Raw genomic sequence first — 55,887 nt, forward strand, 5'->3', positions numbered from 1 at the left:
CTTCGCGTAGCGATAGGCATCGTCGGGCGTGCTGTCCGTCATCAAAGCTGCATCGGCCGAGTAGCCGGTGTGCAGGTGCAGATCGCCGAAGTAGGCATTGCGCTCGGGATTGGTAGACGCAGCAGGGTTCGCCACGTCCGTCGCGGCCGTTTCGGTCGATGGTGCAGGCGGTGGATCTGGCGCCTTGGAGCAAGAAGTGGCGGCCAGTGCGGCCACCGAGATAGAAGCGACTGCCGCGATACGCCAGCTGTGCATGACCGTGCCCTCGTGTTGGAGCGCCCTGGCTCAGTCCCACGCTCGAAGCGCCAACTATCGAGACACCCGTTTCGTCAAGCCAGCGTGAAGGCCTCGGGCCGGCTCATTGAAGGCGTACCCTGAGCGTGATGTCCGCTATGGGTCGAAAGCGGACATCAGCACCTGTCCCGCCTCCCCCTGCCCTGATGTCCGCTGTCGGCCAGGAGCGGACGTTCGCTCCCGCTACTGAAGCTATCCCCTGATGCGGTACGAGAACACGCCTTTGCCAATGGCGACGTAAGATGGGTCGGCACCAACTTGCGGCACGAAGTCCGAGGCCCGAGGCACAAACAGACCCCTCTCTTCAACGAAGAACGTTGAGGTGACGACATAGAGCCCTTCCTTTGCGATGTAGACGCGCTTGGGGTCAAGGCTCGAAATATCCGTAGGCCAGCGATCGGCAGGAAGGTCTCCGGCTTTGGAGGTTGTAAGCGCAATCCGTCCAGCTTGAGCAAGGGCCTGCAACGCCTCCGCGTCGGGCACAGTCCCGCAGCCGATAAGGCTCGCAATCAAGACAAGCAGGATGAGCGCGTGCTTCATGCCAGCGAACCTCTCCAATGTCTGCTTCGGGTCGAAAGCGGACATTAGCAGCCGTCGGCACCGCCGTCCCGTCCTAACGTCCGCTACCCGGAGCGGACACCTGCTCGAACGAACGGTCAGCTCCGAACGAACTGGACATGCTCCTTTCCTCGGTTGTCCAGCACATAGGACCGAACATAGATCCGATGATCCTCGGCGACGTAAACCTCAGTACGCATCTCCGAGATAGCACCAACGTCGACATTGTGCTGGCGCATATGCGTAGGAAGCGATTTACGGTAGTGCTTGAGAGACTCCCGTATGCGAGGCGTAAGTACAAACAGCTCGTCCGTTCGCTCGGGAATCCAGGAGACCGTGATCTTTTCTCCCCTCCGACCTCGTGCCAGCTGATACATGTCCTCAAACACATAGTCCCCGTCAACATAGTTCATGCCACTCATGAAGGAGTGGGTCCAGTTGTGTGCCATGGACTTGATCAGCTTGTACTTCACGGGGAAGTGCTCGGTCCGAATGCGGGATGGCCGAGCGGACGGCTACCAAATGTCCGCTATGGGTCGAAAGCGGACATTAGCATCGCTCCGGCGCCCAGACTCGTCCAATGACCGCTATCGGCCATGAGCGGACACAGGCTGGTACGTCAGGCTTCTTCCCGAAACTCGCGAATGCGGCGCCAAGCATGGCGGCACCAGCGAGGTCCCGCCAAGACGCAGTAGACCATCCACGTCAGCCCACCCAGCAGACCTGCGGCTCCAAATCCGAGCGCCATTCCATGGGCAGCCCCTTTAGCTCCCGCCAGCGAAGCGATGGCGGCCATTGCCCACGACACGAAGCTGATGGCGAGAAGAATGACGGAAGCCACGCGAAGGCGTGCGAGGAGGATCGTTTCGTATGATCGCAGCCACATCGCAAGACTCCTTCCTCGTATGTCCGTTAGGGCTCGAGAACGGACATTAGCACCGCTCTCCCTCGCCCTGAACCGCGGTGCGGACCGCCTTCTCCTGCCGCGCGAAAAACTACGACCCGGACAGCAGCGCGGCATCCTGCCTGGCCGCGTCGACCAGCCATTCCGCAACCGCGCGAAAGCGCGCGATCTGCCCGGCGTCCTTGTGGCTGAGCAGCCAGAGCTCCCGGTGCGACTCGGTGCGCTCCTGTAGACGAACCAGGCCGAGGCGATCGCCCACGACGCAAGGAAGCAACGCGACGCCTATTCCGGCTTCGCAGCCACGCGCGATCATCGCGATGGTGGTTAGGCGAATCACGCGTTCCGGACGGATCTTCTCCAGCCACTTCATCTCCGCCAGCCATGCGAACTCGCGTGGAAATGCAAGCCACGGCAGCGTCTTCCATTCCTTCCGCTCGACCCCGCGGAACGCTTCGCTTCCATAGACGGCGAAACCGAGCGTGCCGATCTTGCGCATGCGCAACGCCGCGTCGGCCGTGGGTCGGTTCAGGCGGATGGCCAGGTCGGCCTCGCGGCGCGCGAACGACACTTCGCGGAAGTCGCCGAGCAGGCTCAGTTCCAGACGCGGATGCTTCGCCAGCAACGAAGGCGCGTGGTCGACGAGCCAATGGCTGAGTACCACGTCGATGCCCGTGATGTTGACCGGCCCGGAGACGTCCTGCTGCTCCGCACGTGCTTCCAAGACCATCGTCTCGACCCGATCGACGATCAGGTGCGCGTGCTCCAGGAAGACACGCCCGGCTTCGGTCGGCCGATAGCCGGAAGGGTCGCGGATGAACAACCGGATGCCCAGCGCCTCCTCGGCTGCGGCCAGTCGGCGGCTCACGGTGGAGGTCACCAGTTCGAGATCGCGCGCGGTCCGCGCCATGCTTCCGGACTCGGCGAGTTTTCGCAGTAACGGTATGTCGTTCCAGTCGAAATCCATGGGCGCACTCTCGCAAGGTCCTTGCCGGCCTGCGTTGCAAAATTGCAATCCGATCTTGCGAGTTTAGGCATTCCCGCAACGGGCTGGGAAGCGTAGAAATTGCGCCACGGACGCGGCGAGTCCACACCCGGCCGAGCCGCCCGCTCCCTCCCCTACGGAATCGACATCATGAAAACCGCGTTCCTCGGCAGCCTCCTGATGGCCGCCACCCTCGCCTCCCCGGCCCTGGCGCAGGACACCGCCGCCACCGCCGAAACCCGCTACGTCCAGGTCAATGGCGATCGCATCGCCTACCGCCGCATCGGCACGGGCTCGCCCATCGTGCTGGCCAACCGCATGCGCGGGACGCTCGATACGTGGGACCCGCGGTTCCTGGACACGCTCGCCCGCCACCATACGGTGATCACGTTCGACTACCCCGGTGTCGGCTACTCGCGCGGCACGCTGCCCGACGACATGGGCAAGGTCGCCGCGTTCGTCGGCGACTTCACCTCCGTCATCAAGGTGGACCGCTTCGCGATGCTCGGCTGGTCGTGGGGTGGCTTCACGACGCAGACGCTGCTGCTCGACGAGCCCGAGCGCGTGACGCACGCGATCCTCGTGGGCACCAACCCGCCAGGTCCGGGCCAGCTGCCGATCCAGGACGTATTCATCGAACGCGCGCTCAAGCCGGTCAATGACCTGGCCGACGAGGAAGTGCTCTTCTTCGATCCGTCCTCCGACTTCAGCCGCCGCATGGCAAAGCAATCGCGTGACCGCATCTACGCGCGCCCGGACGTCATCTCGAAGATCCCGCACACGATGGACATGATCCAGACCTACCTCAAGGCGGCCGAAGCCTTCGGCCAGGATTCGACGGAACGCCGCGCGAAGCTGGCGCAGACGCGCACGCCGATCTTCGTCATCAGCGGCGACCGCGACACCAGCACCGCCGGGCAGAACTGGTTCCCGCTGATCGGGCAGATGCGCAATGCGCAGTTCGTGTTCTATCCCGAATCCGGCCACGGCCCGCAGCACCAGTACCCGGAACTGTCGGCGCAGTACATCAGCGACTTCATCGCCCGCACGTCCAAGTGACCGCGCATTCACCAGGAGGATCCGTCATGCGTTACCGCATCTTCGGCAACACCGGCCTTCGCGTCTCCACGCTTGCGCTGGGCACCGGCAACTTCGGCAAGGGCTGGGGTTACGGCGCCGAGCAGGACGAGGCCCAGCGCATCTACACGACGTACCGCGAGGCCGGCGGCAATTTCATCGACACCGCCGATCAGTACCAGTTCGGCCAGTCGGAGACGATGCTCGGCGAGTTCATTGCGCGCGACCGCGACGACATCGTGCTCGCCACCAAGTTCTCGCTGGGCGATGCGCCCGATGCGGGCCTGCAGCGCAGCGGCAACAGCCGCAAGGCGATGCTGCGTTCGGTCGAAGCCAGCCTCAAGCGTCTGAACACCGATCGCGTCGACCTGCTCTGGGTCCACATGCCCGACGGCGTCACGCCGATCGACGAGATCGCGCGCGCACTCGACGACCTCGTGCGCAGCGGCAAGATTCTCTATGCGGGGCTGTCCGACTTTCCGGCGTGGCGCGTCGCGACCGCTGCGACCCTGGCGGAAGTTCGAGGTTGGTCACCGGTGGCCGCGGTGCAACTGGAGTACAGCCTGGTCGAACGCTCCGCCGAGCGCGAGCTGTTGCCGATGGCCGCCGGCTTCAACCTCGGCACGGTGGCCTGGTCGCCGCTGGGCGGTGGCCTGCTGACGGGCAAATACCGTCGCGGCGAAACGGGTCGCGCGCAAGGCCTCGGTGTGGTCATCCACGGCGAGAGCGACGCGCGAAAGACGGCGACCGTCGATGCCGTGCTGGCCATCGCCGACGAGATCGGCGTGTCGCCCGGCCAGGTGGCGATCGCCTGGGTGCTGGCGAAGGGCGTGCTGCCGATCATCGGACCGCGCACGCACGAACAGCTCAATGACAACCTGTCATCGATCAATGTGACGTTGACCGACGATCAGGTCCAGCGCCTGGACGCGGCGAGCGCCATCACGCTCGGATTCCCGCACGACGTCGTCGCGGAGACTGCTCCGGCGCTGGCGGGCGGCAAGCTGGAACTGATCGACTGGCCGCGTCGCGCCATACGCTAGTGTTGGACCGGCCGCGCAGGTCTACCGGATCTGCGCGGTTCCGCCATCGACATTGCGGACATGCGTGGCGTCGCTGGGACGCGCGCCTAGCCGATGCTGCCGGCAAAGCGCTCGGCAAGATTCCGCGCCTTGAACGATTCGACGACGTGATCGACGAAGACGCGCGTCTTGGCCGGCATCAACGTACGACTTGCGTAGTACAGCGAGATCGGGCCGGCATCGGCGTACCACTTGGGGACCAGGCGGACGAGTTCGCCCCGCTCCATGAAAGGCAACGCGTCCGGGACGGCGATGAGTGCCACACCGAGGCCGAGCACCGCGGCGCGCGTCATCGCGGCCGGATCATTCAGCACCAAGTGATGGCGAAGCTGCGCATGCTGCGTGTGGCCGGCGGCGTCGCGCAATGTCCATTCACGGACGCGGCCGGTACGCGCCGAACGCATCACGATGCCGTCCATCTCGGACAGATCCTGAGGCGTGGTCGGCTTGCGGCGCCCTTCCACGTATGCCGGCGAGGCCACCGCGATGATGTGCGCCGGTGCGAGCGTGCGCGAGACGACGCCCGGCGACAGTTCGAAGCCGCCGCCGATGGCCGCGTCGAAACCTTCTGCGACCAGATCGACCTGGCGATTGTCGAACTGCCAGTCGATGCGCACGTGCGGATAGCGCTGCATGAACTCCGGCAGCAGCGGCAGCAGGTACTCCATTCCAAACGCCAGCGCCACACTGACCTTCAGCACGCCGGCCGGATCGCCATCGTCCTTGGCCACGCCGGAGATCGCGGACTGCAGTCCATCCAGATGGTCGCGAATCCCGAGCAGGAACCGCTCGCCGGATTCGGTCAGCGTGAGCTTGCGCGTGCTTCGATGGAACAGTCGCGTGCCGAGGTTCTTCTCCAGAAGCGCCACGTTGCGGCTGATCGCAGCCGGCGTCAGCCCGAGTTGCCGCGCCGCCGCAGAGAAGCCGCCGAGTTCCGCGCTGCGGACGAAGGATTCCAGGTTGGCCAGGGTTTCCACGGTCGCCCCGCTTCAAGTAGTGCTTGAAACTGATTCTAGGCATTACCGGCTACCGGGTGGGAAGTGGCGGGCGCATCGTTCGCTCCACGCACTCCCCTCCTCCCGGATTACCGCCATGAATACCCAAACCACCCCGTCCGCCCTCCCCCTCTCCGGCAAGGTCGCGCTCGTCACCGGCGGCTCGCGCTCCATCGGCGCGGCCGTCGCCAAGCGCCTGGCCGCCGATGGCGCCAAGGTCGCCTTCACGTACTTCGGTTCGCCGCAGCAGGCCGAAGAAACGGCGCGCGCGATCCAGGCGCTCGGCGGTACGGCGCTGCCGGTGCTCGCCGATGCGGGCAACCCGGATGCCGTCCGTGCGGCCGTCGCGCAGGTCGTGGAGACCTTCGGCGCGCTCGACATCCTGGTCAACAACGCCGGCATTGCCCTCGGCGGCGGCCCGGTCGACCAGATCGGCTTCGACGATTACCAGCGCATGGTGGCGGTCAACGTCACGGGCGTATTCGTCGCAACGCAGGAAGCCGTGCGCCACATGCGCGAGGGCGGCCGCATCGTCCACATCGGCAGTTCGATGACGCGTTACGCCTCCTTCGCCGGCGCCTCGCTGTACACGCTGACGAAGGGCGCGGTGGCCGGTTTCAACCGCAGCCTGGCGCGCGACCTCGGCCCGCGCGGCATCACGGTGAACACCGTGCACCCGGGGCCGACCGATACCGACATGAACCCGGCCGACGGCGAAGTCGCCAAGCTCGTGAGCCCCGGCATGGCGATCGGCCGTTACGGCCAGCCGGCCGAAGTGGCGAATGTCGTCGCGTTCCTCGCCAGCCCGGGCGCGTCGCTGGTCACCGGCGCCGATGTGCTCGCCGATGGCGGCTTCACGTCCTGATCGCCCGGATGACACGCTCATGAAAAGCATCGGCATCATCGGCGCGGGCCAGATCGGCGCGGCATTCGCACGCGCCCTCACCCGCCAGAACATCCCCGCCATCATCGCCAACAGCCGCGGTCCCGATTCGCTGGCGCCGCTGGTCAAGGCCCTGGGGCCTTCGATCCGCGCGGCAACGCGTGAAGAGGCCGCCGCACAGGACATCGTGCTGGTCGCGGTGAAGTGGTCGCAGTTGCCAGAGGCATTGGCGAACCTGCCTGACTGGAACGGTCGCATCGTCATCGATGCGAACAACCCGATCGAGGCACCCCTGTTCCGTCCGGTCGATCTGGCCGGTCGCGCATCGAGCGAGGTGTTCGCCGATCGGGTTCCCGGCGCGCGCGTGGTGAAGGCCTTCAATCACCTGCAGCCGCAGATCGTGTCAGGCGATCCCAAAGTGGGCGCCGGCCGACGCGTGCTGTTCTACTCCGGCGACGACGCGAGTGCGAAGTCGGAGGTCGGCGGCCTCATCGAGCAGCTCGGCTTCTTCGGCATCGACCTGGGCTCGTTGGCGATCGGCGGTCGCCTCGTGCAATTCCCCGGTGGCCCATTGCCGGCGTTGAACCTCGTCAAGTTCGACTGACGCAATCCCGCACTGCCGTAGCGACCGGATGATTCCGGTCGCTGTCGGCGTCGCGCAATCCCACGCAAAAGTGAAGCGCTAGACGGCATCCAGCATCCGCCGCGCTTGCTGCAGCGGGCGCGCTTGGAGTCCTTCGGTGAATCGTGAGTAGACCTCTTGCAGCACGGCTTTGGCTTCGGTGGCCCTGCGCTGCGACATCTCCAGCCGGGCCAGGGCCAGTGCGATGCCGATCTCCCAGCCAAGCGCCTGCGACTGCCTGGCGATCCGCATCGCCTCCGCGAAGTGTTCCCGCACGCTGGCTGCGCTGAACCGTGGCAGGTCCATCATGATCTCGCCTTTCGCGCGCAGCAGGTCCGGCAGGCCGTAGCCGCCCGCGCTGGTGTCGGCCAGGACAATCGCTTCTTCCACGAAGACCAGCGCCTCGTCCGGCTTGCCGTTCATGCGGAGCACCTCCGCCATCGCCTGCAGCCCGAGCAGTCGTGCAGCGATGATCCGCACGCCTGGCAGGCAACGGCGCAACTGCGCCTCGGCCTGCGCGAAGTGCTCCCTGTGCTGCAGCAGCAGGCCGTTCAACATCTCGATGGTGCACGGTCGCGAACCCATCCGGTACTCCGGTGACAGGTCGCCCAACTCTTCCAGCAGGGCCTCGGCCATCTGCTCGCGGTTGTTCCACAGCAATATGGGGAAGAACAGCGTGGCACACGGGAACAACGAATCGGGGTAGCCGCGCGATTCTTAGATGGTGTTGATGGACAGCTGCAACGCCTGCTCCGGCAGTCCCATGGACAGCTTCGTGCGCGCCATGCCGAGGCTCGCGTTGAGCCTGGCTTTGATGTCGAAGTACTGCAGCCTCCTCAGGCTGGCATGGGCGAGCATCCGGCGTGCGGTCGCGAACTGCGCTTCGGCCGTGGAATGCTCGCCGATGAAGTGATGCGATGCGCCGATCATCCAGCTGGCGATGACGGCTTCCGATGCCTTGCCCGTGCTCGATGCCAGACCCGCATACTGTTGCGCGACGCGCATCGATTCCTGGAATCTGCCCAGACCCAGCATCGTCAGATGCAGTCCCGCGTACAGGTGAAACGTCGCCCGGTGATCGGCCAGCGACTGGCTGATCTCCAGGCCGCGCTGCAGGACGAACACCATGTCGTCCCCATACAGGCCCATCGAGGCGTACGCGATCGCCATCGCCTCGCGCAGCACCAGCTCGGTGTGGGTGGATTGCAGTTCCACGGGCATGCGGGCCAAGGCGCGCACGCAGCAGCGCATGCATTCGTCGAACGATCGATGCTGCAGGAACGAAGGCGCCGCCAGCGCACTCAACTCCACTGCCAGCACGGCGTCGTGCGCGTTGGAGAACGCCCAGTCCAGTGCGACGCGCACGTTGCCAAGTTCGTCCTCGCGCACGTCCGGCGGCGCGCCCGGGTCGGGCGTCGATGCCGCGTCGCGGCTTCTGAGATAGTCGGCGTAGTACAGGGCGTGCCGATGCGCAGTGTCGTGGCCGTCGAGGGCCGCCAGCTTCTCGGCGGCGTACGCGCGGGTCGTTTCGAGCAACCTCAACCGCATCCGGCCATCCATCGAACGCGCACAGATCAGCGACTTGTCCGCCAGGTCGGCGATGGCGGTCGCGGCCTGCACGGTGTCGAGCCGGTCGTCGCTGATCACATCGACAGCCGATTCGAGCGCGAAGCCGCCGGAGAACACGGAAAGTCGGCACAGCGCCAGGCGATGTCCCTCTGGAAGCAGGTCGTAGGTCCAGTCGAGCAGCGCCTCCACGGTCCGATGCCGGGGCGTGGCGTCCCGTCGTCCCTGCCAATGCAGGCCCGCCTGTGTCGCCAGCAATTCGGAGACGCCTTGTACGCCGTACGTCCCGACCCGGCTGGCCACCAGCTCGATTGCCAGCGGATTGCCATCCAGCCGCCGGCAGATGGCCGCGAGCATCGACGCACTCTCGTCGCTCAGGACGTCGAGCGCGCCGCATTCCTCCGCCCGGTTGACGAACAACTGCACGGAGGGCCACGCCACGGCCTGTTCGGCCGTGAGCTTTCCGGTGTTCGGAGGCGAGGCAAGGGAAGGCAGCAGGTAGACGAGTTCTTCCAGCACGCGCAGCGCTTCCCGGCTGGTGCACAGGATCGACACCTGGCGCGTCGTGTCGAGGATCTGCCTGCACAGCAGGGCCGCGTCGGCGATCACGTGTTCACAATTGTCGAGCACCACCAGCGTGGAATGCGCGTCCAGGAATTCCGCCAGCCCCGTCGGCTTCACGCTGCCGGATGGACGATAACCGGCCGCGGACGACAGTGCGTCGAGCACCTGATCGCCGCGCGTCACCAGGCTCAGATCGGCGAAGTGGACCGGATTGCCCACGCGGCTGAGTGAACGCGCCGCCTGGACGGCCACCGTGGTCTTGCCCATTCCGGCTGCGCCGACGATGGTCACCAGGCGGCGCTGCGAGAGCAGCGCGGTCAGTTCTGCGACGCTCTCTTCCCGACCGATGATCCGTTCCCACGCTACGGCGGCATTGGCCAGGGGGCGGCCCTCGCCCGATTCCACTCGCGCAGTGGCGCTCGGCGCGAGTCGTCGCGAGGGAACCGGTTGCGGTACCCGCTCACGCCTCACCCGGGCAGCGAAGCAGTAGCCACGGCCAGCCACGCTCACGATGAATCGAACGCCGTCTTCTCCGCATCCCAGCGCCTTGCGAAGATGCGCGACCTGCACGCGGACGTTGGATTCCTCCACGACCAAGCCCGGCCACGCGCATGCCATCAGTTCCCTTCGAGTGAGGACTTTGCCCTCGCCTTCCACGAGCGCCGCCAGGATGTCGAAGGCACGACTGCCTATGGACACCTCGTGTCCTTCCTTTCGCAACGTGCGTGCCATCACGTCGAGACTGAAGGAATCGAAGCGGAAGACCTCGTTCATGCGCAGTCTCCAGGCGCCGTCGTATATCGCCCGAGTCAATGGCTTGGCGATGTGACCTCGCGACCATCATTAGCGCATGCATGCAATGCATGGAAAGTACGGGGGTGCTCAAGCGGCGCCAGGTAGTAAGCCGCGGTAAATCATTGCATTACGACTTGAATCTAATGCGAAACATCAGCGCGCAGGCGATGGCGACTACGCCGCGCTGCGCCCGCGAGGTCTACGCGCTGATGAGCTGTGCCTCACGAAACTTCGCGTGAGCCATCCGCCGTCGTTCTTCTCACTCCGGAAAGTTCGCGACGCGGCAAGCAAGCAACGCGGCGACGCCCTTCATGAGTGCTCGGCATTCACCAGAATTCACCAGCGTTAATCCATCGGTTCGACGATCCGGTGATAGCGTTTGTGACATCCGGCGGCAGGCGATTGCGCACTGACATCGCACTCGCGCCATCCCGAGCCGCCCCGCGCCGGAAGCGGTTGCGCTGATGCGCAGGTGGGGCCATCGCACTACGTCGATCCACCGCGACGCAGCCCCGCTCCACTCACTGGAGAACAGCCATGCACGTCCTTCCCCTTGGCGCGCTCGCCATCACCGCGCTGGCGATGCTCGCTTCACCCCATGACGCCACGGCCGAGATCAGGAACATCGTCATCGTGCATGGCGCGTTCGCGGACAGTTCCGGCTGGCGCGCAGCCACCGAGATCCTGGAGAAGGACGGATACAAGGTTTCCCTCGTCCAGAACCCCATCACGTCCCTCCAGGACGATGTCGATGCGACCCATCGCGTGCTCGACATGCAGGACGGTCCCAGCATCCTGGTGGGCCACAGTTACGGTGGCGTCGTGATCACCGAAGCGGGAAACCACCCGAACGTGGCTGCGCTTGTTTACGTGGCGGCGTACCAGCCAGCCAAAGGCGAGAGCCTGATCACGCTGGTCACGCAGACGCCGGGGCCGAGCCGGGAAATTCGTTCCACGAAGGACGACAAGTTCCTCTACCTGGATCCCGCCGCCTTCGGACGGGACTTTGCTGCGGATGTACCTGCAGCGGATTCGGCATTCATGGCCAAGTCCCAGGTGCTGGCGTCGAAAGCGGCCTTCTCCACGCCGGTGGGCGATCCGGCATGGCAGAACCGCAAGAGCTGGGCCATCGTGGCCACGAACGACCGCACGATCAGTCCTGATCTTGAGCGACGCTTGGCCAAACGCGCCGGCAGTACCGTCGTCGAGATCCCGGCCAGCCATGCCGTCTTCCTGTCGCAGCCGGCGAAGGTCGCGCAGGTGATCGCGACGGCGGCACGCGAATCCGGTCGCTGACACGGTCGGCCGGGAGATGCCGCATGACTGGCGTCGGCCGGAGACCTTTCATCGCTGAAAGGCTCGCGCGCGCAGGAGGCATCGGTGTCCTCGCGCTCGCGCTGTTCTTCGAAAGCGCACACGGTGCGAAGGCCGGACCGGGCGGAGCATCCCCGGACACTGCGACGCCAACGCAGGCGCTCGACATGGCGAGCGACCATGCCCAGCGAGCGCCACGCGCCTCGACAAGGCAAGCGTCGATCCTGTGGCTGGAGTGTTCGCGTCTGGCCTATGCGGCGTTGCAGGCGGACAGCGATGTCGCGCGCTCCTTGACGCTGGCCAACACCTGCACCGACGCGTGGCTGGTCGCCGCGTTGCAGGATCAGCGCGCTTGGCGAGCGGGCCGGGAACGGATTCACGGCCGAACGGTACAGGTCGAGTTCCGGGGTCTATCGGCTTACCTGGACAAGTCCGTCCGCGTCGTCCGGGCTGCAGACGTGTCCATGCGCATCTACGGAGGCACGCGCTACACGCGCGCGGGCCTGGGCATTCCCGTCGTGGTCGTGAGCCCGCGCTGCCGTGATCGCCCGATGTGCAAGCTGCTGCCGTTCTCGGGCGTATTCCGGCCGGCCACCGCATGGATCGAACCGGATGCGCAGGCCGACGCGCGGCTCGTCATCGCCGATCCGTTGCACGCCACCACGGCCACGATCGGAAGCACGCAGGTGCCGCTAGCCGAAGACACATCGGCGGCGTACGCGCATGTCATGGGGTCCTCTCCGATCGGGCGCCTGGGACTGTTCGGCCTCATCGGTGGCGGCGAAGTCGCGCGCCGCGCCGGCGTGTACCTGATGGAAGACTACGACCCCGACAAGCGCCCGCTGATCATGGTGCACGGCCTGGGCAGCAGCCCCTTGTCCTGGAGCGGCATGGCCAACGCGATCTGGGGCGATGCGGAGCTACGTCGACACTTTCAGATCTGGTACCTGGTCTACTCGACGGACGAACCCTTGTTCGTCGCGCGCCGCCGCATCTCCGGCTATCTCGACGCCGCATGGGCCATCGTCGACCCGGACGGGAACGATCCGGCACGACACGGCGCGGTCCTGATCGGACACAGCATGGGCGGCGTTCTATCGCGGCTGCTTTCGGTGGAAACCGGCGACACGCTCTGGTCGACGGCGTTCTCGGTGAGGCCAGAGGCCATGCCCGGCGACGCGGGCGATGTCGCCGCGGTCGCGAGCCTGCTCGTGTTCTCGCCCTATCCCGGTGTTTCCCGCGCGATCTTCCTGGCCGCGCCTCATCACGGCAGTCCATTGGCGGACCGGTGGTACGCCCGGCTCGTCAAAGGCCTGGCGGGAGAGCCGCCGCCCGAGATCCAGGCAATCAGGCGCATCGCGCGCGAACATCCGGAGGTCGTCAGGATCGAACTGCGCTCCAGCTACCAGCAAGGCAGGATCACCAGCATCTCGACATTGCAGGCGGCGCAGCCAGTGCGGCGCGCCAGCGAGCGCCTGTTGCCGGTGGCCGGCATTGCGTACCACACCATCGCCGGCCGCTTGCCGATGCGCATGCCGGAAGGCGACGGCGTGGTGCCACTGGCCAGCGCAATGCTTCCCGGCGCGTCATCCACGCTGGTCGTGGAGTCCGGGCACGACATCTACGCCCATCCGGAGGCGATCGCGGAAGTCGTCCGCATCCTGCGCGAAGACCTCGCTGGAACAGCGAGCACTTCGGCGCAGCTCCCCTGAGCACGCGGCCAGGGCCACTGTCTGCCTTCGCCGCATCCGACGGGGCGGTCCCGCGGTGTGCGGATGGTCCGATCGCCGATGGCAGGCGATATCGACGTAGCCGGCAACCCACCACACCAGGTAGAGCGCATAGACAACCTGCAACTGCCACGATGGGAGCGCCATCACGGTGCCCTGTTCACGAGCGGCGACGCAAGCAGAACGCGGCGGCGATCAACGCAGCGCCTTCGCGTTGCGCGCGCGGCGTGACGCCGTCTTCGCCTACATGAACGACGCGTCCCATGAAACGACATCACGTGCACTAGCCGCACCTCAGGCTGGGAAATAGCCAGCGATCCGCTTTGTGCACTCCCTGGCCCGTGCCCGCCCCACACGCCACGAGGACCGCCATGGCCAGCCGAAAGAAGCCCGCCGCCAGCAAGACCACCGGACGCAAGACCGGCGCGAAGAAGACCGGCAGTCGTTCCGTGCGGCGTAACGCCGACCGCCATGCCGACGGCGCCATGGCGCGACAGGAGCAGGAGGCGCAAGCCACGGCTTCGGCGTTCCCGCACAACGCCACCAAGCCCGCCGAGTATGGCCGCGACAACGCGCTCGACCCGCCCGAAGGCGAGCACGTCGCGACGTCGCCACTCGTAGGCGCCAGCACGCTGAGCGAGTCGCAGCCTTCGGCGAAAGCCGGTCACCCGCCTACCGCCGGAGCCAGTCCCACGACCGGCCCACTCGAACGCGTCCGCGTCGACGGCGGTGGACAGCGACTGACCACCAACCAGGGCGTGCCCATTGCGCAGAACCAGGACTCGCTGAAGGCCGGACTCCGCGGTCCTGCGCTGCTCAAGGATTTCATCCTGCGCGAGAAGATCACGCACTTCGATCACGAGCGCATCCCGGAACGCATCGTCCACGCACGCGGTTCCGGTGCGCATGGCTACTTCGAGTGCTACCGATCCTTGCGCAGGCTCACCCGCGCCGCGCCCTTCCAGGACGATGGCAAGGTCACGCCGGTGTTCGTGCGTTTCTCCACCGTGCAGGGGGCACGCGGATCGAAGGACACCGCGCGTGACGTGCGCGGCTTCGCGGTGAAGTTCTACACCGACGAAGGCAACTGGGACCTGGTGGGCAACAACATCCCGATCTTCTTCATACAGGACGCGATGAAGTTCCCGGACCTGGTGCACGCCGTCAAACCCGAGCCGCACCACGGCATGCCGCAGGCAGCCTCGGCGCACGACACCTTCTGGGATTTCGTGTCGCTGATGCCCGAATCGACCCACATGCTGATGTGGGTGATGTCCGACCGCGGCATCCCTCGCAGCTTCCGCATGATGCAGGGTTTCGGCGTGCATACCTTCCGCTTCGTCAACGAGGCGGGCGAATCACGGCTGGTGAAGTTCCACTGGACGCCGCGCCTGGGCACGCATTCGCTGGCGTGGGACGAAGCGGTCAAGATTTCCGGCGCGGATCCCGACTACCACCGGCGCGACCTGTGGGAAGCGATCGAGGCCGGCGAGTTTCCCGAATGGGAACTCGGTGTCCAGGTGTTCACCGAAGAGCAGGCCAACAAGTTCAGTTTCGACGTGCTCGACGCGACCAAGATCGTGCCGGAGGAACTGGTGCCGGTGGAGCCGATCGGTCGCCTGGTGCTGAACCGCAATCCGGACAACTTCTTTGCGGAGACCGAACAGGTGGCGTTTTGCACCGCGCATGTGGTGCCGGGCATCGATTTCACCAACGATCCGTTGCTCGCCGGGCGCATCCATTCTTACGTCGATACGCAGCTGTCGCGTCTGGGCGGCCCGAACTTCCACGAGATTCCGATCAACGCGCCCATCGCGCCGGTGCACAACAACCAGCGCGACGGCTTGCATCGTCAGGCCATCCATCGCGGACGCGTGGCCTACGAGCCCAACAGCCTGGGCGGCGGTTGCCCGTTCCAGGCCGGTGCGGCGGGATTCGTCGCGTTTCCCGAGCCGATACGTGCCGAGGAACTGCGCGGCCGCCCGGAAAAGTTCGCCGAGCATTTCAACCAGGCCACGCTGTTCTACGAAAGCCAGAGCGACACAGAGAAGGCACACATCGCCGCGGCCTTCCGGTTCGAGCTCAGCAAGGTCACGGTGCCCGCCATCCGCGAGCGCATGCTGTCGCAGCTCATGAACGTGTCGGTCGAATTGGCGAGCGAGGTGGCCGACGGTCTCGGCATCGGCGACGTGGAAGCCGCACCCCGCGCCATCGGACGGGTGCCTCGTCCTGAAGTGCGCCAGTCGTCCGCGCTGTCGCTGCTGTCGCACCCGGGCGATGGAAGCATCCGCACACGCAAGGTCGCGCTGATGGTTCGCGATGGTGTGGACGGCGCCGCGCTGTCCGCAGTGCGCGATGCGTTGATGGAAGCGGGCGCGGTGCCGCGCCTGGTCGGTCAGCGCGTCGGTCCGTTCACCACGCGCGAAGGCAAGCAGTTGCAAGCGCACGCATCGCTGGAGAATGAGCCCGGGCCGCTGTTCGACGCACTCGTCCTTCCCGACGGTGCCGAGGCCGTGAAGGCGCTGGCGCTGGATGGACGCGCGGCGGAGTTCATCAAGGAGCAGTACCGCCATTGCAAGCCGATCCTGGCACTGGGCGCTTCCAGCGCGCTGCTGGAAGGCGCCGGCGCCTCGGCCGTACTGCCCGACGGCAGCGACGACCCGGGCATCGTGCAGGCCGATGACGCCGACGACGAAAGCATCGCCGCCTTCATCGACGCGCTGTCGCAGCATCGGCTTTGGGTACGCGAGTCCGACCCGCCCATGGTGTGAGGCGTCGCAGCGCTACTTCTTGCCTGCGTTGTTGGCAGCATTGCGCCTGGTCAAAGCAAACAACGTAACGACGCCCGCCACGACGCCCCAGAAGGCCGAGCCGACGCCCCATAGCGACAGGCCCGATGCCGTGACCAGGAACGTCACCAGCGCAGCCTCGCGTTCGGATTCCTCGCGCAGTGCCGCGGCCAGGCTGCTGCCGAGCGTGCCCAGCAACGCAATGCCGGCGATGGCCACGATCAGTTCCTTGGGAAACGCCGCGAACAACGCCACCACCGTGGCACCGAACAGGCCGACCACGATGTAGAACGCCCCCGCGGCCACGGCCGCCGTGTAGCGACGTGCGGGATCTTCATGCGCCTCTTCGCCCATGCAGATGGCGGCGGTGATCGCCGCCAGGTTGAGCGCAAACCCGCCAAACGGCGCCAGCAACAGGTTCGCCACGCCCGTCCAGCCGATGACGGGCGAGATCGGAATCGGGTATCCCGCCGCACGGATCACCGCGACACCGGGCACATTCTGCGAGGCCATCGTCACGATGAAGAGCGGGAGCGCAATGCCTGCGATCGCCGCGATCGACAGCGTCGGCACGACGAACACAGGTCGCGCGACTTCCAGCGAAAGTCCCTGCACGTTCAACAGGCCCGCCGCACCCGCCACGCCTATGCCGACCAGCAGCGTCGCGATCACGGCATAGCGTGGCGCGTACCTGCGCATCAGCAGGTAGGTCACCAGCATCGCCAGCACCATGCCCGCCTGCGAGCGCAGGGCGGCGAACGTGTCCAGCCCGAACCGAAGCAGGACGCCGGCGAGCATGCCGGACGCCAGCGACACCGGGATCCTGCTGATCATGCGTTCGAAGAAGCCGGAAAAGCCGGCCGCCATGATCATCAAGGCAGACAGGACGAACGCACCGACCGCGTCGGACAACGGCAGCCCCGCGGCGCTGCCGATCAGCATCGCGGCACCGGGCGTGGACCAGGCGGTCACCACCGGCATCCGATAGCGAAGCGACAAGCCGATGCACGTCAGCCCCATTCCCAGGCCCAGCGCCCAGATCCACGAACTGATCTGGGCCGGCGTCGCGCCCAACGACTGCGCCGCCTGGAACACGATCACCGCGGAACTCGCGAACCCCACCAGCACCGTGACGAAGCCGGCCGCGATCGCCGACAGCGAAAGATCGCGCAGCAGGTGTCGCGAGGTGGACCCGGTGGTGGTGGTGTTCATCGTCGCCCTTCGCGTTCGTTGTGATCCGATGTCGGGCACGGCAACTGTCCTTCGTGGCGGCTGCCTGCCGGTCGAAGTCTCGAACGTTACAGGGCGTCCCGCGCACGTTCCAGAGCGCTCACAGGTGCGCCCGGCGAATCCAGCGGTCGCCGCCAAGACGTGCGACGCCACGGTACGCAAGGCCGTTATGACCTTTCGTACGCCCCACCGCCCAGCGCGCCCTGCTCGCGTGCGCAATCCTTCGCCCGGGCCAGCAGCATCGCCACGCGCGAGGGCTTCGTGCCCGGCAGGATCTGCAGCACTTCCGCCTTCGTCCTGAGCAACTCGGCGATGCTGAAACGCCCGCCCGTGGTTTCCGCCAGTGCGATCGCTTCGTCTATCGCCGCCAGCGCCCCTGCCCCGTCCTCCTGCTGCCGCAACGCTTCGGCCATCGCCTGGAGTGCCTCGGTCCTGATGACGGTCAGCTTCGGCGGCGGCAGCATGTCCAGGCATTGCCCCAGGTGCCAGGCCGCTTCTTCGGCGTGGCCTCGGTGAAGCATGACGCGCCCGGTGAGGAAGTGCGCCATCTGCACGCGCGTTCCCATCTTGTACTCGTTGGCGACGTCCGCCAGATCCTGGATCAGGCGCTCGGCCTCATCGTCCAGCTTGTTCTGCAACAGGATCGAGAAGCACAGGACGACGCTGATGTAGAGCGAGTCCGGATGGCGCCGCGAATCTTCGATCACGCGCCGTGCCACATCCAGGGCCTGCAACGGGAATCCGCGCAGCCATTTGACGCGTGCCGTGCTGGCGACGGCGATGACCTGCTCCTTCATCTCGAAGTACCGCAGCGGGCGCATCCCTTGCTGGACGAGCAGCTGCGCACTCGAGGCGAAGTTCGCATCGGCCGCGATCTGATCGCCGGAATAATGCCGGGACGAACCGGCCATCCAGCCGGCGATGATGGTTTCGCACGGGCCGCCGCGGGTGGCGGCCAGCGCCGCGTAACGCACGGCGACGTCGAGCGAATCGGGGAACCGGCCGTTCGCCATCATCGCCAGGTGCAGACCCGCCAGCAGATGGAACGTGGCCCCTGCGTCGTCCAGCGACGCGCTGACTGCCAGCCCGCGTTCGACGACCGACGTCATCTCGCCTTCGTAGTCGCCCATCGTGTAGCAGGCGATGGCGAGGGACTCCAGCAGGGTCAGTTCGACGCGGCTCGATCGCAGCGGCTCCGGCAGCAGGGCCAGGGCGCGCGCGCAGCAACGCTTGCACTCGTCGAGCAGCGACTGTTCCAACAGCCAGGGCGTGGCGAGGCTGCTGATCTGCGCGCCCAAGGTCAGATCATGGTGCGCGGCGAAGCACCACTCCATCGCGAGGCGCACGTTGCCCAGGTCCGACGCTTGCGGCGCTTCCGCCGCGTTTCCGGCCGCGCCGCGCTGCAGGCGCCCCGCGTAGTGAACCGCGTGCCGACGCGCCACCTCGTCCCTGACGCGGGTGTCGGCCAATCGCTCCGCGGCGTACGCGCGCGTCGTCTCCAACAGCCGGATCCATGTGCCGCCCTCGCCTGCGCTCACGCTGACGAGCGATTTGTCGATCAGGTCGCCGATCGCCTCGCTCGCCTGGTGGGCGCGGATGACTTCGTCGGACACGACATCGATCGCCGCCTCCATCGAGAACGCCCCCGAGAACACCGACAAGCGATACAGCACCTGGCGGTCGCGTTCCGGGAGCAGGTCGTGCGACCAGTCGATCATGGCTTCCACTGTCTGATGCCGCGGGACGGCGTTGCGACGGCCCTGCCAGTGCAAGGCCAACTGGTTGGCGAGCAGATCCGACACGCCGTGAATGCCGTACGTGCCAACGCGACTGGCGACCAGGCCGATCGCCAGCGGATTGCCGTCGAGGCGGCGGCAGATCGCGGCGACGGTCGCGGCATCGCGATTGTCGAGCGCATACGGTGCGCCGCCCTCGCGAGCACGGTCCATGAAGAGCCGGACCGCCGGCCACGCAAGCGCCTGCCCTGCCGTCAATCGTCCCGTGTGCGGAGGAAAGGCCAGCGGACGCAGCAAATACACATGCTCGCCATCGACCCGCAGGGCTTCCCGGCTGGTGTTGAGGAAGGACACCCGTTGCGATTGCGCGAGAACCTGCGTGACCAGCCGCGCCACGGCGTCGATCAGATGCTCGCAGTTGTCCAGCACGATCAGCGTCGGGCGTGTGGAAAGCACCTCCACCAGTCCGGCGAGCAGGACGGGGCCGGTCGGGTGGTATCCGACGCACGCCGCGACCGCTTCCAGGACCATGTCCTCGCGCATCACCGTGCTCAGGTCGACGAAGAACACCGCATCGTCGAACGCATCCACCGCGTGCGCGACCAGCACCGCCAGGGTCGTCTTGCCCGCACCGCCGGCGCCGACCACCGTGACCAGGCGGTGATCGAGCACGCGCTGCGAGAGTTCGGCGACGCATTCATCGCGGCCCAGTGCGCGTTGCAGCGGCGCGGGGAGGTTCGGTCGCGCTCGGTCGGCATGGAACGAAGGCCAGGCGTCGTTCGCCGCATACGGGCCGGGCGACGACGTCCCAACGCCTGCCGCATGCGCCTGCGCCACGAAGCAGTAGCCGCGCCCGGCGACACTGCCGATGTAGCGCACGCCATCGCGCCCGCAGCCCAACGCCTTGCGCAGGTTGGCCACCTGCACGCGCACGTTCGAACTCTCCACGACCATCCCGGGCCAGGCGACCGCCATCAGTTCGCGATGGGTCAGTACCGTGCCGCGGGCCGCGACCAGCGCGACGAGGATGTCGAACGCGCGGCTCCCCAGCACGACGTCCGCGCCGTCGCGTTGCAGCACGCGATTGTCCGGGCACAGGCGGAACGGCCCGAAATCGGTTGTCTCGCTCATACCGGACCTCCCGCAACGGCACACGGCAATCGAGGAGACGGGTGACGATCGCCGGCGGGGGGCGTTCCACTCGTCAGCGCGGATCACCGCAGTCTGCCACCGGCTCGTGGCACCAGGTAAAGAACCCGTGAAGGCATGGCGCACCGTCGATGCCGCAGCACGGCGGCGCGCGGCGACATCGCGCCTTCACGGGCTTTGACTGCATTTGATTCTTGCGGTGGCCGTCTTCCGGCCTAGACTTTCGAAGAATCGTTCCACGTGCTTGTAGCATCGTGCCCGATTGATCGCCCAGGCCGTCAGGCCGCGCAACGGAGGATGGGATCTTGGACGCTCGGATCGCCGTACCGCAGTCCCGTGAACAGCTGTGGGCCCTGCTCGCCGAAGCCGCGGAGATCGAACACCACCTGATGTGCTGCTACCTGTATGCGGCCTTCAGCCTGAAGGAGCGCACCGACGAAGACCTGTCGGAGGCCGAGCTGCAGGCCGTCCAGCGCTGGCGGCAGGAGATCCTCTCCGTTTCGGTCGAGGAGATGGGGCACCTCGCCATCGTGTGCAACATCCTCTCCGCGCTCGGCGCGCCGGCGCACCTGGTGCACCAGAACTTTCCGATCCCGCCCGGCTACCACCCGTCCGGCGTCGTGGTGAAGCTGGCCCCGTTCAACCGCCAGACGCTCACGCACTTCATCTACCTGGAGCGGCCCGACGATGCCGACGTGCAGGACGGTGAAGGCTTCGAACCGCCGCAGCGTTATTCGCGCGCGCTCGGCATGGACCGCCTGATGACGGTGTGCACCGATTACGACACCGTCGGCGAGCTGTACCACTCCATCTCGGCGGGCCTGGCGCACCTGAGCCAGTCGATGGGCGAACGGGTGCTGTTTGTCGGCAATCCGGAACACCAGCTCGACAGCGACGTGGCGCGGTTGCCGGGCCTGAAGACCGTGCGTTGCCTGCGCACCGCGCTGGAGGCGATCGACGCGATCGTCCGCCAGGGCGAAGGCGCGGACTCGTGCAGCGAAGACTCGCATTACCAGCGGTTCCTGCGCATCGGCCGCGAGTTCGACGCGCTCGTGCAGGCGCGGCCGGCGTTCCGTCCCGCGCGGATGAGCGCGCACAACCCGGTGATGCGCCCGCCGCCGACGCCGGAAGGCCGGCTGTGGATCAGCGAGGAACCCGCGGCCGCGCTGCTGGACCTGGGCAACGCGCTGTACAACCACTGCCTGCGCTGCGTGTCGCTGGCCTACGGCGACGTAGGCCGCCCGTCGCAGATCGCGCTGGTGGCCGCGGGCATCGACCTGATGCACCTGCTCACGCCCGTCGCGACACTGCTGGGCACGCTGCCCGCCAACCCTGCCCTGCCGCAGGCCACCGCGGGACTGAGCTTCGCCACCATCCGTTCCTCCGCCGCGCTGATGGGCGAAGCCGGCAGCGTGGACGTGCTGGTCGAGCGGTTGCACGAGATGAGCGGTCGTTGCGAGCGGATCATGCAGAAGCATCCCGAACTCGTGTCGCTGCTGGACGTCACGCGTGCCGGCACGGAACGCCTCGCGCGGCGCCTGGCCGCGCAGGCCGAACAGTGCCGCCGCGAGGAAGCGGCGATGCGCGCCACGCCCACGAATGTCGCCGCGCCGGAGCACGCGGTGGCGGCCAACGAAGCGCCGCAGCCGCAGCGCCTGCCCGATGGCGTGGAAATCATTGCCGGTGCGCAGGTCGACATCGTCTACAACGGAGCGCGATGCATCCACGCGCGCCATTGCGTGCTCGGACTGCCGCGCGTGTTCCGCGCCAATACGCCCGGCGCCTGGATCCATCCCGATGCGGCGACGACGGAGGACTTGGTGACGGTCGCGCACATGTGCCCGTCCGGCGCCATCGGCTACCGTCGCCACGACGGCGGCGCGGAGGAAGCGCCGCCGCCGGTGAACCTGATCCAGCTGCGCGAGAACGGCCCACTGGGCGTGCGCGCTCAGATCGTGCTCGACGGCGAGCCCATCGGCATGCGCGCCGTGCTGTGCCGTTGCGGGGCCTCCAAGCGCAAGCCCTTCTGCGATGGCAGCCACAACGACGTGCAGTTCCGCGCATCGGGTGAACCCGACAGCATCGAATCGGCCGCCCTGCCCGCGCGCAACGGGCCGTTGAACATCGACCCGGAAACGGACGGCCCGCTCATCATCCACGGGAACGTCGAAATCTGCTGTGGCACGGGGCGGACGATCAGGCGCATGACGTCGGCGCGCCTGTGCCGCTGCGGCGGGTCGTCGAACAAGCCGTTCTGCGACAACACGCATCGTCGCAATGGCTTTCGCAGTGGGTGAGATGCGCAGGTCGTTGTTGAGCGCCCTTACCGTCATCCCGGCGAAGGCCGGGATCCAGGCCGGCAGCGTGCGGGCACTCACGCCAGGGTGAACTCCCTCCCCGTCATTCCCGCGAAAGCGGGAATCCAGGGACGTTTCACGCCTTGCCGATGGCGTGCGGATCGCGATGGCCAAGCTGTTGCAGCTGGCATGCCCAAAGGTGGAGCGTGGAAAGTCCCTGGATTCCCGCCTTCGCGGGAATGACGGTGTGCTGGTTTACCGGAGAGGAAGTGCCCACACGCAATGGGCCTGGATCCCGACCTTCGCCGGGATGACAGTGGAATCGGCCGCGCGCCACCGACCACGGACGGCAATCGCAACCACGCTCTTCAAACCGAGCTCTTCAGACGGAGCTCTTCAGATGAACTCTTCGAACTAGCTCTTCGGACATGCCGCTCCGCTGGCGATCCACGCATCGATCAGCGCACCGAACTGCTTCTGCGTGCCCGGCGCCGGCGTTCGGCCGGAGCCTGGATTCCATGCCCATCCCACCAGCGTGTCGGTGCCCATGTGATGGCTGATCTTCGCCAGGTCGCGGTTGCCGTTGCGCTTGAGATCCTTCAGCTGTTCGCAGATCTCGCCGATCGACTTGCCCTGCCAGGCCATCGACGCCGGTGCCAGCGCCCAGTGCGAATCGCCGGGAATGCTGCGCAGCGTGTCGCCCAACGTCATCGAGTTCACCTTGCCGTGGCAACTGCTGCACGGCATGCCGGGCGGGCCGTGGTCGTCGGGTCCGCCGGTCACCTCGGGCACGTGCGCGTGCAGGTCATCGCCCTGCGTGGGCGCACGCTCCACCGGATGGCAATTGAGGCAACGAGGGTGCTGCAACACCTTGCCCGCTTCCTCGAACAGCGCGACCGAGCGCTTGCGCTCATCGGTGATCGAATCGAACTCCGACACGGCCTTCAAGGTGGCGCCGGAGGTGGCGGCCTTCGGCGCCGTGTTCTGCGCCCACGCGACGGCCACGCACAGCAACACGCCCGATGCCGCCGCGAGGGCCACGACTGCATTACGCTTCATGACGGCCTCCTTTCAGCAATTCGGTGTCGATGGGAAGATCGAACACGCGCTTGCCGGTGGCGTGGAAGATCGCGTTCGTGACGGCCGGGAAGATGCCCGACGTCCCCGGCTCGCCGACGCCGCCCGGATCGGCCGTGCTCGGCACGATGTGAACTTCCACCGGTGGCGTGTCGCGCATGCGCAGCACGGGATAGGTGTCGAAGTTGCTTTCGACGATGCGCCCGCGTGCGACGGTGATCCTGCCGTACTGCACGGCGGACAGGCCGTACACCACGCCGCTCATCAGCTGCGCCTTCACGATGTCCGGGTTCACGGCCACGCCGCAGTCGATGGCGCACACCACGCGCTCGACCTTGTACTTTCCGTCCGGCGCCACGCGCACTTGCGCCACGGTCGCCAGGAAGCTGCCGAAGCCGTCCTGCACCGACATGCCCAGTCCTTGCCCGCGTTCGAGCTTGCGGCCCCAGCCGGCCTTCTGCGCGGCCAGTTCCATCACGGCGAGCGAACGCGGGCTCTTGCCCAGCAGGCGCCTGCGGTATTCCACCGGATCGATGCCGGCGCGCTGCGCCAGGTCGTCGATCACCGACTCCACCACGAACACGTTGCGCGTATGGCCCACGCCGCGCCAGTTGCCCACATGCAGGCCCGTGGGCGGTTCCTGGCGCACGAAGTCGACGCGCGCGTTGGCGAAGTCGTACGGCCCGGCAGCGCCGTTGACCGCATCGAAGTCGACGCCGTCCTTGAAGAAGATCGGCAGGAACGTCGCCATGATCGCCGGCCCGACCACGCGGTGGTGGAAGCTCACCGGCATTCCCTCGCGATCGGTGCCGACCCAGACGCGGCTGTGGTTGTGATAGCGGAAGTAATCCTGCTGGATGTCTTCCTCGCGGCTCCAGATCACCTTCACCGGCGCGTCCACGTGCTTGGCGATGCGCACCGCCTGGTGCACGTAGTCGGCTTCCAGGCGTCGGCCGAATCCGCCGCCGAGCAGATGGTTGTGCACGATCACCTTGTCCAGCGGCAGACCGCTGGCTTCGGACGCGCGCTTTTGCGCGCGCCCCAGCACCTGGCAGCCAACCCACACCTCGCAGCGATCCTTCGTCACGTGCGCGGTGCAGTTGATCGGCTCCATCGTCGCGTGCGCGAGCATGGGCTGGCGGAACGTCGCCTCGTAGCGTTTTGCGGGACGCGCGGCGGCGACATCGCCGACTTTCACCGCGACCACGCCCTCGCGCTCCAGTGCGGCGTCGCATTGCGCCACCAGCGCGGCGGTGTCGACGTTGGCGTTGGCGCCTTCGTTCCAGCGGATGTCCAGCGCCGCCAAACCCTTGCGCGCCGCCCAGGTGTGGTCGGCGACCACCGCCACCAGATCGTCCAGCACCACGACCTGGCGCACGCCGCGCACCGCCAGCGCGGGCGCCTGGTCCACGCCGGCCACCTTGCCGTCGAACACCGGCGTGGCGCGCACGGCGGCGTAGCGCACGCCTTGCGGCAGTGCATCGATGCCGAACTTCGCCGTGCCGTTGACCTTCGCGGGCGTGTCGACACGCTTCACCGAATGGCCCACCAGCTTGTATTCGGACAGCGGCTTCAACGGCGCCTTCTGCGCCGGCGCCGGAAGTGTCGCCGCGGCGGCCACCAGTTCGCCGTAGCCCAGTCGCTGGTTGTTGCCCGTGTGGATGACCTGGCCGTGTTCGGTGCGCAGCTCGGAGGGCTGCGCGTTCCATCGCTTGGCGGCGGCGGCCACCAGCAATGCACGCGTGTCCGCGCCGGCCTGCCGCAACGTCGCCCAGCTTCCCGGCAGCGAGGCCGAACCGCCGGTGACCTGCCCGCCGAACACGGGATGGCTGTAGAGCGTCTCGTCCGGCGGTGCGGGTTCCACCTTCACCTGATCCAGACCGACATCGAGTTCCTCGGCCAGCAGCTGCGCCTGCGAGGTGTACGCACCCTGGCCCATTTCCACGTACGGCACGACCAGCGTCACCGCGCCGTCGGGGGCGATGCGGATGAACGCGTTCGCGCTCCACGGTTTGGCGCCTTTGCCGGCGCGCGCGGCGGCCGCCTGCGTGGGGCCGCCGAGTTGGAAACCCACCACGAGGCTGCCGCCGACCGCGGCGACCGTCTGCAGGAACGCACGCCGCGACTGGCGGATTCCGCCCAATGCCGTCGCGAGGGTTTCGTCGCGGGAATCGGCGCTCATGACGCGTCTCCCCGTCCGCCCACCTGCCGGGCCGCCAGCTTGATGGCGCCGCGGATGCGCTCGTACGTGCCGCAGCGGCAGATGTTGCCGCTCATGATGCCGTCGATGTCGTCGTCACTGGGCGCGGCATTGCCGGCCAGCAGCGCGGCCGCCGACATGAGCTGCCCGGACTGGCAGTACCCGCACTGGACGACTTCGTTGTCGAGCCACGCCTTCTGCAACGCGCGTCCGACCGGCACTTCATGCAGCGCCTCGATGGTGCGTACCTGCGAATCGCCGACGGCGGCGATCGGCGTGATGCACGATCGGCGCGGCACGCCATCGATGTGCACCGTGCAGGCGCCGCACAGGGCGACACCGCAACCGAATTTGGTGCCCGTCAGGTGCAGCACGTCGCGCAGCACCCACAGCAACGGGGTGTCGTCGTCGACATCCACCGTGTGCCGCACCCCATTGACCATGATCGTTGCTGGCATCGGAATCTCTCGCTGGCAACGGCGCCGGCCGCGAAGTCATCGCAGCGAGCACCAGGTGACCGTCCATGGAAAAACGATCTGCAACCCACCGGCAACGTAGCAGCCGGGACCGCGTGGGCGCTGGCACGGGATTGCGGAAAGATCGCCCGATCGTCGCGCATTCCGCCCACCTGCCGCCTCTTCCACCGCCACGCGCGTGCGCGCGGCGCCACGCCTCAGCCGCTGCTGCCCGAGACCTTTCTCTGTCGTGCCTGCAAGGCCTCCTGGAACGTCCGCTTCACCGGCCCCAGCGCCTGCACGAACTCCAGTTGCTCGCCCTCCGGACCCTTGCAGTAGATCAGCGACCATCCGTCGGACTGTCCCTGGGTGATGCGGTTGGAATTGGCATCCAGCGGCGCGGCCCGGCGCTGCTGCTCGGTGGTGACGGTGATGACGCGGTTGGCCTTCACTTGCGTCATGCCGCGACGCGCGCACTCGGCTTCCAGGTCGCGGATGAAAACGTTGAAGTCGACGTCGTCGCGCAGGTAGAAGCAGATGTGCATCGATCGCGGGAACGCCGGGCTCATCAGCTCGCGCGGGTCGGCGAAGCTGTTGCCGCGTCCCATCGGCTGGTCCGAGTCGCGGTACTGCAGCAACTCGATGACGACGTTGTCGAACTGGATGAAGCGCACGTCCAGCCGTTGCGCACCGCCGCGCAGGTCGGGAATGCCGCGCGTGCGCGGATTGACGCCGCGCTCGCGCGCGAGGATGTCCTCGTCGGTGAGCAGCGTGTTGTGGATGCGTTCTCCCTGGAAGTCGCCGTCGCGCATCACTTCCGTGCCGCCGAGCACCTGCGTGTAGAACGCGTAGGCGCGCTCCATGTTCTGCACCGTCAGGCCGAAATGCTGGACGCCCTGCAACCTCGCACCCAACGAACCCGCCGCAAGCGGCGCACCGGCATCGGCCTGGGCGGCGGCCGCGAGCGGCATCGCCGAGGCCGCCAGGCCCGCGAGCACGGCCGTGCCGGCACCGAGCACGACCTCGCGGCGTCCCGTGTCGATGGGGCCGGCGTCGGTCGGATGCGGTTGCGAACCTGTTTTCATGTGGCGTCTCCGGGCTTGGGCTCGCGGGTCGAAGGGGCCGGCACGAGGTCGGCGACAACGAAGGGAAGCACCACGTGGGCCTGGCGTTGCGCCAGCGTGTCGATCACGGCCAGGTAGTGCTGGAAGTGCGCGGTGCCGCGGTGCGCCGCCACGGCGGCCTGATCGCGGTAGAGCTCATCGAGGACGAAGCGCCCGGGTTCGGCGGAATCCTGCCAGATGTCCCAGCGCAGGTTGCCGGGCTCGGCGCGACTGGGGGCCACCATGCCGCGCAGCAATTCTTCCAGTGCGCGCGCCTGCCCGGGCTTCGCCGTCAGGATCGCCACGATCTTCGCGCGGGCTTCCACGATATTCGCTCCGCCAAACCAGTCGTCGAGTTTCATGGGTCGGGCACCACGCGCACTGCGGCGGATGCGGCGGGTCGAACGATCCGCTCGATATCGCCCTGTCACCAGTCTTCCCCGGCCGCGCGCAGACAGGAAAGTAAATCCTCGTGAATTCCCGTTAGCACCGGCCCGCACCCGGCTGCGCCGGCAACGGCGCGATGCGACGGCTTAACCGCGCTTGCCAAGACTTAACGCGTCGGCCTTCGCGCGCGGGCGTAGCCTCGATCCGACGACACGACCGCGAGGAACCGGCGATGACGACCGCACGTGCATGCATCCTTTCCGCCGCCCTCACCGTGTGCGCCTGCTCCGGCCAGGACACACCCGCGCCCGCACAGGCGCCGATGACGGCCTCGGACCTGCCCCCTGCCCCGGCCGCGACGCCCACGGTCGGCCAGGTCGAGATCGTCGCCGCGCTCGACATCACGCCGGGCAACGTCACGGTCTCCAAGGACGGCCGCACCTTCGCCAGCGTGCACGGCATGCGGCGCGGTCCGGTGCAGCTGATCGAGGTGACCGGGCGCAGCACCTACGCGCCGTTCCCGGACGATGCCTGGAACGCGAAGCCCGGCTCGGGCAAGGACGTCCTCAACACGCCGCACGGCGTGGTCATCGACGGGCAGGATCGGCTGTGGGTGATCGATCACGGCAACTGGATGGACAAGCCGCAGCCGCCGAAGCTGCTGGCGTTCGACATCGCGTCGCGCAAGCTCGCCTTCCGCCACGATTTCGACAAGAAGGCCGCACCCGCGGGCCAGATCCTCCAGGACCTCGCAGTGGATGGAGAACGCGGCTTCGTGTACGTCGCCGATTGCGGGCCGGATCCGGCCATCGTCGTGGTCGACACCGGCAAGGGAACCGCGCGGCGTTTCAGCGGGCATCCATCGCTGCAGGCCGAGGACGTGGAACTGGTGGTCGAAGGCAAACCCCTGCTTTTCCCCGGCGCGAACGGCGTGATGGGCCCGGCGCGCGTGGGCATCAATCCGATCACGCTGTCGGCCGATGGCGAGACGGTCTTCTTCGGTTCGATGAACGGCACCAGCTGGTTCTCGGTTCCCGCGCGCCTGTTCCGCGAAGGCGCCAGCGACGAGGCGATCGGAAACGCCATCGCGCGCGTGGGCCCCAAGCCCTTGTCCGATGGCGCCGCGACGGATGCGGACGGCAACCACTTCATCACCAACCTGCCCGACAACGGCGTCGACATGCTGACCCGCGACGGCACGTTGCGGCCGCTGGTGCGCGACGCGCGTTTCCTGTGGACGGACAACGCGCACTTCGGCCAGGACTCGTGGCTGTACGTGGCGGTGAACCAGCTGCACCGCAATCCGATCTTCACCGGCGCGGAGGATCGCGGCGTGCCGCCGTACCTGATCGCCCGCGTGTGGACGGGCACGCGCGGGCTGCCCGGGCGCTGATCGACGACGAGCCGGTTCCTCCCGCCGCGTGCCGCATCACCTGCGCACGCGGCCCTCCGACGCGCGGCGACGACGCCACGACGCATCGCACGCGATGATGCATGCGCGCCCTCCCCGCGCGGCCCGGGCGCCACCACGGAGGAAGTCATGGCACTGGAATCGACGACGAACGACCCGCTGATCCAGGCGGTCACCCTGCTCGGCGCCGCGGTCATCATGGTGCCGCTGTTCCGAAGGCTGGGACTGGGCTCCGTGCTGGGCTATCTGGTCGCGGGCCTGATCGTGGGGCCTTTCGGCCTGGCCTGGTTCACCGAACCGGAGGCGATCCTCCACATCGCGGAACTGGGCGTGGTGATGTTCCTGTTCGTCGTGGGGCTGGAGATGCGCCCCTCGCACCTGTGGAGCCTGCGTCGCGACATCTTCGGCCTGGGAACGCTGCAGATCGTCACCTGCTCGGTCGCGCTCACCGCCGTCGGCATGGCATTGGGCTGGCCGTTCACCGTGGCCTTCATCGGCGCGATGGGCTTCGTGCTCACCTCCACCGCCATCGTGATGCAGCTGCTGTCGGAGCGCGGCGACCTGGCGCGGCCCAACGGCCAGCGCATCGTGTCGGTGTTGTTGCTGGAAGACCTGCTCATCGTTCCGCTGCTGGCGATGGTGGCGTGGATGGCGCCGGCGCACGAGACGGCCGACGCGTCGCCGCGCTGGGTGTCGATACTCGGCGGCGTGGCCGCGCTGCTGGCGTTGCTCGCAGCCGGACGCTGGCTGCTCAATCCCCTGTTCCGCATCCTCGCCGGCAGCCGCGCGCGCGAGGTGCTCACCGCGGGCGCGCTGCTGGTGGTGCTCGGCGCCGCGTTGCTGATGCAGGCCGGCGGTCTGTCGATGGCCATGGGCGCGTTCATCGCCGGCGTGCTGCTGGCGGAGTCCAGTTTCCGACATCAACTCGAAGCCGACATCGAACCCTTCCGCGGCATCCTGCTCGGCCTGTTCTTCCTCGGCGTGGGCATGGCGCTGGACCTGTCGGTCGTGCGCGCGGACTGGCGCATCGTCGTCACCGGCGTGCTGGCGATGATGGCGACCAAGGGCGTGTGCATCTACCTGGTCGCGCGCGTGTTGCGCAGCGGCCATGGCGAGGCGATGGATCGCGCATCGTTGATGGCCCAGGGCGGCGAATTCGCCTTCGTCCTGTACGCCACGGCCGCCCATGCGGGGGTCATCGCTACGCAGGCGAACGCGAGACTCACCGCGATCGTCGTGCTGTCCATGGCGCTGACGCCGCTGGTGACGCTGCTGGTGCGACGCCTGGTGCCCGCATGCCGGCCGCAGGTGCTGGCCGGGCTCGACCGCGCCGTCGGCCTGTCCGGCAGCGCGCTGATGATCGGCTTCGGCCGGTTCGGCCAGGTCGTCAGCCAGTCGCTGCTGGCGCGCGACGTGGACGTCACCATCATCGACACCGACGTGGAGATGATCCAGGCCGCGTCGGATTTCGGCTTCAAGATCTACTACGGCGACGGCACGCGACTGGACGTGCTGCAGGCCGCCGGCGCCGATCACGCCAGGGTGATCGCGGTGTGCGTGGACGATTGCCAGGCGGCGAACGACATCGTGGACCTGTGCAAGGCGCAGTTCCCGCAGGCTTCGCTCATGGTGCGTGCCTACGACCGCGAGCACGCCTGGCACCTGGCCGGCGAAGGCGTCACGCTGCATGTGCGCGAGACGTTCGAGTCCGCGTTGGCCTTCGGCACGTTGATGCTTCGCGAACTGGGCCTCACGCCAACCGATGCCGAGCGCATCGCCCGCGATGTGCGCGTTCGCGATGCCGATCGCTTTGCCTACGAGCTGGCCGGCGGCGACTGGGTCAGCGGCGCGGTCATGAGTTTCAGCAAGCCGCAACCCACGCCGCTGACACCGCCGCGACGCGAAAGCCGTGCGCTGAACGAGGCCGCGGAGGTCGCGACCCGCGCCAGGACCTAGGCCGCGACCTTCACGCCAACCCGCGCGATTTCACCGCGTTTTACGAGCGTCCGCGACATCGCCCGTGGTACCAAATGCGTCTGGCTCCGGCACGGGAGAACGGCCATGCGCGTGAAGTACGTCCTGTGTGTTTCCACCAACGCCGGCACCATCGGCCCGAACAACCGCCATACCGGATTCTTTTTCCCGGAGATCGCACATCCCTTCGAGGTGCTCGATCAGGCCGGCATCGCGATGGAGTTCGCATCGCCCAAGGGCGGCAAGCCACCGCAGGACGGTTTCGACGAAAAGGATGCCGTGCAGGTCGCGTTCTCCAACAGCGCAGCGTACCGGCGACTGGCCCACAGCCGGCCGCTTCGCGACGTGGACGTGCTCGACTACGACGCGATCTTCTTTCCCGGCGGGCTGGGGCCGATGGTGGACATCGCGACCGACCCGGAGGTGAAGAAGGCGGTCATGCGCGCCTGGAACGGCGGGAAGATCGTGTCGGCCGTGTGCCACGGGCCGGTCGCCTTCCTCGGCGCCACGCTCGACGACGGCACGCCGCTCGTTCGCGGGCGCAAGCTGACATCGTTCTCCACCGCCGAGGAAGACGGCTACGCCCGCGCCGACGTGCCGTTCGATCTGGAAGGCGCGCTGCGCGAGGCGGGCGCCGAACATTCCTCTGCCCCGCCGTGGCAGCCCAAGCTGGTCGTCGACGGCCGATTGATCACGGGCCAGAACCCGGCCTCCGGCACGCTGGTGGGCGAAGCGCTCGTGGACGCGTTGAAGCGCGCGTGAGCATGCCGCGCCCGCCCGGGCCTGCGCCCGGACGGACGGCATCGTGTGGCACACGGTGAGAAGGAGACGCAGCCGTGCCGTGCTCCAGTCTGTTCGAACCGATCCGAATCGGCGGGCTGGAGCTCGCCAACCGGCTCGCCGTCGGGCCGATGCACCAGTTCTCCGCCGAGAACGGCTGCATGAGCGATTGGCACCTCATCCACCTGGGGCATCTGGCGTTTTCCGGCGCGGGCGTGCTGATCATCGAAACCACGGCGGTGCTGCCGGAGGGACGCACGACACCCGCCGACGTCGGGCTGTGGAACGATCAGACGCAATCGGCGCTGTGCCTGACGATCGAGAGCATCCGCCGCTGGTGCGACGTGCCGATCGCGGTCGAACTCGGCCACGCCGGGCGACGCGGCTCCACCGAAGTGCCGTGGCTCGGTGGCGGACCCATCGCCCCGGGCACGGGACGGGACTGGCGCACGGTCGCGCCGTCCGCACTGCCCTTCCAGAGCGGCCAGACGCCGCCGCGGGCGCTGGATCGCCTCGATCTCCAGCGCATCCGCGAAGGCTTCGCCAACGCGGCGGCGCGTGCGTCGCGGGCGGGCGTGGATGCGATCCAGCTTCACGCCGGCGACGGACAGCTGCTGCACCAGTTCCTGTCGCCGCGATCCAATCGGCGCGACGATGCCTACGGCGGCAGCCTGCACAACCGCATGCGGTTTCCATTGGAGGTGTTCGAAGCCGTGCGCAATGCGCTGCCGGCCCGGTGCCCGGTGACGGTGCGGATTCCCGCCTACGACGGCGCGGGAAACGGTTGGTCGATCGAGCAGGCCGTCGTCCTGGCACAAGCGCTGGAAGCACGCGGTTGCGATGGCTTCCAGGTCTGCACCGGGGGCCTGCTCGCGCAACCGGCGCCCACGCGTGCGCGTGAAATGGCGGCGGTGCGGCGGGTGAAGCGCTCCATCGACACGCCGGTGATCCTCGCCGTCGCCGAGCCCGACTTCGAGCGCGTGGAAGCCCTGGTCACGGACGGTCATGCCGACGTGGTCGCGCTGACCCGCACCCTCGTCGAATCCCCGCGCTGGCCCTGGCACGCCGCGCGATCCCTGCATGGCGCGGTCGCCCGGCCGATCCAGTACCGGTACCTCGCCGGCTGATGCCCCGGGACCGCGCCCAGCGCGCCTCGGGCGCGCGCGGCGCCAAGCGCCTAGAATGCGCGCTCCGTTATCGCCCAAGGCATCCCCACATGGCGCTCAAGGCGACCGTGGTCAAGGCCGAGCTTCAGCTCAGTGACCTGGACCGGCACCATTACGCAACCTATCCCCTCACCCTCGCCCAGCACCCGTCGGAGACCGACCAGCGGCTGATGGTGCGGGTGGTCGCCTACGCGCTGTTCGCCAGCGAACGCCTGGAATTCGGCAAGGGCCTGAGCACCGACGACGAACCCGATCTCTGGCGCCGCGATTACACCGGCGACATCGAGCTGTGGATCGACCTCGGCCAGCCCGACGACTCGCGTATCCGCAAGGCCTGCGGTCGCGCGCGCCAGGTCGTCGTGGTCAATTACGGCGGCCGCGCCGCCGACCTGTGGTGGGACAAGAACGCCGCCGTGTTGACGCGCCTGGGCAACCTCACCGTGATCGACATCGATGCGGCGGCCGTGGACGCCCTGGCCGCGATGATCGAACGCAGCATGCGCCTCAACGCCATCATCCAGGACGGCGAGTTGCAGGTGATGGGCGACACCGGCACGGTCGCATTGCGTCCGCGCACGCGCATGGCGCCGGCCGCACAGGCAGCCTGATCGCACAGGTTCGGCATGAGCGGGCATTTCGACGTACTGATCGTGGGTGGCGGCGCCGCGGGACTGATGTGCGCGTTGACCGCCGGTCGGCGCGGCAAGCGCGTGCTCGTGGTCGAACACGCCAACCGCGTCGGCAAGAAGATCCTCATGTCCGGCGGCGGTCGCTGCAATTTCACCAACACCGGCGCCACGCCCGCCAACTACCTCTCGGCCAACCCGCATTTCTGCAAGTCGGCGCTGGCGCGCTACACGCCGTGGCACTTCATCGAGATGGTCGAGCGCCACGGCATCGCCTATCACGAAAAGGAACTGGGCCAGCTGTTCTGCGATGTCTCGTCCAAGCTCATCGTGAAGATGCTGCTGGACGAATGCGCCGATGCCGGCGTGCGCGTGGAGACCAGTTGCAGCATCGAGCGCGTCAGCCACGGCGACAGCGAGGAAGCCCGCTTCCGCCTGCACACCAGCCACGGTGCGTTTTCCGCGCCATCGCTGGTGGTGGCCAGCGGCGGGCTGTCGATCCCGAGCATGGGCGCGACCGGCTTCGGCTACGAACTGGCGCGCCGCTTCGGCCACGCCGTGCTGCCCACGCGCGCGGGGCTCGTCCCGCTCACGCTCAGCGGCAAGCATCAGGAACGCCTGGCCGATCTGAGCGGCGTCGCGCTGCCGGTCACCGCGCACTGCAACGGCGCGAGTTTCAGCAATTACATGCTGATCACGCACCGCGGCGTCAGCGGCCCGTCGATCCTGCAGATCTCCTCGTTCTGGCAGCCCGGTGACGATCTGCGCCTGGACCTGTTGCCCGGCCAGGATGCACTGGAAGCGTTGCAGCAATGGCAGCGTGAACGGCCGTCCGCGGAGCTCAAGACCGTGCTCGGCGACGTCATGCCCAAGCGCTTCGCTCAGCGACTGTGCGAACACTGGCTGCCCAATCGGCCGATGAAGCAGTACAACGCGCCGCAGCTGCGCGAGATCGCGCAGGTGTTGAGCGACTGGTCGCTGGTGGCCAGCGGCACCGAAGGCTACCGCACCGCCGAAGTGACCCTGGGCGGTGTCGATACCGATGAAGTGTCATCGAGCACCATGCAATCCAGGCGTGTGCCGGGGCTGTATTTCATCGGCGAAGTCATCGACGTCACCGGCTGGCTCGGCGGTTACAACTTCCAGTGGGCCTGGGCTTCGGGGCACGCCGCCGGTAACGCGGTGTAGCGTCCCCGGCCTGTTCTCGCGAACTGAGCAGCCAATGACGGAGCAGCCCTTCTCCGATTCACGGGAGAAGGAGCCGGCAGGCAGATGAGGGCCAACGCGCAGGCTTGCTCGAATGGATCAGCACGCCCTGCCCTCACCGCAAGCGGGAGAGGCGCGTCATTTGGGGAACAACAGCGTGAAGGTGAAACGCAGGCCCCACTCCGGCCCGCCCGGCGGTTGGTCAAGGTAAGCGCGCACGCCTCCCTGGTAGCTGACGCGCTGGTTCCCGATCTTCGAGACCTTGCTGTAGAACACGTTGAGCGGCACGGTCCATTGCTCCGCTTCCCAGTCGTAGGTCGACTCGAAGCTGGCGCCGAGCGTGCGGCCCTGCCCCATGCCGCGACTGACGAACGGCTGCAGGAAGGTGGAATTGATGTCGGCACGGTCGCTGCCGCCGGCGACATCGACGATGTGGTTGACCAGCGCGCCGTACGTCCACGCGCCTTCCTGCTTGAGCACAACGAAGGTCGGGCCCAAGCCCCACGTATCGGCGCCCAGGTCGTCGCTGCCGGTGGGAATCAGCATCGCAGGACCCACGCCCCACGTCAGGCCGGATGCGCCGGGTTTCTTCGGCGAAAAGAAGAAGCTCTGCGTGATGTCGCCGATGCCGGTCTGGTTGTCGCCGGGGATGACATCGCGCTGGTGGATCACCGGCAGGATCGTGCGCGAGATGACGTTCCAGTGCTCGGAGATCGAGAATGGCGCCACCGGCTGTATGTTCATCAGATGGCGTTGCCCGTCCTCGCCGAACGTCTCGTCGTAGTTGTACTGGAACGGCACGCTGATCAGTGCCGCCACGGGATTGGACAGCGCCTTGGCCAGTTCGTCGGCGTCATGCTGCTGCGCCGACGCGGCGGCGGACGGCAGAAAAACCAGGCACGCAGCGAGCATCCGCGCGGATATGCGGGCGCGCGTGTTGGATTCGAAGGAATGGTCGCGCTGCGTTGCTCTCGATCCCATCACAGCGCCCCAGGCAATGCGTCGTGGGCGCAGGCTGAGGGCGGGCCGGTGAGCGCGCGGTGAAATGCAGGCAAGGCCGGCCGGCGCCATGGTGGGAGACGGCACCATGACGTCCGGACCGGCCGCCGCTTGTTCAGATCGGCATGGCCGACCTGTGTGCACCGCGATCAGCGCAGGTCTTCGACCTGATCGATCCACTTGCCGTAGCCGGCCGCTTCCATCTCCTCGCGCGGAATGAAGCGCAGCGACGCCGAGTTGATGCAGTAGCGCAGGCCGCCGCGATCGCGCGGGCCGTCGGGGAAGACGTGGCCGAGATGGCTGTCGCCATGCGAGGAACGCACTTCCGTACGAATCATGCCGTGCGAGGTGTCGCGCAGTTCGCTGATGCTGGAGTCATCGATCGGCTTGGTGAAGCTCGGCCAGCCGCAGCCGGATTCGTACTTCGCCGACGAAGCGAACAGCGGTTCGCCGGATACGATGTCGACGTAGATGCCCGGACGTTCGTTGTGGAGGTATTCGCCGGTGCCGGGGCGCTCGGTGGCGCCTTCCTGGGTGACGCGATACTGCTCCGGGGTCAGCCGTGCGACGGCTTCGGGGGTCTTGCGATAGTCGCTCATGGGGGCTCCTTTAGGCGGGCCTGATCGAACTCGGCCTGTTCAAGATGGGGGCATCGGAAAGGACTCCAATGCCCCCTGTTTCAATGCCGGATTCAAAGGGTCGCCGCGTCGTGCCGGGCGGCGGCGGCGCGCATGTCCGGGATCACGCGGTCGGCGACGAACCCGAACACGTCCTCGTAGGCGTCCTTCACGATGTCATGCCTTGCGGCGGCATCCGTGCCCGCCACGAAGCCGGGGCTGAAGCGGATCACCCGCCCGGTGACGCGTGCGCCGACGATCTCCAGCCCCGCGAATTCCTCGGCGTCCTCGCGGCGCGCGAACACCAGCACCTCGCGCCCCGCGACGTCTTGCAGCCGGAACTCACGCGCCGCGAACGACAGCTCCTCGCCTTGCGTGATGAAGTGCCACGGCGCGAAGCTGGCCAGCGACTGCGAGAGGAACCAGCGCAGTGCATTGGGCCAGGCCGGATCGACCTTCGCACGCTGCGCACGCATCACCGCGATTCCTGCGCCGGGATCGGCGTCAACACCGGGCCGTCGCCTTCGTTGAGGATCCACACCAGCAGCTTCGCCGGTTGCGTGTCGCTGGCGTTGCGCGAGACGAGGTGGTCGATCCCCGGCGTTTCGTACCAGGATTCGCCGGCGCGATAGGTGACTTGCGGCTCGCCTTCCAGCTGCGAGACCACGGCGCCTTCCAGCACGTAGGCGACCACCGAACCGCCATGCACGTGCGGGATGGAGCGCTGGCCCGGGGCGTATTCGACGGTGAAGAACAACAGGTTCTTCCCCGGCGCGTCGGACAGTGCGCGCTGCTGCAGCATGCCGATCTTCTCGGCGCCGTCGCCCTCGCCGGGGCCGTGGGCGAAGGCCGCGGGCGCGGCCCCCAGGAGGGATGCCAGCAGCAACGCGCCGGACAGGATGCGGGTGTTCATGCGCTTCACCTCACATCGCCGAAACGGAGCGGAAGCCGACCGCAAGGCGGTTCCAGCCGTTGATGGCGTTGATGGCCACCGTCAGGTTGACGCGCTCGCGCTCGTCGAACTGGCTGCTGACCCATTCGTAGTCGGCGTCCGGCACGTGCGTGTCGGCAATGCGCGTGAGCGACTCGGTCCAGGCGAGCGCGGCGCGCTCCTTGTCGGTGAAGAACGGCGACTCGCGCCACACCGCGACGGCGTGCAGGCGACGCTCGCTCTCGCCGTGCTTGCGTGCATCGCTGCTGTGCAGGTCGACGCAGTAGGCGCAGCCGTTGATCTGCGAAGCGCGCAGCTTCACCAGTTCGAGCAGGGACGGCTCCAGGCCGAGCTTGTTGACGGCCGCCTCCAGGGCAATCATGGCTTTGGCGGCGTCGGGGGATGCTTTGTAGAAGTCGAGACGGGCTTTCATGGAACAGGTTCCGTGTGGTTGGGGAGTGAGGCCATCCTAGGGAGGCAGTGCGCACTCGCAGGGCGCCAATTCCGGGAATCTTCGGAGACCACCTCCACCGCCGTTTGTATCGAAACGTAACGAAGGCGCCGCACGCGACATCGCGTTACACGACCGCCCCTGCGACGACACACCGCGGACACGCCAACCGCGCGAAGTAGCACCTGCCGCGCTTCGCCCGATACCCGATGGCGGCGCCGCATCCCACCGTCATTGGAGTGTCCTCATGTCCCGAATCAATACGCGTCACCCCGCCGGCATGCTCGGCGTCGCACTCGCCGGCCTGGTGCTGAGCGGTTCCGCCTTCGCAGTCCAACCGCTTTCGCAGGGCTACATGCTCGCCGCCGCGCACGCCGGCGCCGAGGGCAAGTGCGGTGAGGGCAAATGCGGTGAAGGAAAGTGCGGTGAAGGAAAGTGCGGGACCCACGCGAAGGCCACCGCCAAGGCCGCCGAGGGCAAGTGCGGCGAAGGCCAGTGCGGCGACGCACGGTTCGCCTCGGCCGACACCGACAAGGACCACCTCGTCTCGCGCGCCGAGTTCGTGGCGGTGGTGCCGGGCGGCGAAGCGATCTTCGCGACGAAGGACCCCAACGGCGACGGCTTCATCTCCGAGAAGGAGGCCTACCAGAACGTGAAGCAGGCCTACGACGCCAACGGCAAGCCGATGCCGCGCGGCCTGTTCGCCGGCATCAAGGACTGACCGCTTCCCGCGCCCCTTCCCCTTCCCTCCTCCCGTTCCCGGGGAGGGGGCGCACCTTCCTTCGCGTCGATGGCCGATAATCGCGGCCGACATGGAACTGCACGTCGTCATCGAAGGCACGCGTGGACTGGCCGAGCAGATCTATCGCCAGCTGCGCGATGGCATCCGCACCGGGCGCCTCGCGGCCGGACAGCAATTGCCGCCCTCGCGCCTGCTTGCCGACCAACTCGGCGTATCGCGCAAGACCGTGGCGCAGGCGTACGCGAAGTTGACGCTCGACCGTTTGATCGTCACGCAGGTGGGCGCCGGTACCTTCGTCGCATCGCGCCTTCCGCCGTCCTCGCGTCCGCTGGTCCAGGACGACCTGGCGGGACGCGTCGTGGCGCGGCAATGGCAAGACATCCGCACGCCGCTGCGCCATCCCGTGCCCGAGGCGCGGCTGCGCTACGAGTTCATCGCCGGCGCATCGTCGCGACGCCTGTTCCCCGAAGCGGAATGGCGCCAGTGCGCACTCCATGCACTGCGCCGCACCGCCACGCTGCGTGGCTTCTACGCCGAGCCCGAAGGCCTTCCCGAACTCCGCGACGCGGTCGCACGCCACATCGGTTTCAGCCGTGGCGTGTCGTGTCGTCCTGAAGACCTGGTGATCACCAGCGGCGCGCAGCAGGCCCTGGATCTCATCGCACGCGTGCTGATCGAGCCCGGCAGCATCGTCGCGATGGAAGAACCCGGCTATCCACTGGCCCGCATGCTGCTGGAAGCCCAGCGCGCCCGCGTGGTGCCCGTGCCCGTGGACGCCGAGGGCCTGTGCGTGGACCGAATCCCCGACGGGACGCGGCTGATCTACACCACGCCCACGCACCAGTTCCCGCTCGGCATGACGATGAGCGCGGCGCGTCGGCATGCCTTGCTCGATCGCGCGTGCGAACTCGGCGCGATCGTGGTCGAGGACGACTACGACAGCGAGTTCCGCTACGTCGGCCAGACCTTCGAGCCGTTGCAGACACTGGACCGTCAGGGGCTGGTCGCCTACATCGGCACGTTCTCGAAATCGCTGTCGCCCGAGCTGCGACTGGGCTACGCCGTCGCGCCGCCCGCCCTGCGCACGGCGCTCATCAACGCCAAGCACCTGTCCGACTGGCACACGCCCACCGTGTTGCAGTGGACGCTGGCGCGCTTCATGGCCGAAGGCCACCTGCTCAGGCACGTGCGTCGCTGCCACGAGGTCTTCAGCGAGCGTCGCGAACGCCTGCTCGCGCGCCTCACCGGCGATCTCTCGCCCTGGCTGGAACCCTTGCCCGCGATTGCCGGCTATCACCTGGCCGTCATGATCCACGCGCCCCTCACGGCGATGCAGCTGTGCCAGCTGGCGCGTCGCGTGGAAGTGGGCCTGTATCCGCTGGACGACTGCTATGCGCTGCCTGACGGCAAGCCCGGGCTGCTCATGGGATTCGGCGCGATTGAAGCGCAGGACATCGACCCTGCGCTGGACCGCGTTCGCGGGATTCTCGAGCAGCTGGCCGGCTGATCCGGCCCCGATTCGTGCGTGTCGCCCAACGCCGCACCGCGCGCACGAACCCGTGCGCGCGGCAGCGGGTCCTTACTTCGCCGTAGCGGCGCGTTCGATCAGCTTCGCGACCGATTCCGGATGCGACACCATCACCACGTGCGATGCGCCCTTCACCACTTCGGTGCCCTTGGACTTGGCGCGCTCGGCCATGAACGCCAGCGACTTGGGCGGGATGTTGCGGTCCTGGTCGCCGTAGACGAACCACGACGGAATGGCCTTCCACGCCGGAGCGCCGGAGACTTCATTGAGCGCCGCCTCGGTGATCGGGCGCTGCGTCGCGGCCATCAGCACGGCTTCCGGCTTGGGCACGTCGGCGGCGAACTGCGCGGGGAACTTGTCCTGCTGGATGTACAGGTCCGCACCGCCACCGGCGAGCTTCACCGGCGGTGCCAGCGTCGGGCCGAGCGTGCTGCCCGGGAACTTGCCGGACAGGCCCGCCGCCGTTTCGCCCGCCTCGGGCGCGAACGCGGCGACGTAGACGAGCGCCTTGACGTTGGCATGATCGCGCGCGGCTTCGCTGATGACGCTGCCACCGTAGGAGTGGCCGACCAGCACCACCGGCGTGGACAGGCTGGTCAGCAGGTCCGACACGTAGGCACCGTCGCTGGCGACACCGCGCAACGGATTGGCGACGGCGACCACGGGATAGCCGTCCTTCTGCAGGATCCGGGCGACACCGTTCCAGCTGGACGCATCGGCGAACGCACCGTGCACGAGCACGACGGTGGGCTTGGCGCCCTGTGCGAAGGCCGGAGCCACGATCGACACGGCAGTCAAGGTCAGGGCCGCGAGCAAGGTCTTCATGCAACACTCCTTCAAGGTTGGAACATCGGGGGAATCGATGGCGCGAACCGTCGCCATCAGGTGGGGAAGTCGGTGGAGAGGCTCAGCTCGCGCCATCGCTGCAATTCGTCCAGGCGCTGGCGGTCGGCTTGTTCTATGCGTGCGACCGCGTCGCTGCCCAGCGCCAGGCGCAGCGGCGGCGATGGCATCGCGGCCAGCGCGAGGATGGCCTGCGCCGCGCGTGCCGGATCGCCGGGCTGGCGACCGTCGTAAGCGCGCTGCATGCGCGCGGTGGCGCCGACCACCGCGTCGTATTCGGGACGGCCTTCGCGCAGCGAGGTCGAGGCGCCGGCAAAGTCGGTGCGGAAGCCGCCCGGCTCGACGATCGTGACGTGCACGCCGATCAGCGCCATCTCCAGCGCCAGGCTTTCGGAGAAGCCCTCCACGCCCCACTTCGCAGCCGAGTACGGCGCGCGGCCCGGTGCGCCGACGCGACCGCCGACGGAGGAGACCTGGACGATATGTCCGCTGCGCTGGGAACGCATGAGCGGGATCGCGGCGCGCGTCATGATGATCGTGCCGAACAGGTTGGTTTCGATCTGGCTGCGGAACTCCTCGAGCGAGGTGTCCTCCACCGAGTCGACATTGCCGTAACCGGCGTTGTTGACCAGCACGTCCAGCCCGCCGAATGCATCCACCGCGCATTGCACGGCGCGCTGCGCGGCCACCGGATCGGTGACATCCAGCGCGACGACGCGCACCGCATCGCCATGCGCGGCCTGCAGGGTTGCGAGCTGCGCGGGATCGCGCGCCGTCGCGACGAGGCGGTGTCCGGCGTTCAGCACGGCATCGGCGAGAGCGCGGCCGATGCCGCGCGAACTTCCCGTGATCAACCAGCGCAGGCGCATCGTCCAGTCCTCCCGGGGTGACGATCAGAGACGATCGGAATCGATGACCGCCTGCGCGAACGCGTGCGGATCTTCCTGCGGCAGGTTGTGGCCGATGCCGCCGCTGATCAGCCGATGCTGGTACGGCCCGGTGAAGCGCTTGGCATACGCCTCCGGCGGCGGATGCGGGGCACCGTTCGCATCGCCTTCCATCGTGATCGTGGGCACGTTGATGGACGGCAGTTGCGCCAGGCGCGCCTCCAGCGCGTCGTAGCGCGCCTCGCCCTCGGCCAGGCCGAGGCGCCAGCGGTAGTTGTGGATCACGATATCGACGTGGTCGGCATTCTCGAACGCCACTGCACTGCGATCGAACGTCGCATCGTCGAAGTTCCACTTCGGCGACGCCAGCTTCCAGATCAGGCGGGCGAAATCGTGGCGGTTCTTGTCATAGCCCGCGCGACCGCGATCGGTGGCGAAGTAGAACTGATACCACCACTGCAGCTCCGCCTCGGGCGCCAGCGGCGCCTGCGCGGCCTGCTGGCTGCTGATGAGGTAGCCGCTCACCGCGACGAGCGACTTCACGCGCTCGGGCCAGAGCGCGGCGACGATGTCGGCCGAGCGCGCACCCCAGTCGTAGCCGGCGACGATCGCCTTGTCGATGCGCAGCGCGTCCATCAATGCGATGACATCCTGGGCGAGCGCCGCGGGTTGTCCGTTGCGCAGCGTGGCGGGCGAAAGGAAGCGCGTGGTCCCGTAGCCGCGAAGGTGCGGCACGATCACGCGGTAACCCTTCGCCGCGAGCAGCGGCGCGACATCGACATAGCTGTGGATGTCGTACGGCCAGCCGTGCAGCAGGATCACCGGCGGACCGTCGGCCGGGCCGGCCTGCGCGTAACCGATGTCGAGCACACCGGCGCGCACCTGCTTCAGCGGCCCGAAGGATGCGTGGGTCGCGCGCCTGGTGGCCGGGCTTTGCGCGGCGGCGGGTGTCGCGGCCCGTGCGCTGCCGATCAGGCCCAGCGACGCCGCGGTGACGCCAGCGGCGGCGGTGCCGATGAGCAGGCGGCGCACGGGGTCGATCCCGGCGGCTTCGATCTTGTCCATGGTCGATCTCCGTTATCGAGCAACAGTGGCGATGCGGCTGCCTGCGAGGGCGTGGTTCGCGTCCCTCGGAAGCGCGGCGCAAGCATGTCCGGCGCATGTGTCCGGGATGTGTTCGGCAACCCCGGTCTTCGTATCGAAGTGTGGCGGCCGCTGCCATGGAACCAGCCTGCGCGTCCTGCGGCGATAACACGTTGGTATGCCCACATACCAATGGATGACCCGCGCGCGCGTCCGAGCGCCGCGCGGATCGCGTCAGGGATGATGCGTGAGCCGTTCCGGAACGGGCCTGGTGCGCTCCAGGCCGAAGGTCGTGTAGATCCAGACGAATGCGAAGAAGCCGAAATAGACCGCGACCATCGCGCGCCCGATCCAGTTTTCGATCGCGTTGATGTCGGCGCCCGCATCGGCGACGCGTTCGATCATCGTCGTCACGGCGCCCGCGCCGATGAAGCCGAGCACCACGAAGGCCGTCGCGAATGCGCCCAGCGCGATCCGATAGCCCAGACCGCGATAGCGGATGGACTTCACCTTGCCGCGATCCAGCCACGGCAGCAGGAACAGCACGGCGAGCGCCGAGAACATCACGACGACGCCGCTGAGCTTGTGCGGGATCACGCGCAACATCGCGTAGAACGGCGTGAAGTACCACACCGGCTTGATGTGCTCCGGCGTCACCAGCGAGTTGGCTTCGGTGAAGTTGTCGTGTTCCAGGAAGATGCCGCCCACCGTGGGCGCGAAGAAGATGATGAACGCCGCCAGCAGCAGGAAGGCGACCGTGCTGAGCAGGTCCTCCACCGAGTAGTACGGGTGGAACGGAATGCCGTCCACGGGATGTCCGTCGGGGCCGAGGTTGTCGAAGATCTCCACCCCGTCCGGGTTGTTGGAACCCATCTCGTGCAGCGCCAGGATGTGCACGGTGACCAGGAGCAGCAGGATCAGCGGCAAAGCGATGACGTGCAGCGAGAAGAAGCGGTTCAGCGTCGCATCGCCCGGAAGATAGTCACCCATGATCCATTCGGTCAGGCCGTTGCCGATGACCGGGATCGCGCCGAACAGCGAGATGATCACCTTCGCGCCCCAGAACGACATCTGGCCCCACGGCAGCACGTAGCCCAGGAAGGCCTCGGCCATCAGCACCAGGTAGATCAGCATGCCCAGGATCCACACCAGCTCGCGTGGCTTCTTGAACGAGCCGTACAGGAGCGCGCGGAACATGTGCAGGTAGATGACGACGAAGAACAGCGACGCGCCGGTGGAGTGCATGTAGCGGATCAGCCAGCCCCACTCCACGTCGCGCATGATGTACTCCACCGACGAGAACGCTTCGGCCGCCGACGGCTTGAAGTGCATCGCCAGGAAGATGCCGGTCACGAGCTGGTTCACCAGCACCACCGAGGCGAGCGCGCCGAAGAGGTACCAGATGTTGAAGTTCTTCGGCGCGTAGTACGTGGCGGTGTGCGCAGAGACGAACGACAGCCACGGCAGGCGGTCCTCGACCCAGGCCAGCACGCGGTTCTTCGGGTATACGCGGACGATCTTTATCGCCATGACGGGCCTCCCGTGCCGACCGGAGACGGCGTTGCGGTGTCCGGCGCGAGTGCGACGGCATGCTCGATACCCTGCCGGAACATCTTCGCGTAAGGGCAGATGCGCTCGGTGTTGCGGATGAGTTCGGCGGCGACGCTGCGCTCGATCCCGGGCAGGTTCACCGCGACTTCCGCCGAGAGCAGGAACAGGCCGTCGACCGGATCGCGCGAGAAAGTGACGGCCGCTTCCACGCTGGCACCGGCCAACGACAGCCCGGCGCGCATCGCCAGCAGGGTCATCGCGCCGTGGAAGCACGCCGCGTAGGCGGCGGCCAGCAGTTGCTCCGGATTGCAGCCTCCGCCCTGCCCGCCCAACGCCAGCGGCAGGCGCAGGTCCAGATCCAGTGCACCGTCGTCGGATCGCGCCACGCCCGAGGCGCGTCCATGCGCGGCTTCGCCTCCGGTGACGCACACCCTGCCCGTGTAGAGCGGATGGACGTCATCGCCGTAGTACTTGTCCAGCAGGCGCGGCGACGGTGGCTTGAGCGTGCTCATGGCGATCCCCGACAAATCCTTGTGGTGCCACCGGCGTCCGGCCCGGTCGCCATGCCGTGTGCCGCTCGTCGTGTTCGACGAGCGACGGTGCCGCGATGGGCGCGAGCCCGACATCGCGTTACTCGCGCGGTGCGTACCGCGCGAACTCCGACTGGCGCAGCCAGCCTTCGAAACCAATCTCGCCCTGCCACGCCGCGCCCAACGGCACGAGCGTGTCGTCCTGCAATTGCGCACCGAAGTACAGCGCGCTTGGGTCGCCGACGACTTCGCGCGGATCCTGGGTGATGCGAAGGAAACGCTGGGCCAGTTCCGCCAGCGAAGTGCGCTCCGGTCCGGCGATGTCCGCCGTGCCGTTCAACGGCGCCTGCTGCGCGTGGCTCGCGACGGCATCGGCTACGTTCTCCGCGGCGATGGGCTGTACCAGCGCGGTGGGCAGGTGCACCGAACCGTCCTTGTCGCCGGACTGGATGATGCCCGGCAGGAACTCGTAGAACTGCGTGGAATGGATGATGGTGTAAGGGATGCCCGACTCGCGGATCAGGCGCTCCTGCGCGAGCTTGCCGCGGAAGTAGTCGCTGCTGGCGAGGCGATCGGTGCCCACCACCGACAGCGCGATGTGATGGCCCACGCCCGCCTTCTTTTCCGCGCCGAGCACCTTCTGGCCGGCCGCTTCGAAGAACTCGCGCACGGCCTCGCCCACGAACACCGGCGAGTTCGCCAGGTCCACGACGACCTGCGTCCCCGCCATCGCTTCGTCCAGGCCTTCTCCGGTCAGGATGTTGACCCCGGTGGACGGCGCGGCGACGACGACTTCATGCCCGGCCTTGCGCAGGCGCTCGACCACCTTGCTGCCGATGAGGCCGGTTCCACCAATGACGACGATTTTCATGTTCGACCTCCGTGAACGAATGAGCGGCCGCCGCATGCAAGCGCGGCGACACGAATGACTGTCGGGCTGATGCTAGGAAGCGCGCCGGCGCGGCAGTAGCCCTGTGGGTGGACGCACGTTGTTGCCCGCCACGCATCAATCGCGGGCGCTCACGCGGCCTCGTCGATGCGCTCCAGGCGCGCGGCGCCAGCCTGCGTGGTTTGCCAGTGCGCGATGACGTCCAGGTCCAGGGCGCGGATCTGCGCGGTCATGAAGTCGATGAACGCGCGGATGCGCTTGGGTTGCTGGCGCCGGCTCAGGTAGCACAGGTAGTGGCCGCGGTCGTCGGGCGCGAACGGGTCCAGGCACGTCACCAGCGCGCCGCTGCGCAGCGCGTCGCAGACCTGGTAAGCCGGGAGCTGGACGATGCCGTGGCCGTCGAGTGCGGCCTGCAGCGCGAGTTCGGGGTCGTTGAACACCAGTTCGGCCGGTGGCCGCACGTTGCGCGCACGGCCTTCCACGCGGAAATCCCAGCTCTGCAGCCGGCCGTTGGCGAGTCGCTGGTTGATGCACGCATGTGCGGGCAGTTCATCCACCGTCGAAGGCAACCCGTGCGCCTGCACGTAAGCCGGCGAAGCGCACGTCAGCATCTGCATCGGCACCAGTTGCTTGGCGATCACCTGGCTGTCTTCCAGCGCACCGTCCCGGAACGCGACATCGATGCGATCGCCCGCCAGATCGAGTGGGCGATCGTCGAGCAGCAACTCCACCGACACGCCCGGATACGCCGCGCGGAAGCCGTTGAGCAGCGGCGCGATGACCTTTCGACCGAAGCCGTGCGGGGCGCTGACGCGCAACTCGCCGCGCGGCGGGCCTTCGCGCAGGTCGCGCATTTCTTCCAGCGCCTGCAGGATGCGCTCCACGCCGGGGCGGCAACTCTCGTAGAACAGCTCGCCTTCGCGCGTGAGCGAGGTGGAACGCGTGGTGCGCAGGAACAATCGCGCACCGAGCTGGCCTTCGAGTTTCTGCACGCTGCGGCTGACCGCCGAGCGGCCGATGCCGAGCCGGTCGGCCGCGCGCGCAAAACTGCCCTCCGTGGCGACGGCGATGAAGGCGACCACGCCGGCATAGCTGGCGGAGAAGCTGGCGCTCAGCACGTCGTGACCTTCGGTGGACTGGGGAATCGTCGCCAGGTTCATGGCGTCCTCGCTGGGTTTGCGATGGAGCGGGCGTGCTCGCGCGCACATGCGCGGGCCAGTTCCACCTGTTGGCGGCATGCCGGTGGCGGCAGGCCGAGGAGAGCGGAGATGTCGTCGTAGCTGGCGCCGAAGACCTCGTGCAGCATGAATGCGGCACGGGCACTGGGCGGCAGTGCGTCGAGCACGATGAGGAATTCCGCCCACACCCGCTCCGACGGCGTGGGCAGCGCAGGGTCCCGGCTGGGAGTGTTTTCGGCGTCCATATCCAGTAGACGGCCCAGGACGGCGGTTTGTGACGTGTCGGCATTGGTGCCCTCGGCGCAACACGATGCGTCCGTCGCGACGCCTTCCGGCGCCTGCATCGCGCGCCTAGCCTTGCAGCGAGCCTGGCGCGGTGCGCCGGGCGTCCCATCTGCTTGCCAGGAGCGCGCCATGCACCTGCGTCATCTGCTGCTTCCCCTTGTCCTGCTTCCGATCGGCGCGACCAGCGCCGCCGGCCCCGCTGCACCGGAGCCCATCGTCACGCCCGTGATGACCAAGGCGCTGCCGGAATATCCGGGCAAGGAAGTGCTCATCCTCAAGGTCCAGTACCCGCCGGGCGGCGCCGATCCGGTGCATCGCCACGACGCGCACGGCTTCGTCTACGTCGTCGACGGCTCCATCGTCATGGGCGTGGAGGGCGGCAAGGAGGTCACGCTCAAGCCGGGCGAGGCCTTCCACGAAGGCCCGCAGGATCTCCATACCGTCGGCCGCAACGCGAGCAGCACGGAGCCGGCGACGTTCGCGGTATTCCTGCTCAAGGACGCGGGCAAACCGCCGGTGCTGCCGCCGAAGTAACTGCGCACAGCGGTCCATGAGCGCGGCCGCCGCGCGTGCCAGACTGCGGCTTCCTCTTCCGCTTCGAGTGGGATGGAAGACGCTACCGCTACCTTCGGGCGATTGCGGCCTCGCATGCTGGGCGCGGCGTATCGCATGCTCGGCTCGTTGAGCGAGGCCGAGGACGTCGTGCAGGACGTCTGGCTGCGCTGGCACGACGCCAATCCGGCGCGCATCGAGAACGCCGAAGCCTGGCTGATCGCCGCGACCACGCGCCGTGCCATCGACCGCCTGCGCCTGGCGCGCAACGAGCGCGAGCACTATGTGGGCATCTGGTTGCCCGAGCCCGTGCTCACCGACGGCCCTTCCACGCCCGAGCAAGTGCAGGAAGCCTCCAGCGATCTGTCGATCGCCTTCCTCACCGTGCTCGAACGCCTTGCGCCCGACGCGCGCGCGGCGTTCCTGCTGCACGAAGTGTTCGAGGCGGACTACGCGCAGATCGCCGACATCCTGGGAAAGACCGAAGCGACGTGCCGCAAGATCGTGCAACGCGCGAAGGAGCACCTTCGCGAGGACCGCCCGCGCTACGTAGTCTCCGACCAGGCACACCAGCGGCTCATGCGCCGCTTCCTGGAAGCGGTGTCCAGCGGCGACTTCGCGGCGATGAAGACCCTGATGGCCGAGTCGGCGGTGCTCGTCGGCGACGGTGGCGGCGTCGTCACCAGCTTCCCCAAGCCCATGGTCGGCGGCGACCGCATCGCCGCGCTGCTGTACGCGGCGCGCCTGCGCTTCAAGGACGAGCTGCACATCCGCGGGGCCATCATCAACGGCCGCATGGCCCTGCTGCGCTACATACACGACGAACTGGAATCCGTGCAGTCCTACGAGACGGACGGCGAACGCATCGTGCGCGTGTACGTGCAGCCCGAAAAGCTCAGGCGTGTGGCGCGGCGGGAGGTGATGGCGATGAGTTGAAGGCCGGGAATGGGGATTCGGGATTGGGGATTCGTAAAAGCCTAGTGTGATGTCCCGGAGTGCTGCTCTTGCAAATCCCGAATCCCGAATCCCGAATCCCGAATCTCAATCCCTCACTCATCAAACGGCGCACCCATCAGCGCATCCACGCTCGAGCCCGGATCGTAGCCCGGCACGAAACGCAGGCCGAAGTCGCGTGCAAAGTTGTCGTAGGTCGTTTCCGGACGCGTTCGCGCGATGCGGCAGACGTCGTCGGTGAAGCGCTGCTTCATCTGCAGGCGCGGGAACGCTTCGATGATGTTCGCCATCACGTCGGTGGGAATCGCGTCAAAACCCCACCCGCCCCAGTCCAGGCCGACACCGACGACGCCCAGCGCCACTTCGCTTTCCTTGTGCAGGCAGATCGAAGGCGTCGAGTTCAGCGCCACGCCGTCCCAGACGAGCTGGCAGCGGTGTTCGTCCAGGCCTTGTGCGCGCGCGAACGTGCGCGCCGCGTTGGCGCCTTCCACTTCGAAACGCAGTGGCCCCTGGAACGCCTCCGCCAGGCCCAGGTCGTGTAGCAACGTCACCACGGCGAGCACTTCCGGATCGTGCGCCGTGCCGTCCTTCCCGGCCATGGCCGCCGCGAACAGCCACGACCGCATGACGTGGTTGAACAGATAAGGCTCGCAGTGCGCGCGTGCGTATTCGATCGCGCGCGACACCAGCGGCGTGTCCGGCACTTCCACGCCGGCCAGCATGCGCGTGGGGAGCGCGCGCCCGGACGGGGCGACGGCCTGCGTGGCGTTGGCGGTGGTCTGGTTCATCTGCATGCTCTCGGGCCGGTTCGTACGCCGATCCTCGTGCGCGGCGCGCCCACGCGGTATCACCGGCGACGGCCACACCGTGTTTCCCGGCGCACACCAATGCGCAACGGCAAGTGCATTGGTGCCCGGCACGCAACGCGGTGGTCCCGTGCGTGCGTCTACCGGACCGCGGTCGCAGTTCCTACTGTTGGCGCATCGTGCCGACGCGGTCGGCGCAGCCCTACGGAGCAGCACAAATGGACGACCTCAGCGGAAAGATCGCGCTCGTGACGGGCGGCGGCAGCGGCATCGGCCTGGCCTCGGCGAAGATGTTCGCCGATCAGGGCGCGCAGGTGATCATCACCGGGCGCCGAAAGGACGTGGTCGATCAGGCGCTGGAACACATCGGGCGCGGCGCGATCGGCATCATCGGCGACGTCGCGGATGTCTCGCACCACGAGACCATCGCGCACGAGTTGATGCGCAGCTTCGGCGGCCTGGACATCTACATGGCCAACGCCGGCGTCAACACCATCAACCACTCCTCGCAGGTGAGCGAGGCCGAGTACGAAGCGCAGTTCGCCGTGAACACGCGCGGCGTGTTCTTCGGCGTGCAGAAGCTGGCGCCGGTGATGCGTAACGGTGGCTCGGTGATCATCACCGGCTCCATCGCCAGCGATCGCTACATGGAAGGCCACGCGGTGTACGCGGGCTCCAAGGCGGCGATCCTCGCGTTCGCGCGATGCTGGGCCGTGGAGCTCAAGGCGCGGCGCATCCGCGTCAACGTGATCAGTCCGGGTCCGGTGGACACGCCGATCCTCGACAAGCTGGGGCTGCCGCCGGAAGCCCGTGCGCTGCTGGAGAAGAACGTGTCCGAGGCGATTCCACTGGGACGCCTGGGCACGCCGGACGAACTCGGCAACGCGGCGCTGTTCCTGGCATCGGATGCCAGCAGCTTCATCACCGGCATCAACCTGCGCGTGGACGGCGGCATGTCGCTGCTGTGATCCACCGCGTGTGTTCGCGCGATGGCTCGCGCGGCGCTTTCGCACGGAATCCCTTCCATGAGCACGCCCGTTCGCGACCATCCGCTCCCCTCCCCCACTGCGCCGAAGGCGTTCGACGCGCGCGAAAGCGTCGACCCTTTGCGCCGCAGGTTGCTCGCGGCGGGCGTGCTCTCCCCTGTCCTGGCGGCGCTTCCAGCAAGCGCTTTCGCCGCCGTCACGCGACGTCCCGCTCCCCCATCACCGAGGAACACCGACATGAAATCCATCACCACCACCGATGGCACGCAGATCTTCTACAAGGACTGGGGCACGGGCCAGCCCATCGTGTTTCATCACGGTTGGCCGCTGTCCGGCGACGACTGGGACGCGCAGATGCTGTTCTTCCTCGCCCAGGGCTATCGCGTGATCGCGCACGATCGTCGCGGCCACGGTCGCTCGACGCAGACTGCGAGCGGCAACGACATGGACACGTATGCCGCCGATGTCGCCGCGCTCGTCAAACACCTCGACCTGCGCGATGCGATCCACATCGGCCACTCCACTGGCGGCGGCGAAGCGGCGCGCTACGTCGCACAGCACGGCGCGGGGCGCGTGGCGAAGCTGGTGCTGATCGGCGCGGTGCCGCCGTTGCTGCTCAAGACGGACGCCAACCCGGGCGGCACGCCGAAGGACGTCTTCGACGGACTGCGCAAGGGGCTGGCGGCCAATCGCGCCGGCTTCTACTGGGATTTTCCGGTTCCCTTCTACGGTTACAACCGCGCGGGCGCGCCGCTGTCGGAGCCGGTGCGCCAGAACTGGTGGCGCCAGGCCATGATGGGCGGCGCGAAGGCGCAGTACGACTGCATCGCGGCGTTCTCCGAAACCGACTTCACCGACGACCTCAAGCGCATCGACGTGCCGACGTTGGTGATGCACGGCGACGACGACCAGATCGTGCCCATCGCCGACTCCGCGCTGCTCACGGCCAAGCTGCTGAAGAACGCCACGCTGAAGGTCTACAAGGGCTATCCGCACGGCATGTGCACCACGCATGGCGACGTGATCAATCCCGATCTGCTCGCGTTCGTCCGCGGCTGATCGCGTCTGCGCGAACCATCGCATCGGCCTGGATGCCGGGGGCGCTCTGTTCCGGAGCGCCCCCGCAGCCATGTTCAGCCACGTCAAAACGCAAAAGTAGTAGCGTCGTTCGTCCGGTAGCCGCGTGCTGGAGGCGCCATGTACGACGTACCCGTAACCGACAGCCAGCGTGCGTTCCTCGAGGACCTCGGACGCACCGCACGGGCGCATCTTTCCCACCTCGATTGGGACGAGGTCGAACCGCATCTCAGGCTGGGCTGGTATTCCAGCGTGCTGTCCAACGATCTGGACTGGGGACGCGTGGAAGCGATCGCGCACGAGAGCTGGGCCCGCGATCCGTTCTGATCAGCGCCCCCATCGACGCGTGCCTCATGCGTAGTGCGCAGTGATCAGCGCAAGCGCCACGTAGCGCCCTGTCTTCGCGATCGCGACCAGCACCACGAACACGCGCAACGGTTCGCGCATCGCGCCCGCGGCCAGCGTCAGCGGATCGCCGATGATCGGCATCCAGCTCAGCAGCAACGACCACTTGCCATAGCGCGCGTACCACGCCTGCGCGCGCGCCATCGCGGCCGGCTTCACGGGGAACCAGCGCCGGTCGCTGAAGCGCACCAGCTCGCGACCCAGGAACCAGTTGACGGTCGATCCCAGTACGTTGCCGACGCTGGCCGCGAGCACGAGCGCCCACGGCGCATAGCCGGCCAGTTGCAGGCCCACCAGCGCGCCTTCCGATTGCGCCGGCAGCAGCGTGGCGGCGACGAAGGCGATGAAGAACAACCCCAGATAGGCCATCGCGTGGATTGTAGAGGCCCCCCGTTGAGCCCCGGGGGCGGCGGGCATACGCTATGTATCGCGCTATATATCGATGCCATCCCGAGGAGCAAGCCCATGCGTGCCTGGATCCATCGCGTCTTCCTGCTGCTCGCGCTCGCCGTTGCGGGCCCCGTCCTGGCCGAGGAGCCGGTCCGCGTGTTCGCCGCGGCCAGCCTGACCAATGCCCTCAACGACATCGGCCTGGAATGGCAGAAGGCCGGGCATCCCAAGCCCAGCCTGGCCTATGCCGCATCCTCGGCGCTCGCCAAGCAGATCGAAGCCGGCGCCCCGGCGGACGTGTTCGCCTCCGCCGACCTGACGTGGATGGACTATCTGGACAAGCGCGGGAAGCTCCAGGCGGGCACGCGCCGCAACCTGCTCGGCAACACGCTGGTGATGATCGTGCCGCAGGGCCGTGCGTTCCCGGTGCAAGTCCGGCGCGGCTTCGACCTGGCCGGCGCTTTCGAAGGCAGGCTCTGCACGGGCGAGCCCGGCGTCGTTCCGGCCGGTATCTATGCGCGCGAAGCGATGCAGAACCTGGGCTGGTGGGACGCGATGAAGAACCGCATCGTCGGCACCGACGACGTGCGCACGGCGCTGGCCTTCGTCGAGCGCGGCGAGTGCCCGCTCGGCATCGTGTACGCCACCGATGCGAAGATCAGCCGGAAGGTCGACGTGCTCGCTTCCTTCCCGCCCGGCAGCCACAAGCCCATCGTCTATCCCTTCGCCGCCGTGGAAGGCGCGCGGCCGCAGGCGCAGGCGTTCCTGCGCTTCGTGCAGACCTCGCCGCAGGCCGCCGCGATCTTCGCCAAGTACGGCTTCACCCGGCTCAAGCCCTGATGGCGATGTGGCTCACGCCCGAGGAGTGGGACGCACTGGCGCTGTCGGCCCAGGTCGCGCTGTGCGCGACGGCCGCCTGCCTGCCGTTCGGCATCGCGCTGAGCTGGCTGCTGGAGCGGCGGCAGTTCCCGGGCAAGGTGTGGATCGACACGCTGGTGCAGTTGCCGATGGTGCTGCCGCCGGTCGTCCCGGGGTATCTGCTGCTGTTGCTGCTGGGCACGCAGGGGCCGCTGGGCGGCTGGTTGAAGGAGACGTTCGGCATCGTGATCGCCTTCACCTGGAAGGGTGCGGTGATCGCCTCGGCGGTGATGGCGTTTCCGTTGATGGTGCAGCCGATCCGGCTCGCGATCCGCCTGATCGATCCGCGCCTGGAGAAGGCCGCCGCCACCCTCGGCGCGAAACCGTGGGACACCTTCTTCACCGTGACCTTGCCGCTGTCGGTGCCGGGCCTGATCGCCGGCTGCATCCTGTGTTTCTCGCGCAGCCTGGGCGAGTTCGGCGCGACGATGGCCTTCGTCGGCAACATCCCCGGCGAGACGCGCACGCTGCCGCTGGCGATCTACAGCCTCACCCACCTCCCCGACGGCGAAGCGGCGGCCTTGCGACTGTCGCTGCTGTCCATCGCGCTGGCCGTGGCCGCGCTGCTGGTGAGCCGCTGGATCAGCCTGCGTGCGGAGCGACGCCTGGGCTTTCTCGATCGGGGCCCGCATGCTGAGCTTTGATCTGAACTTCGCACGCGGTGGGTTCGTGTTGAACGCCGCCGCCCGAGTCGGCGCAGGCGTCACCGGTGTGTACGGGCCGTCGGGCTCGGGCAAGAGCACCCTGCTGGCGCTGCTCGCCGGATTGCTCACGCCCACGCGCGGGCAGGTGCGGCTGGGCGAACGCGTGCTGGTGGACACCACCGCGCGGCGCGTGCTGCCGCCGTGGGAACGCCATGTCGGCCTGGTCTTCCAGGACGGCCAGTTGTTCCCGCATCTCACCGTGCGGCAGAACCTGTTGTACGGATTCGCGCGCATTCCGCAGGCCGGCCGCAATTTCGATCTGGCCGGCGTGGCCGGGTTGCTGGAACTGACCCCGCTGCTCGACCGCCGCCCCACTCTGCTCTCCGGCGGCGAACGCCAGCGCGTCGCGCTCGGCCGCGCGTTGCTGTATTCGCCGCAACTGCTCTTGCTCGACGAACCGCTGTCCTCGCTCGACGACCGCCTCAAGCAGCAGATCCTGCCCTTCCTCAAGCGCATCAAGGACGAGACACGCATTCCGATGCTGTACGTCACCCACGCGCACAGCGAGCTGGACTACCTCGCCGATCGCGCCTACGGCATGGAGCGCGGAACGCTCCTGGCGCAAGTCACGGACTGACGGCGAGGATCACGCTCGACGCCTTGAACAGCGCCGTCGCCGGCACGCCTTCGGCCAGCTTCAACTGCTCGGCCGAGGCATTGGTGACGATGGCGGCGATGGCGTTGCCGCCGGCCACTTCGATCACCACTTCGGTGTTCACCGCGCCCGGAATCACGCGCGTGACCGTACCCGGCAACTGATTGCGCGTGGACAGCCGCACGCCATCCAGGTCGGTGCCGACGATGACGCTGGACGCCTTCACCAGCGCGATCGCCTGACCGCCTTCGGCCAGGCCCATGCGCTGCGCGCTTTCGTGCGTGACGATCGCGACGATCCGGCCCCCGCCGGACAACTCCAGCTCGACTTCGTCGTTCACCGCGCCCGTGGCGATGCGCACGATGCGGCCGGACAGGTGGTTGCGGGCGCTGGTCTGCATGTCGAACCTCGCAAGGATGTTCAGATCGTGGAGGTCCAGGCCGGGGCGGGCATGGGCGATGCGTGCGTTGAGGCTTTCGATGAAGCGCGCGTTCTCGGCCTCGACCTCGCGCCAGGTGGCGACGAGCCGCTCGCCGTCGGGCGTCAGGCGCGTTCCGCCGCCGCCCTTGCCGCCGACCACGCGCTCCACCAGGGGCTTGTCGGCGAGGTTGTTCATGGCTTCGATCGCATCCCACGCCGCCTTGTAGCTCAGGCCGACATGACGCGCCGCGGCGGCGATGGACGCCTCGCTGCCGATGGCCGACAACAGCGCCATCCAGCGCTGGCTGCCGAAGGTGCCGTGCCGTGCTTCGACGGTGAGCGAACTGAGGATGCGCATCCGAGGGTCGCGGGACTGAACGCGGCCACTGTACCGCAGCGTTCCGGCCCGGCGCGGGAGCCTCCATCACGCCTGCTGACGTACGATCGGCACCCGGAGCACGTTCACTCCCCAGGGACCTCGATGGACACACCGGTTTCGCCCGCCGCTGCGATCATCACGCCGGAACTCGATCGGCGCCCCGCACGCCCTCCGGACCACCTGGCCGAGAGCCGCGCGCTGGTGGCGTTGATGAAGGCGCTCAAGGCGCCCGATG

55 protein-coding genes (2 of these 55 running past the window's edge) are annotated in these 55,887 nt (G+C 67.6%); 25 read left to right on the top strand and 30 right to left on the bottom strand.

The genetic code is table 11. From position 1 onward, the window contains the following. The 4 genes from JI752_RS16705 to JI752_RS16720 form a co-directional block, all read right to left on the bottom strand. On the bottom strand, window positions 1-135 hold the beginning of the coding sequence (locus JI752_RS16705) for a DUF3604 domain-containing protein (RefSeq protein ID WP_216966239.1). It extends 1,614 nt beyond the left edge of the window; only the first 135 of its 1,749 coding nucleotides appear in the window; its start codon is at window positions 133-135; its stop codon lies off the left edge, out of view. Between the two features lie 351 nt (window positions 136-486). Next, window positions 487-834: a hypothetical protein gene (locus JI752_RS16710; RefSeq protein ID WP_216966241.1), complete on the bottom strand. Its 348-nt coding sequence runs from the start codon at window positions 832-834 to the stop codon at window positions 487-489. A gap of 116 nt (window positions 835-950) precedes the next feature. Continuing rightward, window positions 951-1,325, bottom strand: a complete 375-nt coding sequence (locus tag JI752_RS16715) for a hypothetical protein (RefSeq protein WP_216966243.1) — start codon at window positions 1,323-1,325, stop codon at window positions 951-953. Between the two features lie 522 nt (window positions 1,326-1,847). Next, window positions 1,848-2,720 carry a LysR family transcriptional regulator gene (locus JI752_RS16720; RefSeq protein WP_216966244.1) on the bottom strand — a complete coding sequence of 291 codons (873 nt, stop codon included), beginning with the start codon at window positions 2,718-2,720 and terminating at the stop codon, window positions 1,848-1,850. Between the two features lie 168 nt (window positions 2,721-2,888). On the opposite strand from JI752_RS16720, the gene JI752_RS16725 reads away from it, so the two are divergent. Then, window positions 2,889-3,797 carry an alpha/beta hydrolase gene (locus JI752_RS16725; RefSeq protein ID WP_216966246.1) on the top strand — a complete coding sequence of 303 codons (909 nt, stop codon included), beginning with the start codon at window positions 2,889-2,891 and terminating at the stop codon, window positions 3,795-3,797. 26 nt (window positions 3,798-3,823) lie between these two features. Then, window positions 3,824-4,858, top strand: a complete 1,035-nt coding sequence (locus tag JI752_RS16730) for an aldo/keto reductase (protein WP_216966249.1) — start codon at window positions 3,824-3,826, stop codon at window positions 4,856-4,858. 86 nt (window positions 4,859-4,944) lie between these two features. Here the strand turns inward: JI752_RS16730 and JI752_RS16735 are convergent, their stop codons facing one another. Next, on the bottom strand, window positions 4,945-5,874 hold the full coding sequence (locus JI752_RS16735) for a LysR family transcriptional regulator (protein ID WP_216966251.1): 930 nt from the start codon (window positions 5,872-5,874) through the stop codon (window positions 4,945-4,947). A gap of 115 nt (window positions 5,875-5,989) precedes the next feature. Here JI752_RS16735 and JI752_RS16740 point away from each other — a divergent pair, with 115 nt between their 5' ends. Both JI752_RS16740 and JI752_RS16745 read left to right on the top strand, forming a co-directional pair. Further along, the gene (locus JI752_RS16740; protein WP_216966253.1) at window positions 5,990-6,757 is read left to right on the top strand and encodes a 3-oxoacyl-ACP reductase family protein; all 768 of its coding nucleotides are present in this window, start codon (window positions 5,990-5,992) and stop codon (window positions 6,755-6,757) included. A gap of 19 nt (window positions 6,758-6,776) precedes the next feature. Continuing rightward, window positions 6,777-7,379: an NAD(P)-binding domain-containing protein gene (locus JI752_RS16745; RefSeq protein ID WP_216966255.1), complete on the top strand. Its 603-nt coding sequence runs from the start codon at window positions 6,777-6,779 to the stop codon at window positions 7,377-7,379. Window positions 7,380-7,457: 78 nt separating this feature from the next. On the opposite strand, the gene JI752_RS16750 is transcribed toward JI752_RS16745, so the two are convergent. Together JI752_RS16750 and JI752_RS16755 are read right to left on the bottom strand one after the other, a co-directional pair. Beyond that, window positions 7,458-8,033, bottom strand: a complete 576-nt coding sequence (locus JI752_RS16750) for a hypothetical protein (RefSeq protein WP_216966258.1) — start codon at window positions 8,031-8,033, stop codon at window positions 7,458-7,460. 81 nt (window positions 8,034-8,114) lie between these two features. Continuing rightward, window positions 8,115-10,301, bottom strand: coding sequence for a winged helix-turn-helix domain-containing protein (locus JI752_RS16755; protein WP_216966260.1), 2,187 nt, complete (start codon window positions 10,299-10,301; stop codon window positions 8,115-8,117). Between the two features lie 558 nt (window positions 10,302-10,859). Here JI752_RS16755 and JI752_RS16760 point away from each other — a divergent pair. From JI752_RS16760 to JI752_RS16770, 3 genes are all read left to right on the top strand, one after another. Continuing rightward, on the top strand, window positions 10,860-11,618 hold the full coding sequence (locus JI752_RS16760) for an alpha/beta hydrolase (RefSeq protein WP_216966262.1): 759 nt from the start codon (window positions 10,860-10,862) through the stop codon (window positions 11,616-11,618). Window positions 11,619-11,641: 23 nt separating this feature from the next. Then, entirely contained in the window at window positions 11,642-13,348 is a 1,707-nt protein-coding gene (locus tag JI752_RS16765; RefSeq protein ID WP_216966263.1) for an alpha/beta fold hydrolase, read from the top strand. A gap of 389 nt (window positions 13,349-13,737) precedes the next feature. Continuing rightward, window positions 13,738-16,137, top strand: a complete 2,400-nt coding sequence (locus JI752_RS16770) for a catalase (RefSeq protein WP_254201080.1) — start codon at window positions 13,738-13,740, stop codon at window positions 16,135-16,137. Window positions 16,138-16,149: 12 nt separating this feature from the next. On the opposite strand, the gene JI752_RS16775 is transcribed toward JI752_RS16770, so the two are convergent. After that, window positions 16,150-17,367, bottom strand: a complete 1,218-nt coding sequence (locus tag JI752_RS16775) for a benzoate/H(+) symporter BenE family transporter (protein WP_216966265.1) — start codon at window positions 17,365-17,367, stop codon at window positions 16,150-16,152. Between the two features lie 185 nt (window positions 17,368-17,552). After that, window positions 17,553-20,252 (bottom strand): winged helix-turn-helix domain-containing protein, encoded by a 2,700-nt coding sequence (locus JI752_RS16780; RefSeq protein ID WP_216966267.1) that lies wholly within the window; start codon window positions 20,250-20,252, stop codon window positions 17,553-17,555. 323 nt (window positions 20,253-20,575) lie between these two features. On the opposite strand from JI752_RS16780, the gene JI752_RS16785 reads away from it, so the two are divergent. Then, window positions 20,576-22,567, top strand: coding sequence for a ferritin-like domain-containing protein (locus tag JI752_RS16785; RefSeq protein WP_216966269.1), 1,992 nt, complete (start codon window positions 20,576-20,578; stop codon window positions 22,565-22,567). A gap of 414 nt (window positions 22,568-22,981) precedes the next feature. On the opposite strand, the gene JI752_RS16790 is transcribed toward JI752_RS16785, so the two are convergent. From JI752_RS16790 to JI752_RS16810, 5 genes are all read right to left on the bottom strand, one after another. Further along, a complete protein-coding gene (locus JI752_RS16790; RefSeq protein WP_216966271.1) occupies window positions 22,982-23,626 on the bottom strand; it encodes a hypothetical protein in 645 nt (214 codons plus the stop codon). Further along, window positions 23,616-25,826: a molybdopterin cofactor-binding domain-containing protein gene (locus JI752_RS16795; protein ID WP_216966272.1), complete on the bottom strand. Its 2,211-nt coding sequence runs from the start codon at window positions 25,824-25,826 to the stop codon at window positions 23,616-23,618. Before JI752_RS16795 ends, JI752_RS16790 begins: the two co-directional genes overlap by 11 nt. After that, complete coding sequence (locus JI752_RS16800; protein ID WP_254201083.1) at window positions 25,823-26,302, bottom strand: (2Fe-2S)-binding protein; 480 nt, start codon at window positions 26,300-26,302, stop codon at window positions 25,823-25,825. The genes JI752_RS16795 and JI752_RS16800 overlap by 4 nt, the downstream gene beginning before the upstream one ends. A gap of 215 nt (window positions 26,303-26,517) precedes the next feature. Then, window positions 26,518-27,384, bottom strand: a complete 867-nt coding sequence (locus JI752_RS16805; RefSeq protein ID WP_216966273.1) for a VOC family protein — start codon at window positions 27,382-27,384, stop codon at window positions 26,518-26,520. Next, window positions 27,381-27,764, bottom strand: a complete 384-nt coding sequence (locus JI752_RS16810) for a putative quinol monooxygenase (RefSeq protein WP_216966275.1) — start codon at window positions 27,762-27,764, stop codon at window positions 27,381-27,383. The genes JI752_RS16805 and JI752_RS16810 overlap by 4 nt, the downstream gene beginning before the upstream one ends. Window positions 27,765-28,021: 257 nt before the next feature. Between JI752_RS16810 and JI752_RS16815 the strand changes: the two genes are divergently transcribed. The 6 genes from JI752_RS16815 (at window position 28,022) to JI752_RS16840 (ending at window position 34,934) form a co-directional block, all read left to right on the top strand. Beyond that, window positions 28,022-29,182, top strand: a complete 1,161-nt coding sequence (locus JI752_RS16815) for an L-dopachrome tautomerase-related protein (RefSeq protein ID WP_216966277.1) — start codon at window positions 28,022-28,024, stop codon at window positions 29,180-29,182. A 147-nt stretch (window positions 29,183-29,329) separates the two neighbouring features. Beyond that, window positions 29,330-31,156: a monovalent cation:proton antiporter-2 (CPA2) family protein gene (locus JI752_RS16820; RefSeq protein ID WP_216966279.1), complete on the top strand. Its 1,827-nt coding sequence runs from the start codon at window positions 29,330-29,332 to the stop codon at window positions 31,154-31,156. A 105-nt stretch (window positions 31,157-31,261) separates the two neighbouring features. Then, window positions 31,262-31,936 carry a type 1 glutamine amidotransferase domain-containing protein gene (locus JI752_RS16825; protein WP_216966281.1) on the top strand — a complete coding sequence of 225 codons (675 nt, stop codon included), beginning with the start codon at window positions 31,262-31,264 and terminating at the stop codon, window positions 31,934-31,936. Window positions 31,937-32,010: 74 nt separating this feature from the next. Next, window positions 32,011-33,081, top strand: a complete 1,071-nt coding sequence (locus JI752_RS16830) for an oxidoreductase (RefSeq protein ID WP_216966283.1) — start codon at window positions 32,011-32,013, stop codon at window positions 33,079-33,081. An 89-nt stretch (window positions 33,082-33,170) separates the two neighbouring features. Next, on the top strand, window positions 33,171-33,728 hold the full coding sequence (locus JI752_RS16835) for a YaeQ family protein (protein ID WP_216966285.1): 558 nt from the start codon (window positions 33,171-33,173) through the stop codon (window positions 33,726-33,728). A gap of 15 nt (window positions 33,729-33,743) precedes the next feature. After that, entirely contained in the window at window positions 33,744-34,934 is a 1,191-nt protein-coding gene (locus JI752_RS16840; protein WP_216966287.1) for an NAD(P)/FAD-dependent oxidoreductase, read from the top strand. Window positions 34,935-35,090: 156 nt separating this feature from the next. On the opposite strand, the gene JI752_RS16845 is transcribed toward JI752_RS16840, so the two are convergent. The 5 genes from JI752_RS16845 to JI752_RS16865 form a co-directional block, all read right to left on the bottom strand. Continuing rightward, window positions 35,091-35,864 carry a transporter gene (locus tag JI752_RS16845; protein ID WP_216966289.1) on the bottom strand — a complete coding sequence of 258 codons (774 nt, stop codon included), beginning with the start codon at window positions 35,862-35,864 and terminating at the stop codon, window positions 35,091-35,093. Window positions 35,865-36,100: 236 nt separating this feature from the next. After that, window positions 36,101-36,550, bottom strand: a complete 450-nt coding sequence (gene msrB / locus JI752_RS16850) for a peptide-methionine (R)-S-oxide reductase MsrB (RefSeq protein ID WP_216966291.1) — start codon at window positions 36,548-36,550, stop codon at window positions 36,101-36,103. A gap of 92 nt (window positions 36,551-36,642) precedes the next feature. Next, window positions 36,643-37,044, bottom strand: coding sequence for a hypothetical protein (locus JI752_RS16855; RefSeq protein WP_216966293.1), 402 nt, complete (start codon window positions 37,042-37,044; stop codon window positions 36,643-36,645). Further along, window positions 37,044-37,481, bottom strand: coding sequence for a cupin domain-containing protein (locus JI752_RS16860; RefSeq protein ID WP_216966295.1), 438 nt, complete (start codon window positions 37,479-37,481; stop codon window positions 37,044-37,046). Before JI752_RS16860 ends, JI752_RS16855 begins: the two co-directional genes overlap by 1 nt. Window positions 37,482-37,491: 10 nt before the next feature. Then, entirely contained in the window at window positions 37,492-37,932 is a 441-nt protein-coding gene (locus tag JI752_RS16865) for a carboxymuconolactone decarboxylase family protein (protein WP_216966297.1), read from the bottom strand. Window positions 37,933-38,197: 265 nt separating this feature from the next. On the opposite strand from JI752_RS16865, the gene JI752_RS16870 reads away from it, so the two are divergent. Both JI752_RS16870 and JI752_RS16875 read left to right on the top strand, forming a co-directional pair. Next, a complete protein-coding gene (locus tag JI752_RS16870) occupies window positions 38,198-38,671 on the top strand; it encodes an EF-hand domain-containing protein (protein ID WP_216966299.1) in 474 nt (157 codons plus the stop codon). Between the two features lie 91 nt (window positions 38,672-38,762). Continuing rightward, on the top strand, window positions 38,763-40,199 hold the full coding sequence (locus tag JI752_RS16875) for a PLP-dependent aminotransferase family protein (protein WP_216966301.1): 1,437 nt from the start codon (window positions 38,763-38,765) through the stop codon (window positions 40,197-40,199). 72 nt (window positions 40,200-40,271) lie between these two features. Here JI752_RS16875 and JI752_RS16880 read toward each other — a convergent pair whose 3' ends face one another. The 8 genes from JI752_RS16880 to JI752_RS16915 all read right to left on the bottom strand — a co-directional run bounded on the left by JI752_RS16880 (window position 40,272) and on the right by JI752_RS16915 (window position 47,525). Continuing rightward, a complete protein-coding gene (locus tag JI752_RS16880; protein WP_216966303.1) occupies window positions 40,272-41,045 on the bottom strand; it encodes an alpha/beta hydrolase in 774 nt (257 codons plus the stop codon). Between the two features lie 56 nt (window positions 41,046-41,101). Continuing rightward, entirely contained in the window at window positions 41,102-41,932 is an 831-nt protein-coding gene (locus tag JI752_RS16885) for an oxidoreductase (RefSeq protein WP_216966305.1), read from the bottom strand. A 24-nt stretch (window positions 41,933-41,956) separates the two neighbouring features. Beyond that, the gene (locus JI752_RS16890; RefSeq protein ID WP_216966307.1) at window positions 41,957-43,015 is read right to left on the bottom strand and encodes an alpha/beta hydrolase; all 1,059 of its coding nucleotides are present in this window, start codon (window positions 43,013-43,015) and stop codon (window positions 41,957-41,959) included. Between the two features lie 252 nt (window positions 43,016-43,267). Continuing rightward, window positions 43,268-44,521, bottom strand: a complete 1,254-nt coding sequence (locus JI752_RS16895) for a cytochrome b N-terminal domain-containing protein (protein WP_254201141.1) — start codon at window positions 44,519-44,521, stop codon at window positions 43,268-43,270. 32 nt (window positions 44,522-44,553) lie between these two features. After that, window positions 44,554-45,096: an Ohr family peroxiredoxin gene (locus JI752_RS16900; protein WP_216966312.1), complete on the bottom strand. Its 543-nt coding sequence runs from the start codon at window positions 45,094-45,096 to the stop codon at window positions 44,554-44,556. Window positions 45,097-45,214: 118 nt separating this feature from the next. After that, window positions 45,215-45,985 (bottom strand): SDR family oxidoreductase, encoded by a 771-nt coding sequence (locus tag JI752_RS16905; RefSeq protein ID WP_216966313.1) that lies wholly within the window; start codon window positions 45,983-45,985, stop codon window positions 45,215-45,217. A 149-nt stretch (window positions 45,986-46,134) separates the two neighbouring features. Further along, on the bottom strand, window positions 46,135-47,163 hold the full coding sequence (locus JI752_RS16910; protein WP_216966315.1) for a LysR family transcriptional regulator: 1,029 nt from the start codon (window positions 47,161-47,163) through the stop codon (window positions 46,135-46,137). Beyond that, window positions 47,160-47,525 (bottom strand): sigma factor-like helix-turn-helix DNA-binding protein, encoded by a 366-nt coding sequence (locus JI752_RS16915; protein WP_216966318.1) that lies wholly within the window; start codon window positions 47,523-47,525, stop codon window positions 47,160-47,162. Before JI752_RS16915 ends, JI752_RS16910 begins: the two co-directional genes overlap by 4 nt. A 70-nt stretch (window positions 47,526-47,595) precedes the next feature. On the opposite strand from JI752_RS16915, the gene JI752_RS16920 reads away from it, so the two are divergent. Both JI752_RS16920 and JI752_RS16925 read left to right on the top strand, forming a co-directional pair. Next, window positions 47,596-48,000 (top strand): cupin domain-containing protein, encoded by a 405-nt coding sequence (locus JI752_RS16920; protein ID WP_216966320.1) that lies wholly within the window; start codon window positions 47,596-47,598, stop codon window positions 47,998-48,000. A gap of 72 nt (window positions 48,001-48,072) precedes the next feature. Then, window positions 48,073-48,954 carry an RNA polymerase sigma-70 factor gene (locus tag JI752_RS16925; RefSeq protein ID WP_216966322.1) on the top strand — a complete coding sequence of 294 codons (882 nt, stop codon included), beginning with the start codon at window positions 48,073-48,075 and terminating at the stop codon, window positions 48,952-48,954. Between the two features lie 113 nt (window positions 48,955-49,067). Here the strand turns inward: JI752_RS16925 and JI752_RS16930 are convergent, their stop codons facing one another. Next, the gene (locus tag JI752_RS16930; protein WP_216966324.1) at window positions 49,068-49,760 is read right to left on the bottom strand and encodes an HD domain-containing protein; all 693 of its coding nucleotides are present in this window, start codon (window positions 49,758-49,760) and stop codon (window positions 49,068-49,070) included. Window positions 49,761-49,996: 236 nt separating this feature from the next. Here JI752_RS16930 and JI752_RS16935 point away from each other — a divergent pair, with 236 nt between their 5' ends. From JI752_RS16935 to JI752_RS16945, 3 genes are all read left to right on the top strand, one after another. Further along, window positions 49,997-50,746, top strand: a complete 750-nt coding sequence (locus JI752_RS16935) for a glucose 1-dehydrogenase (protein ID WP_216966326.1) — start codon at window positions 49,997-49,999, stop codon at window positions 50,744-50,746. 255 nt (window positions 50,747-51,001) lie between these two features. Further along, on the top strand, window positions 51,002-51,823 hold the full coding sequence (locus JI752_RS16940) for an alpha/beta hydrolase (protein WP_216966327.1): 822 nt from the start codon (window positions 51,002-51,004) through the stop codon (window positions 51,821-51,823). A gap of 138 nt (window positions 51,824-51,961) precedes the next feature. Next, window positions 51,962-52,168, top strand: coding sequence for a hypothetical protein (locus JI752_RS16945; protein ID WP_216966329.1), 207 nt, complete (start codon window positions 51,962-51,964; stop codon window positions 52,166-52,168). Between the two features lie 24 nt (window positions 52,169-52,192). Here the strand turns inward: JI752_RS16945 and JI752_RS16950 are convergent, their stop codons facing one another. Next, entirely contained in the window at window positions 52,193-52,615 is a 423-nt protein-coding gene (locus JI752_RS16950; RefSeq protein WP_216966331.1) for a YqaA family protein, read from the bottom strand. Window positions 52,616-52,711: 96 nt separating this feature from the next. On the opposite strand from JI752_RS16950, the gene modA reads away from it, so the two are divergent. The 3 genes from modA to JI752_RS16965 are packed head-to-tail and all read left to right on the top strand — an operon-like array spanning window position 52,712 to window position 54,835. Next, on the top strand, window positions 52,712-53,476 hold the full coding sequence (gene modA / locus JI752_RS16955; protein WP_216966334.1) for a molybdate ABC transporter substrate-binding protein: 765 nt from the start codon (window positions 52,712-52,714) through the stop codon (window positions 53,474-53,476). Next, entirely contained in the window at window positions 53,476-54,198 is a 723-nt protein-coding gene (gene modB / locus JI752_RS16960) for a molybdate ABC transporter permease subunit (protein ID WP_216966336.1), read from the top strand. Before modA ends, modB begins: the two co-directional genes overlap by 1 nt. Further along, window positions 54,185-54,835 carry an ATP-binding cassette domain-containing protein gene (locus tag JI752_RS16965; RefSeq protein ID WP_216966338.1) on the top strand — a complete coding sequence of 217 codons (651 nt, stop codon included), beginning with the start codon at window positions 54,185-54,187 and terminating at the stop codon, window positions 54,833-54,835. The genes modB and JI752_RS16965 overlap by 14 nt, the downstream gene beginning before the upstream one ends. Here the strand turns inward: JI752_RS16965 and JI752_RS16970 are convergent. Continuing rightward, complete coding sequence (locus JI752_RS16970; RefSeq protein WP_216966340.1) at window positions 54,825-55,631, bottom strand: TOBE domain-containing protein; 807 nt, start codon at window positions 55,629-55,631, stop codon at window positions 54,825-54,827. The genes JI752_RS16965 and JI752_RS16970 overlap by 11 nt on opposite strands. Before the next feature lie 123 nt (window positions 55,632-55,754). Between JI752_RS16970 and JI752_RS16975 the strand changes: the two genes are divergently transcribed. After that, window positions 55,755-55,887: the 5' end (the start) of an ATP-binding protein gene (locus tag JI752_RS16975; RefSeq protein WP_216966342.1), read on the top strand. The gene runs 2,060 nt beyond the window's last position; the window shows 133 of its 2,193 coding nt (coding positions 1-133); the start codon lies at window positions 55,755-55,757; the stop codon falls past the right edge of the window.

Source organism: Lysobacter sp. MMG2, assembly GCF_016735495.2.
GTDB lineage: Bacteria > Pseudomonadota > Gammaproteobacteria > Xanthomonadales > Xanthomonadaceae > Lysobacter_J.

Coding starts and splice junctions, on each gene's coding strand:
- JI752_RS16765 (WP_216966263.1), top strand. CDS start 11,642: ATGACTGGCGTCGGCCGGAGACCTTTCATCGCTGAAAGGCTCGCGCGC.
- JI752_RS16820 (WP_216966279.1), top strand. CDS start 29,330: ATGGCACTGGAATCGACGACGAACGACCCGCTGATCCAGGCGGTCACC.
- JI752_RS16740 (WP_216966253.1), top strand. CDS start 5,990: ATGAATACCCAAACCACCCCGTCCGCCCTCCCCCTCTCCGGCAAGGTC.
- JI752_RS16930 (WP_216966324.1), bottom strand. CDS start 49,760: ATGAACCAGACCACCGCCAACGCCACGCAGGCCGTCGCCCCGTCCGGG.
- JI752_RS16855 (WP_216966293.1), bottom strand. CDS start 37,044: ATGCGTGCGCAGCGTGCGAAGGTCGATCCGGCCTGGCCCAATGCACTG.
- JI752_RS16810 (WP_216966275.1), bottom strand. CDS start 27,764: ATGAAACTCGACGACTGGTTTGGCGGAGCGAATATCGTGGAAGCCCGC.
- JI752_RS16720 (WP_216966244.1), bottom strand. CDS start 2,720: ATGGATTTCGACTGGAACGACATACCGTTACTGCGAAAACTCGCCGAG.
- JI752_RS16875 (WP_216966301.1), top strand. CDS start 38,763: ATGGAACTGCACGTCGTCATCGAAGGCACGCGTGGACTGGCCGAGCAG.
- JI752_RS16845 (WP_216966289.1), bottom strand. CDS start 35,864: ATGCTCGCTGCGTGCCTGGTTTTTCTGCCGTCCGCCGCCGCGTCGGCG.
- JI752_RS16910 (WP_216966315.1), bottom strand. CDS start 47,163: ATGAACCTGGCGACGATTCCCCAGTCCACCGAAGGTCACGACGTGCTG.
- JI752_RS16865 (WP_216966297.1), bottom strand. CDS start 37,932: ATGAAAGCCCGTCTCGACTTCTACAAAGCATCCCCCGACGCCGCCAAA.
- JI752_RS16775 (WP_216966265.1), bottom strand. CDS start 17,367: ATGAACACCACCACCACCGGGTCCACCTCGCGACACCTGCTGCGCGAT.
- JI752_RS16915 (WP_216966318.1), bottom strand. CDS start 47,525: ATGCAGGCGCCGGAAGGCGTCGCGACGGACGCATCGTGTTGCGCCGAG.
- JI752_RS16965 (WP_216966338.1), top strand. CDS start 54,185: ATGCTGAGCTTTGATCTGAACTTCGCACGCGGTGGGTTCGTGTTGAAC.
- JI752_RS16840 (WP_216966287.1), top strand. CDS start 33,744: ATGAGCGGGCATTTCGACGTACTGATCGTGGGTGGCGGCGCCGCGGGA.
- JI752_RS16925 (WP_216966322.1), top strand. CDS start 48,073: ATGGAAGACGCTACCGCTACCTTCGGGCGATTGCGGCCTCGCATGCTG.
- JI752_RS16750 (WP_216966258.1), bottom strand. CDS start 8,033: ATGGCCGAGGCCCTGCTGGAAGAGTTGGGCGACCTGTCACCGGAGTAC.
- JI752_RS16755 (WP_216966260.1), bottom strand. CDS start 10,301: ATGAACGAGGTCTTCCGCTTCGATTCCTTCAGTCTCGACGTGATGGCA.
- modB (WP_216966336.1), top strand. CDS start 53,476: ATGGCGATGTGGCTCACGCCCGAGGAGTGGGACGCACTGGCGCTGTCG.
- JI752_RS16970 (WP_216966340.1), bottom strand. CDS start 55,631: ATGCGCATCCTCAGTTCGCTCACCGTCGAAGCACGGCACGGCACCTTC.
- JI752_RS16880 (WP_216966303.1), bottom strand. CDS start 41,045: ATGAAGACCTTGCTCGCGGCCCTGACCTTGACTGCCGTGTCGATCGTG.
- JI752_RS16780 (WP_216966267.1), bottom strand. CDS start 20,252: ATGAGCGAGACAACCGATTTCGGGCCGTTCCGCCTGTGCCCGGACAAT.
- msrB (WP_216966291.1), bottom strand. CDS start 36,550: ATGAGCGACTATCGCAAGACCCCCGAAGCCGTCGCACGGCTGACCCCG.
- JI752_RS16770 (WP_254201080.1), top strand. CDS start 13,738: ATGGCCAGCCGAAAGAAGCCCGCCGCCAGCAAGACCACCGGACGCAAG.
- JI752_RS16800 (WP_254201083.1), bottom strand. CDS start 26,302: ATGCCAGCAACGATCATGGTCAATGGGGTGCGGCACACGGTGGATGTC.
- JI752_RS16900 (WP_216966312.1), bottom strand. CDS start 45,096: ATGAGCACGCTCAAGCCACCGTCGCCGCGCCTGCTGGACAAGTACTAC.
- JI752_RS16920 (WP_216966320.1), top strand. CDS start 47,596: ATGCACCTGCGTCATCTGCTGCTTCCCCTTGTCCTGCTTCCGATCGGC.
- JI752_RS16790 (WP_216966271.1), bottom strand. CDS start 23,626: ATGAAGCGTAATGCAGTCGTGGCCCTCGCGGCGGCATCGGGCGTGTTG.
- JI752_RS16795 (WP_216966272.1), bottom strand. CDS start 25,826: ATGAGCGCCGATTCCCGCGACGAAACCCTCGCGACGGCATTGGGCGGA.
- JI752_RS16710 (WP_216966241.1), bottom strand. CDS start 834: ATGAAGCACGCGCTCATCCTGCTTGTCTTGATTGCGAGCCTTATCGGC.
- JI752_RS16805 (WP_216966273.1), bottom strand. CDS start 27,384: ATGAAAACAGGTTCGCAACCGCATCCGACCGACGCCGGCCCCATCGAC.
- JI752_RS16725 (WP_216966246.1), top strand. CDS start 2,889: ATGAAAACCGCGTTCCTCGGCAGCCTCCTGATGGCCGCCACCCTCGCC.
- JI752_RS16935 (WP_216966326.1), top strand. CDS start 49,997: ATGGACGACCTCAGCGGAAAGATCGCGCTCGTGACGGGCGGCGGCAGC.
- JI752_RS16815 (WP_216966277.1), top strand. CDS start 28,022: ATGACGACCGCACGTGCATGCATCCTTTCCGCCGCCCTCACCGTGTGC.
- JI752_RS16870 (WP_216966299.1), top strand. CDS start 38,198: ATGTCCCGAATCAATACGCGTCACCCCGCCGGCATGCTCGGCGTCGCA.
- JI752_RS16825 (WP_216966281.1), top strand. CDS start 31,262: ATGCGCGTGAAGTACGTCCTGTGTGTTTCCACCAACGCCGGCACCATC.
- JI752_RS16730 (WP_216966249.1), top strand. CDS start 3,824: ATGCGTTACCGCATCTTCGGCAACACCGGCCTTCGCGTCTCCACGCTT.
- JI752_RS16745 (WP_216966255.1), top strand. CDS start 6,777: ATGAAAAGCATCGGCATCATCGGCGCGGGCCAGATCGGCGCGGCATTC.
- JI752_RS16905 (WP_216966313.1), bottom strand. CDS start 45,985: ATGAAAATCGTCGTCATTGGTGGAACCGGCCTCATCGGCAGCAAGGTG.
- JI752_RS16950 (WP_216966331.1), bottom strand. CDS start 52,615: ATGGCCTATCTGGGGTTGTTCTTCATCGCCTTCGTCGCCGCCACGCTG.
- JI752_RS16860 (WP_216966295.1), bottom strand. CDS start 37,481: ATGAACACCCGCATCCTGTCCGGCGCGTTGCTGCTGGCATCCCTCCTG.
- JI752_RS16890 (WP_216966307.1), bottom strand. CDS start 43,015: ATGGACAAGATCGAAGCCGCCGGGATCGACCCCGTGCGCCGCCTGCTC.
- modA (WP_216966334.1), top strand. CDS start 52,712: ATGCGTGCCTGGATCCATCGCGTCTTCCTGCTGCTCGCGCTCGCCGTT.
- JI752_RS16760 (WP_216966262.1), top strand. CDS start 10,860: ATGCACGTCCTTCCCCTTGGCGCGCTCGCCATCACCGCGCTGGCGATG.
- JI752_RS16835 (WP_216966285.1), top strand. CDS start 33,171: ATGGCGCTCAAGGCGACCGTGGTCAAGGCCGAGCTTCAGCTCAGTGAC.
- JI752_RS16885 (WP_216966305.1), bottom strand. CDS start 41,932: ATGCGCCTGCGCTGGTTGATCACGGGAAGTTCGCGCGGCATCGGCCGC.
- JI752_RS16940 (WP_216966327.1), top strand. CDS start 51,002: ATGAAATCCATCACCACCACCGATGGCACGCAGATCTTCTACAAGGAC.
- JI752_RS16945 (WP_216966329.1), top strand. CDS start 51,962: ATGTACGACGTACCCGTAACCGACAGCCAGCGTGCGTTCCTCGAGGAC.